We start from the raw sequence: 57,671 nt of genomic DNA, 5'->3' as shown, positions 1-57,671 counted from the left end.
TTATTCGTGATTACTTCTACATTGAAGATGCAGTGAAGGCTTATTTGCTGCTAGCTGAGAAGATGGAGGAAAAAGGGCTGGCGGGAGAAGCCTTTAACTTTAGTAACGAAATTCAGCTGACAGTGCTTGAACTTGTAGATAAGATTTTAAAGGCAATGGGAAGTGAGCTGAAGCCTCGTATTCTCAACCAAGGAACACATGAGATTAAGCATCAATATTTGTCGGCAGAGAAAGCGAGAAAGCTGCTTGATTGGAAGCCTGACTACTCCATTGATGAAGGTTTAGAGAAGACGATTGAATGGTACCGCGAATTCTTTCAAAAATAGAGGTGTAAAAAGATGAACAGCATATATTGTACGGTTCTTTCAAGTGGAAGACTTTATCAAGCCATTGCGTTTTTCTTATCGTTGAAGCAAGTAGAAGATGATGCTGTCATCAAGACGTTATGTATGGATGATGCTGCATTTGATTTGCTTCATCAAATGAATTTCCCGCATGTGGATCTTGTTCATGTACGGGAGCTCGAAACACCAGAGCTGCTGGAGAAAAAAGAGGAACGGGATGCATCGGAATATTGCTGGACCTTAAAGCCGATTTGGATTGAGTGGTTATTTGAACAGGAGCAGGCAGAGAGCGTGACCTATCTTGATGCCGATTTGTTCTTTTATGAGAGCCCTCAGGTTATTTTTCAACATCAGCCGAATGCTTCTGTTTTAATTTCGAGAGGGGATATTGTCATTCCAAGCTTTGATGCAGAGGAAGTGAAGATGCTTCAGAAGCTTTTAGGACGCTATAACTCAGGCTTTCTACATTTTAAAGGAGATGAAGCCGGACGAAAATGCCTTAGCTGGTGGAAAGAAGAATGTCTAAAAGAATGTAAAAATGCACCGGGAGAAGGCAAGTTTGGCGATCAAGGATATCTAGATCATATGCCGAGGCTGTTTGACAAAGTAGAAGATATTGAGACAAAAGGCGTGAATATTGGTCATTGGAACTATGGGCAGCATTCTTATCGGGAGGAGAATGGACGTATTCTTCTGGAGGATGGGCAGCCGCTCATTTGCTATCATTTCAGCGGCTTTCGGATTGTGAGCAAGGATGAGATGCAGCAAATTCATGAAAAAGGACGAAATGACCTGCCGTTTTTCCAAGAAGCCTATCGGCAAGTGCTTCGCCATGTGATTGAATCTGTGGAGCAGGTCGATCCGCTGTTTAACGGCTATGCCAAACGGGAGGAGGATGACGCATGAACGAAAAGCCAAAGGTAAGCGTCATTATTCCAAGCTATAATGCCAAAGAGCGTTTAGAGGGGAGCCTTTTTTCTTTAACGCTTCAGGAAACAGATATTCCATTTGAGGTCATTGTTGCTGATAATGGCTCAACGGATGGCACGATGGAAATGCTTGAGAATATTGAGGTGAACTTCCCGTTTAAAAAGGTGCGTATTCCTGTCAATCAAGGAATTGCAAAGGGGCGTAATCATGCCATTCGCGAGGCGGAGGGAGATCTGCTCATTTTTCATGACAGTGATATGCTGGCAGAACCGAGGTTTATTCAAAAGCATGCAGAGGCCCATGCTGGCAGGGAGGATATTGTCATTTGCGGTGTGTGCTGGAAGCGAATTTATCGCTATTTTTACACAGCTTTTGATAAGGATCATATGAAGCGGTTGAAAAAGCAAGGACTGTATAAACGGAAAATGGAGGACAAAACGCCTCTTTTATCATTGGAAGAAGTCGAAAATGGTGCATTTCTAGAGAAAAGCTTCGATTTGCAGTCTGAGTTTATTGATATCCTAAAAGACATCTTGGAAACGTACCACTATGATTTAGGTTCTTATGAGCTGCCATGGCGATTTTTTATTACAAATAACTCCTCTGTTAAACGTAATCATGTCATGGCAATAGGGATGTTTGATGAAAATATTGTTCGTTACGGATTTGAGGATTATGATTTAGGGATTCGACTGAATCAGCTTGGTCTCTCCTTTGAATTGCGAGAGGATATCATGAGTGTGCATCAAGAGCATCCAAGTAATTTAACGTCGTTTGATGACATCAAATACAACATTTTGTATATGTGTGAGAAGTACAACAATATTGATGCCATTGATGTCCATTTAGCTTTCTCTGGTCCGTTTTCTCACACTGTGACAAATGATATTGTGAAAGAAGTTCGCCAGCTGCGTGAGAATCCAGCATTTGATGACCTGTTATCCTATTTTTTAGAGCTGCTTCATTTGATCACAGAGCGGAATGTAGGCATCAAACGGGATAAAAAAGATATGCTGACAGCCAAGCAAGTTCCTTTGAAAAAGCTGGCAGAAGCCGCGCAGCTTGCACGGCAGGAGTGTGGCTGCACGGTACTTGTAGAAGCCATTCAAGGGCTGACGAAAGAGTTGTTGCGCGTTGATTTGTTCCAAGTGGATGTGTTGTAAATGGCGTCTTATCACTTTACAACCATTGTGTCGAATACCCATGTTTTTAAGCTTTTGGCGCTGATTCATTCGCTTGAACAAAAGGCTCATGCATTCAAGTTGTCCGTTTTATGTGCAGACCCTTTGGCTTATAAGGTGTTAAAGGAGTTCCCTCATCCGCATGTTCAATATGAACAGCTTGAGGACATTGAAGATGATACGCTGCGAAAGGCAAAAGAAGATCGTACGTTTCATGAGTATTGCTGGACGTTAAAACCTGCTTATCTGCTTAATATTCTTGAGTCCTCAGATGCGGATTATCTTGCCCATCTGGATACAGATTTGTATTTTTATCATGATCCAGAGGCGATTTTTGCAGAGAATCCAAGCGCTCATTTATTTTTGACGGATCATATGAATTCCAAGCGGTTCTATCGTTATTACGAGTTGTCTGGCCGTTTTAATACTGGGTTTGTAGGCTGCCGTAACACAGATGTTGCCAAACAGGCAGTCACGCAATGGAAAGAAAACTGTCTTGCCCATTGTACTGTAGAAATGGATACAGAAAAAAAGACGTACGGAGATCAGCGGTATGTGGAAAGATGGGTTGATGATTTTGAAGGGGTTCATATCGTTGCATCTAAAGGAGCCAATGCGGCGATTTGGAACATTGAAAACTACAAGCTTTCAGTTGTAAAAGGAGATATGTATCTCGATGAATGTCCACTCTTGTTCTATCATTTTTCTGCCTTTACGATCATTGACGAGAATACCTTTAACCTTAATTGGTATTACTATATGAAAGAACAGAAGCTTGTGGATCATTTGTATATTCCGTATGCCGACTTGGTTCATCAAAAGATTAAACAGGTGCAAAAGGTATTTCCAGAATTTAAGCAAGGATTTATTGCGAAGAAGCATGTTCCTGACACGCATTTTTATGAGAGATGAAAAACCGCTCATTTATTGAGCGGTTTCAGCGTGTAGACAAATCCTCGCATTCGGTGTCAGTCCTGTGCGCTGGTGCTCACGAATAACATATTCGCTCCGCGCCAGTGCTCGTACTTCCTAGACTGCAAAGGTTTTCTATCACGCTGAAAAGAAGACAAAGTGCTAAAATACACATCATTTTATCCCTTTGTCAATAATTGAAAAAACCGCTCATTCATTGAGCGGTTTTCTTTTTATGATTCATTCCATTTGGAGATGGTTTGGTCGCTAGGAAGCAAGAAGGCTAGGATGCCTAATATCGGTAAAAAGGCAACACTGATCATGGTAGGCGTTAAGCCAAAGGCATCAATGAATGATCCGAGGGCAACCGATCCGATTGCACCCATACCAAACGCAAGCCCAACAGTTAAACCAGACATTGTGCCAATTTTCCCGGGAAATAGTTCTTGGGCATAAACCACGGTGACAGAGAAGCTGGATGTCAAAATGAGCCCAATCAGTCCGAGTAAAACATAAGCAAAAACGGGTCCGGCAAATGGCAGCAGCAGGGCAAGCGGGAAGGATGCCAATAAGGAAACTAAAATGACGTTTTTCTTGCCAAAGCGGTCTGCAAGCGGCCCGCCTAAAAATGTCCCAATTGCACCTAGAATGAGAAATAAGAAAATATAAGTCTGTGATTCTTTAATCGTCAAACCGTATTGTTCAATCGCATAAAACGCATAGAAATTCGAAATGGCATTTCCATACCAAGAGCGGGCAAAGATGAGAAAGACGATAATACCAAGTGCAATGAGTGCTGATTTACGATGAATATCAGATCTGACAGCTTTTGCAGGAGCTTTTTTCGCTTCGGCCCGAATGGTTTGAAGCCTTCCTGCGTACCATCTTGAAATATAAAGAAGGAAACCGACCGCCATCATTCCAACAATCGTAAACCAAGCCACGCCTGTCTGACCGAGCGGGACGAGCATTAATGCAGCGATAAGCGGAGCAAAGGCTTGACCTGTATTCCCGCCTACTTGATAGATGGACTGTGCAAGTCCTCGTCTTGGACCAGCTGCCATGTTGGCAACACGGGAGCCCTCTGGATGGAAGATCGCAGAGCCAAGTCCGATAAAGACAACGCAAAGCAGAATGGTGGCAAACGACGGAGCAAACGCGAGTCCGAATATACCGACAGCACTTGAAAATAAAGCAATCGGAAGTGCATAAGGCATCGGCCGTTTATCTGTGTACCATCCAATAGCAGGCTGCATCACGGAGGAGACCATATTTAATGTAAAGGCAATCAGCCCTAATTGTGTAAAGGTCAGCCCCATTGATCGTTCTAAAATAGGGAACATCGCAGGAATAACGGCTTGCAATGTGTCGTTCAGCATATGACAAATACCAATAATCAGTAAGATGGGATAAACCGTTGAGCCGGTAACAGAATGTTGAGGTTTATCCTTTGTACGAGCAGCAATGGCCAATGAGACTTCCTCCCTTCATTTATCTGTTTTCTGTTTTTTGCATTCTTCTCATTTTATTCATAAGGTGAACTATAAAACAATAGCAAATTGTCATGATTTAGAAAAAAAGAGACACAAGCGCTTGATGAAGCGTGTGTCTCTAAAGGGTTATTTATAAAAAGATGCGATCACAGGCTTCATTTTTTGAACGACGAGTCCACTGCCGCCTCGGTTTTTCACACCTTCGATCATGCCGACGAGGACGTAATCTTCTTTTTTAGGATTAAACGCAAGTAAAAATCCATTTTCAGTACCATCTGTTGCACCTTGTTTGCTCTTTAATTCTGCCGTTCCCGTTTTAGCGGCAATATCCGCTCCTTCGATTTGTAAGGAGTGGGCTGTTCCGTTTGGACTGGTCACGACCTTAGTCAATGCGTCTTTCACTGTGTTTGCCGAGCCTTCTTTGATGATTTGTTTTGGTGATGCTGTTTTTTCATCTTGAATCACTCGAGGGTAGACAAGCTTGCCTCCTGTAGCAAATGGAGAATAGGCATGTACTTGTTCAATCGGAGACATGAGTAATTCGCCTTGGCCATAAGCTGAGTCAGCCAGTAAGATATCCGATTGAATACCATCGTTTGATACTTGTGCAGGCTTCATTGTAAATGGCATGTGTAAGTCTTCGCCAAATCCAAATACTTTCACTTTTTTCTCGTAGGTGTCTTTGCCGATTTCGAGTGCTTCCTGTCCAAAATAAATATTGTCTGAGTACACAAGGGCATCGACCATATTTACTTTTTCTTTATCGTGAACCCGTGTGATGCGATAATTTCCCCAAGATTGATCCTTTTGCCATTTCAGTCCGTGAATGGTGCGCACTTTGTCAGGCTTTGTGACACCTGTTTCCAGCCCAATCGCTGCTGTAATGGTTTTGAATGTGGACCCTGGTGCATACCGGCTCGCATATCGGGCTTGGAATGGAAGGTCTGGGTTTTCACTGTATGCCTGATATTGCTTAGGTGTAATCCCGTTTGTCATGAGATTGACATCGTAGGAAGGGGTGCTGACAAGTGCTAATAGATCACCTGATGATGGATTCATGATCGTGACGGCCCCTTTTTCACCTTTTAGCTGATCATAGGCTTTTTTCTGTAAAGAAGCATCAATCGTCAGCTTCACTGTTTTTCCATCTTTTCGATCTGATTTTTGCAATGTTTCTTCAATGCCTGTTTCATCATGGACGATGAGAATGCTTCCGCCATCCTGACCGCGTAAGTTCTTGTCAAATGTGAATTCAAGGCCGGTTTTGCCGATGATTTGATCCGCCTTTAATGCTGGATTTCTTTTGATATCATCCGCATTTGCTTTTCCGACATATCCAGTGAGATGAGCGGCGGCTTCGTTATATGGATAGTAGCGCATTTCCTTTGATTGATAGGTGACGCCATTGACGTCCTTTGGAATTGGCTCCTGTTTTAACATCGATTTGAGCGGGACAAACGTGTCGTCTGTGACCCATGCTTGTTTCAGCTGATTGTTGATGAGTTCTTCCTCTATATCAAAAGCTTTGCTGATTTTTTTGATATTGCGTTCTTTTTCTTCACCTGTTCCGAGCTTTCCTGGGATGACGCCAAGTGCGTTTCCACCAGTTGTTTCTGCCAGTGTACGTCCTTTTCGGTCGACAATGTTACCGCGGACAGCAGGGTCTGATTTGACCTTGATGGTATCTCCTTTCTCCATTTGCGGGAAGATGAGATTTGGTTTCCAGTCCACTTTCCACTTGTCATCTTCTTCGGAGAGAATGCCCTTGTAAGACAGCTTATGCAGCTTGCCAAGAGACGTTTTCATCGTTACATCATAGGAAAATTGATATCCATTTCCTTTGTCCTGTTTTTCAACGTTGAGCTTTGATATGTTCAGATCATAAGCACCAATGCCGTTGAAAATATTGTCGTATTTTTCGGCTAGTTGTTTTTTTGAAAAGTCATTGGCTTTCAAAGATGCACTTGTCACCTCATCTGCCAGCTTCGTAAAGTCTTTCTTCTCCATATGTTTCGTAAAGTTTTGTGCGGCTTTTAAAGCCTCTTTTTCTTTTGAGAAAAGAGTATCTTTTAAGAAAAAGAAAGCAGCAGCCACTACGATGATGCTAAGAAGAGGGATGATGACTTTTTTCTGTTTCCAAAATGATTTTTTTTGATCCGTATACAATGAAAACACCTCAATTTTTGATTAGATCCTCTATATTTTACAGTGATTGGTCATGATTTGTATAGTTTCTCCTATGAAAATAGACCAAGAGATCATGTCGTGGTTTGGGTAATGGGAGTAAAATAACAGCTATTCATCATGAAAGATATCTTCATTTTTTCTTATGATTTAAAGGATTTCTAAAAAGATCATCGAATGTGGAAAATTAGAAAAAATATGACAAGCGCTTTCAATAGGGGGGAATTGTTATCGTTTATAAAAAGGTGAATTTGATTGGACTTGTTCTTGGACCGACACTCTTTTTGCTCGTTCTTTTTCTCATACCTGAAGATGAATTGACCTATGCTGCGAGGGTAGTCTTGGGCATTACAGCTTGGACGGCCACATGGTGGGTGACTGAAGCACTGCCCATTCCTGCTACATCTTTATTGCCCATCATCCTGCTGCCGACACTTGGCGGGCTTTCTATGGAACAGGCATCAAGGTCTTATGGAGATCCGATCGTTTTTATGTACATGGGAGGATTTATGATCGCAATTGCCATTGAAAAATGGAAATTACATAGAAGAATGGCCTTACACATTTTAAGGGTGATTGGCACAAGAAGTGACCGCATTGTATTAGGTGTCATGATCGCGACTGCTTTTTTATCTATGTGGATTTCGAATGCAGCGACAGCCCTAATGATGCTGCCAGTGGCACTTGCAGTGATTAAAGAGGTTAAGACAAATGAAATCTTATCTGGTCCATCACTTGATCGATTCAGTAAAAGCATCTTATTGTCAGTAGCGTATTCAGCGTCAATTGGAGGTTTGGCGACACTTGTCGGTTCTGTGCCAAATGCGGTGTTTGCTGCGATGTCAAAAAAACTGCTAGATCGAGAGATTATGTTTTTCGAATGGTTTTTGTTTGGTTTTCCTGTTGCGATGATTCTGCTCGTCCTTTTATTTTGGTATTTGACAAGGGTACAGTTCAAGGTAGAACACAAAGGTGAAATGAGTGTAGCGTTCATTCAAAAAGGATTAGAGGATTTAGGAAAAATGAAAAGAGAGGAAAAATGGGTATTTGTTGTTTTTCTCATGACGGCGTTCTTATGGATTTTTAAGCTCTTTTTGTTTGGAGGGATGACCGTATCTGATACGTCTATCGCCATTTTCGGTGCCATGCTGTTATTTCTCATTCCAGCAACAAATGGAGAGAGAATATTAGAATGGCAGGATATGAAAGAACTGCCGTGGGGACTTTTGCTTTTGTTTGGAGGAGGGCTTTCGCTCGCTACGGGCTTTGCAGAAACCAATTTAACAGGATGGATCGGAGAAAATTTACAGCATTTAAACGGGCTTTCGTATATCATGCTGTTGATTATTTTAACGGGAGCGATTCTGTTTATGACTGAAATTATGTCAAATACGGCTGTTGCCAATATGATTATTCCGATAACGGTAGGGCTTGGGCTTGCGATTGGAATCGAGCCATATGGGTTAATGGCTGCGGCTGCTTTGGCTTCCTCCTGTGCGTTTATGCTGCCGATTTCCACACCGCCAAACGCCGCTGTCTTTAGTGCGGACGTGCTGAAAATATCTGATATGGTCAGGGCGGGTTTTTGGTTAAATATCATCAGTATTGTGGTGATTGTTCTTGCGGTCTATTTCTGGCTGCCGGTAGTGCTGAAAAACTGAGCGTCTTAAGAAGAGGAAGGCTTTGACCGAATTGAGACGACTGGTGTTTTTGTTTCTTTTGGCTTCGGTGTTTGTGTGGATTTTTTGATGCATGTGTCCTTTGGTGTGTAATAGGTTGCCCCAATATTGAGCCTGCCTTGAAGCTGGTCAATAGAAAGCTCCCCAAATTCTATATGGTAATCAATTTTGTCCACGCGCAGGGATTCAATATGGATGTGTGTATCCTCTGAGACAGGAGCAGCTGGTGCAGACAATTTTTGCTCAAGAGCGGCGAGTCTTTTTTCTAGCTCAATGACAGATGGGGATGGATTGGATTCAGTTTTTTTAAAGAGTGATTGAATGAAATGTTTCAAGTAGACCACAACCTTTTCTTCCGCCTTACTCTAGTCTATGGAAAAGCTGCCCGGTATATACTTATAGAGATGACAAGAAAGGGGAGAAGCATATGCTGCCTACTCAGATTCACATTGCCCATATGAAAACGAATTCGATTGGCACAGGATCATCTATGACGTTTGGCTCGACGTTTGTTCGCAATCATTGCAGTACGATCAAACGAAATAATGGTTTTGGGGAACAGAATGCTGATGGCGTGATCACGATCCTGCCAATTGAAACAATTGATGATCGTGATCAAATAGACGCAGTGAGTATCAATATTCGTCATCTATGATGATAGCTGTCGCTTTTCCTTCATCCTTTTGCAGGCGGATGTAAAGTACACCGTCTTTAAAGGCAGCATTCATTTGACCGAGAATCATCTCTGGAAGGCGGATTTTCTTTTCAAACGGACCATACTTCCCTTGCTTTTGGCGAAAGTCCTGCTCGTTAAAAAAGGAAAAACGCTGTCCTTTCACAATCAAATATTCACCATATGATAACACCTGAACGTCTTCCTTTCGGTAGCCAGGCAAATAAATTAAGTATTGAATTTCTGTAGGGGTTTCCACCATGTCGATTGGAGGAAACGACGCATCTGATCCCCGCTGATCCTGCTGTGTGAATGTAAATGGAGATGGACCGTTTGCCATAAAGGGGGATCTTTGCTCATCATCGAAGATCATTTTCCAAAAATCATCTCCATGCATTTGCTGGGCAATATCCATCCACTGCTTCATTTTTTCGAAGTCCATGTGAAGACCTCCCGTTAACATACTTGATGGGTGCTTGCATATACCTATAAAAAGGAGGTTTATCTGTGGTTCAACCAACTCCGTATATCAATATTAATATTTTCATGTTAAAAATTAATTCCTTTGAAAATGCGTCGGCGGTGAATGTCGGACAAAATTTGTTAGCAGAGTGGCAAAACTCAGATAAAAAAAATCAGGGTTACGGACAGAATTTTGGAGATGCCAGCGGTTTTGTCGGTACAAAAAGCCATGTAGATGATCGAGATCAAGTGGACTCACCTGCCTCTTTTTCGCCAGCAGCTAAACCCATTCAAAGGAAGTGACGTGTGATGTTATTCTCACCCTCAGTCGTCAACGTCGGTGCTTTTAAAATCAATGCAATGGATCGGGGGTCATCACTGACGCTAGGACCTTATCAGCAGATTGATTATTTTCTCTCAATGAAATTGAATCAAGGTTTTGGTGAGGACAATGGAGATTGTTCACCGCTTGTCATTCCGATTTCAAGCGTGTTAGATCCAGATATGGTGGACTCAAATTCAGCCAAAAACAGCGTGATTTAAGCAAAAAAAAGAGACCGGGAACCCCCGAGTCTCTTTTCTAATGTGTTTCGTTGAGATGGCTTTTTCGTCTTGCATAGGTGAAATAGACAACAACACCGATGACGATCCAGATGAGGAAGGCTCTCCATGTTTCCCATTTCAGTGTGAAAGCCAAGATCATACAAATGACCGCACTAATTATAGGAAGGACAGGGACAAAGGGTACTTTAAAAGCTGTATTCATATTCGGATGTTTTTTCCGGAGTACGATCACAGCGATAGAGATCACCGTAAAGGCCGCAAGTGTACCGATGCTGACTAAATTAGCAAGTGTTGATAAGTTGACGAATCCAACGATACATGACGCAACAGCGCCTGTCAGCCAAGTGTTGGCAACCGGTGTCTTAGATTTTGGATGAACGTTTGAAAAGATTTTCGGCATGAGTCCATCTCGGCTCATGGCAAAGGTTAAACGAACCTGAGCGTAGACAAGTGCAATTAACACTGTCGTAATCCCGATAATAGCACCTGCGGATATAATACCAGCGACACTATTCAGGCCAACCACTTGAAGAGCAAAAGCGACAGGATCACTGACATTCAGCTTCGTATAGTGAACCATGCCTGTTAAGACGAATGAAACCCCGATGTATAAAATCGTACAAACACCGAGCGCACCGATGATTCCAATTGGCATCGCCTTTTGCGGGTTTTTGACTTCTTCAGAAGCATTGGCGATTGCATCAAATCCAAGGTAAGCAAAAAAGACAGTTGCGGCTCCAGCAATCACGCCATGGAAGCCCATTGGCATAAACGGTGTCCAGTTTTCAGGTTTAACGTAAGCAAAGCCTGAAATGATAAAGAGAAGGACGATGGCAATTTTGATCAGCACAATAATGTTATTCAGCTTTGTGCTTTCTTTGACGCCTCGTGAGACGATAAAGGTGATGAGCAAAATAATGAGTGCGCCTGGAAGGTTAAAGACGGAACCATCAGCGGCTCCAGGTGCAGCTGATAAAGCCTTCGGTATGTGCAGACCGAATCCGCTGAGCAGTGATTGAAAATAGGACGACCATCCACTTGCTACAGCAGAGAGCGCAATGACATATTCAAGCATGAGATCCCAGCCCATTAAAAAGGCGAGAAATTCCCCAAGTGTTGCGTAGGAATACGTATAGACGCTTCCTGACACAGGAATGGATGAGGAGAATTCAGCGTAGCAAAAAGCAGCAAGGGCGCATGCGATCGCAGCCAAAATAAAAGATATAATAATCGCAGGTCCCGCATCATTTGCCGCAGCAACCCCCGTAATAACAAAGATTCCAGTCCCGACCACACAGCCAATGCCAAGCAAGATTAAATCAAACGTATTCAACGAACGGCTGAGCCGCTTTGTTTGACTTTCAAGCAGGAGCTGGTCGAGAGATTTTTTTCGAAATAAAGAACTCATGTTGACCTCCTAATGGATAAATCTTTTCGTAAGACGAATGTTAGTATATGCGCAAATGACAATTTAGTCAATTGGTTGAAAAACGCTTTAAATCACTAAAGTATTAAACGTCACAACCGAATAAGTGTATAAAAAGAGACATCCGCCGAGAGATCGAAGGCGGATGTGGTAAAAGACGATCTATGTCTGTTCAGCAAATATTTTTTCATTGTACAGCACACTTGGATGGGTCGGATAGTGGGCGGAGGAGGCAAGGTGATGTGTTTTGGCTTGCTCCAGATCGCCGAGTTGATAATAACAGTAGCAAAGCTGAAGGTGAGGATACCATGTTTTATATTGTGTAAGTGTGAAGGCTGTTTCGTTTTCAGGGGCCTTCAGCGCCTGCTCATACCAAAAGATGGCTGCCTGATGTTTATTTTGTATTTTTAGATGATCCCCGATCCGGCAGCAAAATTCTGGCCGGGGCTGATCATATAAAAAGGAACGTAATAATGAGGATAAGGCCGCTTCCTCAAAGCCTGCCGCATAATAGCAGTCCGCTAAATATTGGCATGTGCGAATTTCGTCCTCAATCCAGCACTGTTTTGTGTTTAAAAATTCATGATAAAAACGAATCGCCCTGACATGCTGCCCGTTGTCTCTTAGTTCATTGGCAAAGTAAAAGAGATCACGGGGCGTCATATCCTCTCCTTTTGCCAGCATGTCTTCATAAATCCGCAAGTTGCGCCCAGGCTCACCAGCAGTTGTTTTCTTGCGTTTTTGGTGTGTGACGGCGATATCTGCTGAAAGGATGTTTCCATACACTTGAAGAAACTCATGAACGGCCCCATACCACTGAAAGTTCAACGAACGCTTCACAAGGCGATTTCTTCTATATTTGAAATTTACCTGACCGTCTTCATCGAATCCCACATGATAAAACATTGAGACAGCATCCACCGAAGGATCAAGTGTTTTCTTAAGCTGAAGCAGTTTTTGACGGTCTTCTTCAAGCAGAACATCGTCAGCATCGAGCCATAAAACATACTCTTTCGCTGCATGTGAGAAAGCAAAGTTGCGTGCTTTTGCAAAATGCTGAACCCATTCAAAATCCAGCACCTTTGCTGAAAAGGAATGAGCGATCTCCTTCGTTTGATCTGTTGATCCCGTATCAACGATGATCATTTCATCGACAATGTCTTGAACAGAAGAAAGACAGTCTGCCAGCACTTCCTCTTCATTTTTCACAATCATACATAAGCTAATGGTTATCATCTTTAGATCACCTCTTCATAGTGTATCGAGCATCAAAAGGAAACATTCTTTTCAACAGCGGGTTTTTTAAAACTAGTTTTCTGCTACTGGCTGATTTAAAATAAAGGAAGAATCTATGTAAGGGCTGATAAAATGAGTTTATTGAATGTTGAAGGATTATATAAAACCTATGGCGAGAAAACGCTGTTTGATCATATTTCTTTTCATATAGAACCGAAGGAACGCATTGGTTTGATTGGACCAAATGGTACAGGGAAGTCAACGCTTCTAAAGGTGATCGCAGGACTTGAATCGTTTGAGGAAGGTGACATCACGAAAGCAGGGACACTTGATATCGAATTTCTTGAGCAAGACCCTGAAATGAGCGGAAATGAAACGATTCTTGACTACATTTTTTCTGGAGCGGCACCAATGATTCAAACGATGAAGGCGTATGAACAGGCACTCGCTGATTTAGAGCATGACCCGCAAAATGAAGCAAAACAAGAGGCGCTGATGCGCATGCAAAATCGAATGGATCAGGAAGACGCTTGGGATGCGAACCTTTCAGCAAAAACGATTTTGACAAAGCTTGGCGTGAAAGATGTGAGCCGCTCTGTACATGCATTATCAGGCGGACAGAAGAAACGTGTCGCCATTGCTAAAAATTTAATTCAGCCTGCAGGTTTGCTGATTTTAGATGAGCCAACCAACCACCTTGATAATGCCACCATTGAATGGCTTGAAGGATACTTAAGCCAATATAGCGGTGCTGTCATTCTCGTGACGCACGATCGTTATTTCTTAAACAGGGTGGCCAATCGGATTTATGAGTTAAATCAAGGACAGCTTTATACGTATAAAGGAAATTATGAAGTCTTTTTAGAAAAAAGAGCGGAGCGGGAAGCAGAAGCTCAGGTGAAAGAAACGAAGCGTCAAAACTTGCTTAGACGAGAGCTTGCATGGCTGAGACGAGGGGCAAAAGCAAGAACGACAAAGCAGAAAGCACGTATCGGCAGAGTCGAAGAGCTGAAGGATCAAAAAGGGCCTGATGCGAAGGGAGAGCTTGATTTTGCCATCGGCTCGCACCGACTGGGAAAACAAGTGATAGAGGCAGAAGACTTATCGATTTCATTTGCTGGCCAGACTCTTGTGGAGAGGTTTACAGATTTGGTTGTGCCGGGCGATCGTATCGGATTTATCGGACCGAATGGAGTCGGCAAAACCACTCTGCTGAACTGTCTAGCGGGTAAAATCGAACCGACTTCAGGACATTTGACCATTGGACAAACCGTTCGTATTGGCTATTACACGCAGGATCACAAGGAAATGAATGATGAGCTGACCATCATTGAGTATATCAAGGAAACAGCTGAGATCGTCAAGACGTCTGATGGCGCCATTGTAACAGCAGAACAGATGCTGGAGCGCTTCCTTTTCCCAAGATCGATGCAGCGGACGTTTATCCGTAAGCTGTCAGGGGGAGAACGCCGCAGATTGTATTTATTGAAGGTCTTAATGGAAGAACCGAATGTTCTCTTTTTAGATGAGCCGACGAACGACCTTGATACAGAAACCCTCAGTATTTTAGAGGATTATTTAGAACAGTTCCCTGGCGTCGTCATCACCGTGTCCCACGATCGTTATTTCTTAGACCGAGTGGTTCACCGCCTGCTTGTCTTTGAAGGAAATGGTCGCATTTCACACTTCCAAGGTGCTTACAGCGATTATATGGAACAGGAAAAAGAGCAGAAGCGGACAGAGGCAAAGCCGGCTGAGAAACAAGTAGAAGCTGCGCCGAAAAAGAGAAAAAAACTTTCTTATAAAGACCAGCTTGAATGGGACGGGATTGAAGACCGGATACAAGCATTAGAAGAAAAACATCAGCAGCTCGAAGCCAGCATTGCAGAGGCAGGCAGTGATTTTGGGAAAATTCAAGAGCTGATGGACGAACAAAAAGCCGTTGCGGAAGAATTAGAACAAGCAATGGACCGCTGGACAGAACTGTCGCTCATGATTGAAGAATTAGAAGGTCAATAATAAATAGATGATAGAAAACCTGTAGAGCGATCTACAGGTTTTTTTGATAGGAGCATTTGGCATACGCATCATGCTGGTGGATGGATTCCTCATTACGGCACTCGATTTGAAAGTCTTTAACCCATGGCTGTTCATATAATTCAATGGCAATTAATCTTGTGATATCTTCAACAAAGCGCGGATTTTCATAAGCTTCTTCTGTCACTTTCTTTTCATCAGGTCTTTTGAGCACGGGATAAAGCGGTGCGCTTGCATTGGACTCAATGATATGTAAAAGAGCGGCCTTGATGTCGTCAGGAAGCGATGCTTGTTCAAACAACCCTACGTGAATGGAAACAGAGCCGCGCTGATTATGTGCACCATATTCACTGATTTCCTTGGAACAAGGACATAATGTCGTGACCTGTGCATCACAGCCAACTTGACAGGTCCATCCGTCCTTTTCATGATAATGGACGTCATATTTGATAGTCGCATGCATCAATCCTGACTGACCGGTGACTGGGCTCTGTTTTTCCATGTACCATGGAAAGGAAACTTGAATGGAAGCAGAGGATTGATTCATTTTCTGAGCGAGCGCTGCCGTTAATTCTTTTAGCGCATTCAGATCAAGCGGCTTGCTGCTCTCATAAAACGAGTGCAGCTGTTCAGTGAGACGGCTCATATGAATGCCTTTTTGATGGGCCGGCAGGGATGTACTCAGTGTAAATTCAGCAGTAGTTGTCTGGCGCTGTGGTGCCATTTTAGACACGATATGTACTGGATAGGACATGCGGCAGATCCCGACTTGTTCAAGATGAAAATAAAAGTCCTGCTCTGTATTTTGAATGTCCGTCATGTCCTCTTTTTGCAAAGGTTTTGTGCCAAGACTTGGCGGTACAGATCCAAATAGCTGGTGCCGTTCTTCTTTAGGTGGAAATGAGCGCATATAGTACCTCCTTTAAATCGTAATTATTCCTATTTATTTTGCAATAAAACACGAAGGGAATCAAGTGTTAAAACTTTGACGTTTACGTTAAGGTTATAAAGGTGTATAATAAAACATGAATTGATGAGCAGGAGGCACTGGTGATGGAATGGATGAAAATTGATCAAGTGGCGAAAAGAAGCGGACTAACAAAACGGACGATTCGTTTCTATGAAGAGATTGGTTTATTATCAGCACCAAAGCGGACAGAGGGCGGAGTCAGACTTTACTCAGAGGACGACATGGAAGAGCTAGAGAAAGTGATGCAGGCAAAAGAGGTACTCGGCTTTTCTTTACAGGAGCTTCAATCGTTTATGGAAATCGGAAAGCAGCTAGAGCTGAATAAAGAAGGCTACTTGCTGTCGCTTGATCCAAAGGAACGATTAGAGAAGCTGTTAGATATCGATGCGCAGCTGAATGTGCAGCATCAATTGATTACAAAAAAGCTTGAAACGATTCAATCCTTTAAAAAGGATCTTGAAGCGATGAAAGAAAGAGCGGCTCATGCAATTGAGCAATTACAAAAATAAACACCTCTGCGTGTTTATTTTATTTTGTCAACATTTGAAGGAAAGGTTCTGATGGAATGAAGGAAAAAGAAGTGTTGAAACAGCGTACAAGTCTGCTTAGGCAGCCAAAAGCCGTTTGGGCTGTTGCCTTTGCGTGTGTGATTTCGTTTATGGGAATAGGACTCGTGGACCCGATCCTGCCAGCCATTGCATCGCAATTACACGCATCTCCAAGCCAGGTCTCTCTTTTATTTACAAGCTACTTACTTGTGACCGGCTTTGTGATGTTTTTTACCGGCTTTATTTCTAGCCGGATTGGTGCGAAATGGACGTTATTAGTAGGACTCATTTTTATTATTGTTTTTTCTGCTTTAGGAGGGACTTCTTCAACGATTAATGAATTAATTGGCTTTAGAGGCGGATGGGGCATTGGGAATGCTTTATTTATTTCAACTGCACTCTCTGTCATTGTCGGTGTATCTGTTGGAGGAAGTGCGAAGGCCATTATTTTATACGAGGCTGCATTAGGTCTTGGGATATCGGTTGGACCGCTGCTTGGCGGAGAGCTCGGAACAATTTCTTGGCGCGGGCCATTCTTTGGCGTTGCCGTGTTAATGCTTATTGCTCTTTTAGCGATTACTTTTATGCTTCCACCTATGCAAAAGCCTCAGAAAAAAGTGAAATTATTTGAGGCTGTCGGAGCATTAAAATATAAAGGACTTTTAACGATGGCATCTGCCGCTTTCTTATACAATTTTGGTTTCTTTGTGCTTTTAGCGTATTCGCCATTTGTGCTCCATCTTGATGAGCATGGACTCGGTTATGTCTTTTTTGGATGGGGGCTATTGTTGGCTGTGACCTCCGTCTTCTCCGCGCCGGTCATTCATCGCAAACTTGGGACATTGACTTCGCTGGTGGTTCTGTTTGCTTCGTTTGCTGTAATTTTATTCGGCATTGGGGTATGGACGTCTCATGTTGTGGTCGTGATCTGCGGAATTGTCATTGCTGGGGGAATTCTCGGTATGATCAATACGGTGCTCACGACAGCTGTGATGGGGTCAGCGCCGGTTGAACGTTCAATTGCTTCATCCTCTTACAGTGCTGTACGGTTTATTGGGGGCGCGATTGCTCCTTGGATTGCCGGAGTTCTCGCTGAATCCTATACAGCAAGTACACCTTATTATGTCGGGGCTGCTGTTGTTCTCTTAGGCATGATCATCCTGCTCCTTGGACGTAAGCATTTGGTGAATATCCAAGCAGGTCATTGATTAGAAAAAAGCTCAGCGTGTAGACAAACCCTCGCATTCGGTGTCAGTCCTGTGCGCCGATGCTCACGAATGTCAAATTCGCTCCGCAAAGGTAGCCGTCATTCCTAGGGCTGCAAAGGTTTTCTATCACGCTGAAAGAAGACAAAGAGCTAAAATAAAGATCATTTTAGCCCTTTGTCACAATCATCTAAGCCTTATATCTTCTAAAGATATAAGGCTTTTTTGTCATTATAATACTTTTGTCGTCCAAGATTCGCAATTCCAAGTTTCGGTTGCCACATCTTGATAAAATTCAGGCTCGTGAGAAATCAATAAGACGCTGCCTTTATATTCTTTTAACGCGCGTTTTAGTTCTTCTTTTGCATCGACATCTAAGTGGTTTGTCGGCTCATCGAGAACTAGTAAGTTGGTTTCTTCGTTGATCAGCTTGCAAAGACGGACCTTTGCTTTTTCTCCTCCGCTTAAAACAGACACGCGGCTTTCAATATGTTTTGTCGTTAATCCGCATTTTGCAAGAGCGGCTCTGACTTCATATTGCGTGTAAGAAGGGAAGGTGCTCCATACTTCTTCAATACAAGTATTGCTGTTTTGCTCTTTTACTTCTTGCTCAAAGTAGCCAATATGCAAGAATTCTCCACGTTCCACCTCACCAGAAATAGGTGTGATTTCCCCAAGAAGACTTCGGAGCAGCGTCGTTTTTCCGATACCGTTAGCACCGTACAACGCAATTTTTTGCCCGCGTTCCATTTTCAAATTCAATGGGCGGGAGAGCGGTTCATCATAACCGATGACCAAATCTTTCGTTTCAAAAATCAGTTTCCCAGACGTACGTGCCGGTTTAAAGTGGAATTCTGGTTTTGGCTTTTCTGCCGCCAGTTCAATCATATCCATCTTATCCAGTTTCTTTTGACGGGACATCGCCATATTTCTTGTGCTGACACGTGCTTTGTTTCTTGCAACAAAATCCTTTAGTTCAGCCACTTCCTGCTGCTGTCTTTTATAGGCCGCTTCAAGCTGCTGCTTTTTGACTTCGTACACTTGTTTAAATTGGTCGTAATCACCAACATAGCGCGTGAGCTCTTGATTTTCAACATGATAAATCAAGTTAATAACACTGTTTAAAAACGGAATATCATGCGAAATGAGGATAAACGCATTTTCATATTCCTGTAAATAGCGCTTCAGCCACTCAATATGCTGCTCATCCAAATAGTTGGTCGGCTCATCGAGAAGGAGAATTTCTGGCTTCTCCAGCAGCAATTTCGCTAGCAGCACCTTCGTACGCTGACCGCCGCTGAGCTCCGTCACATCACGGTCCAGCCCAAGATCCGTTAACCCAAGACCTCTTGCAATTTCCTCGACCTTAGAATCAATGATATAGAAATCATTGTTTGTCAGTGCATCCTGAATGACGCCAACTTCCTCTAACAGCTTTTCAAGCTCATCAGGATCAGCTTCACCCATTTTGCCATAAATGTCATTCATCGCGGCTTCCATTGAAAATAAATAATGGAATGCATCCTGAAGGACTTCACGGATCGTTCTTCCCTTTTCTAGCACGGTATGCTGATCAAGGTAGCCGACACGGACATTTTTCGCCCATTCGACTTTTCCTGCATCTGGCTCCAGCTTGCCAGTAATAATATTCATAAACGTTGACTTTCCTTCACCGTTGGCGCCGATTAAGCCGACATGCTCGCCTTTTAATAAACGGAAGGACACTTCGTGGAAAATGGCTCTGTCGCCAAAGCCATGACTTAAATCTTTAACAGATAATATCATTTTTTACACCTCAAATAGATTCAAAACGGCTAGTGCCTCTCATGATTATATCGAACTGTCCGGCTCGATAAAAGCATCAAAAGAAAAATTGCGTTTCAAAGCTGATTTTGAGATACTAAAGGATAGATTGAATGAGGATAAAGGAGATCGACATGACGGAAAATTGGGTATTTTTGAAAGAAGCAAAGCCATTTATTCAGGAAAACTTTCAAGCGGCTGGCTTCGAAAAACCAACAGCTATACAAGAAAAAACAGCAGAGTGGATTACGGAGAAGCGTGATGTGATCGCAGAATCGCCAACTGGGACGGGGAAGACACTTGCGTATGTACTGCCGCTTTTAAATAAAATTGATGTCAATATCAAGCATCCCCAAGTCTTAATCTTGGCACCTTCAAGAGAGCTTGTGATGCAAATCTTTGATGTCGTGCAAGAGTTCAAGCAAGGATCAGACATCAAAGCGGTCTCCTTGATTGGTGGAGCGAACATCAAGAAGCAGCAAGAAAAACTAAAGAAACACCCGAACATCGTTGTGGCGACACCGGGCCGAGTACAAGAATTAATCAAAATCAAGAAACTGAAAATGCATGAAGTCAAAACGATTGTATTAGACGAAGCAGATCAGCTTCTTGTGCCAGAGCATATGAAAACGATCCAAGGGATCATTAAGTCCACATTAAAAGAAAGACAAATCCTTTGTTTTTCTGCAACATTGAAAGAAGAAACCGTTCAGCTGATCAAAGAAATGACATCTGAACCAGAAGTATTGAAAATTGCTAGAAGCGAGGAAGAAGCGCAGAAAGTGGGTCACTATTATCTGTTATGTGATCAGCGTGACAAAGTGAAACTGCTGCAAAAGCTATCACGGCTTGAGGACATGCAGGCGCTCGTTTTTGTGCGTGACATTACGAACTTAAGCATTTATGCAGAGAAATTAGCGTACCATCATGTCGACCTTGGTGTCCTTCATAGTGAAGCAAAAAAAGCTGAGCGTGCTGTGATCTTAAAATCATTTGAACAGCGTGAATTCCCGCTCCTCCTTGCAACAGATATTGCAGCAAGAGGAATCGATATTGATGATCTGCCATATGTGATTCATGCAGATATGCCAAATGAAGAGGGCTACATCCACCGTTCAGGCAGAACCGGACGCGCAGGAAAAGAAGGCGCAGTCATCAGTCTTGTCACACCTCAAGAGCAATCAATGCTGAAAAAAATGGCGAAAAAGCTGAATCTTTCGCTTGAAGAAATTGTGTATAAACAAGGCCAGCTGCACCTTGCGCCCAAGCAGGCATAAGAAAAGGACCCTCCATTATTGGCAGGGTCCTTTTTTGTTATGAAATTTTGACAAGCTGTTTTCCGACATTTTCCCCTTTGAATAGTCCAAGGAATGCATCAGGAATGTTGTCAAAGCCTTCAATGATTGTTTCTTTATATGTGAGTTTGTCTTCTTTTACCCATTGTGCGAGATCCTTCGCTGCCTCTCCAAAACGATCTGAATAGTTGCCAACGATGAAGCCTTGCATCAATGCGCTTGTTTTGATGAGTTTTGTTTGCACACGCGGTCCGATGTCCTCGCTTGCGCTAATGTTATAAGAAGAAATTGCGCCGCATACTGGAATGCGTGCAAAACGGTTCAAATGATTCATCACCGCATCTGAAATCTCGCCGCCTACATTGTCAAAGTACACATCAACGCCGTTAGGACAGGCTTTTGCAATGGCATCATCTAAATCATTTGTTGTTTTATAATTAATTGTTTCATCAAAGCCCAATTCTTTTAAATAAGCGAGTTTATCGTCAGATCCGGCAATTCCAACGACGTGTGTGCCTTTGATCTTAGCGATTTGTCCCACAACGGAACCAACTGCGCCTGCGGCTCCAGAAATGACAACCGTCTCGCCTTCTTTTGGCTGGCCAATCGTAAGCAGGCCGAAGTAAGCGGTTTGCCCTGGCATGCCCAAAATCCCTAAATAATAGGACAATGGCGCAATGGACGGATCAATTTTAGTCAGAGATTCAGCTTTGGCAGTGGAATATTCTTGCCATCCAAGGAATCCAAGGACAAAATCACCTTTTTCAAATTGAGGCGATTTCGACTCAACGACTTCTCCGACAACACCGCCCTGAATCACTTCATTTAGCTTGAACGGAGGTGTATAGGATTTTGTATCCTGCATTCGCCCTCTCATATAAGGATCTACAGAAACATATTTCGTTTGAATCAAGACCTCTCCATCTTGAGGCACAGGTATATCTACTGTTTCAAAATGAAAAACATCTTTTGTAGGTAATCCTTTTGGACGTTTGGCTAATTGAATTTGCTTTTGTTGACTCATGTCAAATCCTCCCTTTCACTTACAGCCTAGATTTACATTAACATGATGCTTCTTTTCGTTCAAAACATACAGTCTTTTCAAAACACATACAAAAAAGCAGCCGCCATCTTATCGAAGGGGACTACTTTTTCTGAAAAGATACAGAGAGGAGCGGCGGGAGACAGCCAAACAGCTGATACACATCCGCATCACGTTCTTTTAACAAATATTCGTTTGCATTTTGCATGGAGGCTTTCATCATATCGCGCGTCACAAAAGGGAAAAGGATATTCAAGTATGAGGACAACAGGTCTTGTGGATCTTGTTCAATTGACTCGATATCTCCAATGTTAATAATGATGGAAAAGAGATAATCAATGGAGATGCGAAAGTGCTGTTCGGCAAACGATGTAAGCGGCTTTGAATTTGCTTCTTCAGGATTCCACTTTTGAAAAAGCTGTTTCACCAAATCACTGACAACCCAAGCATTAAACTGCTGCTCCGCTGAAAAGTAATACATCAGCTCTCCCTCATTTCTAGCCTCCAGTATAAGAATTGTACAACAAATCCACAGGAATGAACACAATATTTCAGAAAATTTAGTCATTTTTACGGGCTTTTTGTCAAAAATAAGCCAATAGGCTCGAACAGTACATCATGTAAATTGGATGTGCTCGTAGAAGGTTTAATGGCAAAAATGCCGGGTAAAAGATTCGTAAGACGTTAAAGGAGGAATATAAAATGAAACCTGTTGTAAGAGAGTATTCAAATGATGAAACACTTCAAAGAGATGTAGAGCAATTAAAATCACTCGGTGTTGCAAGAGAGGACATTTATGTTCTGTCCCATGACGATGACCGAACAGAGCGTATTGCAAGTAATGCAGATGCCAATACGATTGGCTCAAGAGAAGTTGGACTCAAACATGCGGTTGGGAACATCTTTAGTAAAAAGGGTGATGAGCTCCGCAATAAAATTCATGAAATTGGTTTCTCAAAAGAAGAAGCTGAGACATTTGAAGAACATTTAGACGAAGGGAAAGTCCTTCTCTTTGTCACAGATCATGAAAAAGTGAAAAACTGGGCATAAACGCCAGCCGAAAAAGCCTCTTACTTTTGTAAGGGGCTTTTTTTCATGCTTCCATGTCTGAAAGAGAGACATGTATCTTTTTTACGATAATAAGTAAATACAGAAGTATGGAATAAATAGTAAATTCTCTAATTGAAAAAGCCGTTATACCAAAGAAAAACAGGATAAATCAGAAAAAAATAGTCGAAATATCACAAAAATCCATTCGGGAAATAATCATTGTATCTTTCTATTTTGATTTAAAATTAAATAAAAAACTTGTGTAATTTAGTAGATAAATTTCTTAGTTCTATTGGTTTAAATTGTATTTTTGTGTAGAAATAAGTGTTTTAAGGTCAGAAAACCACGAAAAATACCTGTATTTTCAATTAGAAAATTCATTTTAATGTTTAGGAAATAATTTGTTGACAAAATAAACTAAAAACAATATATTTGGCTTAATCCAGTCATTATGGAATTAGTTGTTAAATTTCTGACGGGTTTATTCGGAGCATAATCTAGTAAAGGGGGTGGCGGGAACCAAGGCGTAAGCGCCTCTAAAAGAAAAGCTTGTTAGAAAAATGTCTACTAAAACAGAGCAAATCGTCGTTTACTTGAAGAAAAAATGACAGCCATTTTAAACAGTAGATTGATCTTTCTACTATGAGCACTTTACAAGAGATATTCAAAAGACGTTAAGTCCTTATACAAAAGAGAAAGCGTTTTCAATGAAAATTGTGAGTTGATCGAACGGTGAAGGAGGTGAACTCATATGAAAAAAAGAGAGAACAAGCTGAGGCGATGCGGCCTTCGAACGGCTGCATATGAGGATGAATGCTGAAAAAGAAGAGTGAACATGTGGGATGCTTCTCTCCTTTTTCAGAAAAACAGATTTTCCTAAAAAATCCATCTTTCATTTTAACATAAGGTTTTTGGCTTGAAAACCACCTTTGCCCGAAAAGAAGATTGTGAATTGAAGGAGGTTTCATGATGAAAAAGGCTTTGTACCATGAAGACAGCGGACTTTATTTAGAAAAGATGCGCATGGCATTCCAAGAGCATTATGAGCAAAGAACAGATATGTGGTCCACTGATCCATCCTTAACAGACGCAGCAGTGATGTCATTAAAGGCATGGCGTTCAAGGGAAAAGAATGCACTTGCTTCTGTGCTGGATATCGGGTGCGGCAACGGCCGTGCACTTGAACATTTAAGCGGGCTTTCCGCATATGTCGGTATCGACCTGTATGAGCATGAGGAGTGGGAGGGGTTACAGAAAAGAGAAACGGTTTCTGTCCACTTTGTTCATCAAGATTTTATGTCATGGTCCATGGATCAGGGACGCGGGATGCAGTTTGATTTAATTTTAGATCATGGCTGCTTTCATCATCAACATCCTGATGATCATGAACGTTATTTAAAACAGGTCTCTTCTTTACTTCATGAAGGCGGTGTCTTTTCACTTGTTGTCTGGGGAGAACAGTGGAAAACAGGGTTAATCGGAGAAGATGGCCGTTTCCATTTTTCATTTTCAGATTCTCAGCTTGGAGAAAAAATTTGTACATCAGGTCTTGAGCTTGTATCCATATCACCACTACAAGCGAAGGCCGGAATAAGCCAGCATCATGTCATTGCCGTCAAAATCTAGTACAAAGGCGAGTGATTCAAGCAGAGGTGTTCATTGTAAGAAAGAGCGGCTGCCAATCAAGGACGCTTGCTGCTCTGACAGAAAATAAAGCATATGAACCAAGATTTCTGCTCCTTTGTACTGGAAAAGGACAAGGTCTAAAGCGATGAGAGACACTGCACATCCATTTCCTTCTGCGGGAGCACACAGGCAGAGGGAGTGCGTACACATATTCATCACTCTATCACTGCGCTATGGGAGTCGATTGGGTGCAGTGATGAATAGGGGGGAGACAAATGAACAAGTTTGTAGATGAACTACAATCAATGATTCATCATTTTACCTTTCAAGAAAAACACTATTTGCTCGTGGGGCCTGTAAATTTGCCAATTTCCATTCAACATGAAGAAGTGCCATTTAAGTGGTATGCCTTCGCACCTGTTGAACGGGATACAAAACCAACGATCGAATCGATTGTCCAAATGAGTACCGCGCAGCAAACCTTTTCCTCTTGTCTCTTATTTGGCGACTTTGAAAATGAACGGCCGCCGCTTGTGCGAATCCATAGTGTCTGCCAAACAGGCGATGTGTTTGGGTCACTGAAATGTGACTGTGGTCCACAGCTTGCATTATCGCTGAAGAAAATCACCGATTACGGAAAAGGCATGCTGGTGTATATGGCCAATCAAGAAGGGCGGTCTATTGGGCTGATGGCAAAAGCATTGACGTATAAATTACAGGAAATGCAACTGGATACTTTTGAAGCCAACCGCCTGATCGGCTGCGGGGATGATGATCGGCATTATGAGGAAGCAGCAGCTGTTTTGCACTATTTAAACAAAGGGAAACCATTGCACTTACTAACGAATAATCCAGATAAAGTCGATTCTATTGCAGCTTACGGTCTTCCTGTTTTGCGGTTTGATCATACGGTCGAAGCCTCTCTCTACAATGAAGCCTATTTAAAAGCAAAAGCAGCCTCAGGGCATATGGTCGATGAGAAGAAATTAATTAATCAATAGACGAGTATATTGAAAGAAGGCGGGAGAAAAGCGTGAAACCTGATATCAATTGGATTCAAATCCCAAGCGGCTATGCAACGATTGGAAGTAATGAAGAAGATATGAAAAAGGCATCAGAATTCTGGAAGGACAAGCTGCTCAATCCAACCTACGGCCGTGAGAAAAAATTTCAAAAATGGCTGTACAAAGAATTTCCATCCTATCAGCCGTATATCAACGAATTTTTTATCTCAGATACGGTCGTCAGCAATGAATTGTATCAAAGCTATTGTGATGAAACAGGACAGACATACCCAGAGAGTTTAACGAACGAAGAGCTTGGCGGGGGAAAAGATCATCCAGCTTGGGGCATGGATATTGAGGAAGCTTTCTCGTTCTGTCAGTGGCTGAGCGGGAAACTTGGGATTGATGTTTCGATTCCTACTGAAGAAGAATGGGAGTATGCTGCCCGGGGAAACACGAGAAATCAATACCCGTGGGGAGATGAGTTTGATCCTTCTTACTGCAATACGCACGAATCAAATATTGAAAAAACGACGCCGGTCCGTCATTACGAAAAGGGCCGATCCTTATTTGGTCTTTATGATATGGGGGGCAATGTCGAGGAATGGGTCAACACCAAATATCACGTATATGAAGGCGGCATCGAGGTCGTCGATGATTTAACGGAAACACTCGGAAGTGATTACTACATTTTAAAAGGCGGCTCCTTCGCAAGAGGCGGAGATTTATGCAGAGTCGCAAGAAGACACGGGAAGCACCCAGATCCCGTTTTTCGATTTACTGGTTTTCGTTTAGTGACTCGTCAAAAACAACATATAAAGGTGGGAGTGTAAAACCATGCATAGAGGACCAATTACATCTGTTTTATCAACTCAGCACGATCAAATTGTTTACACTGGCGGCTATGACCGCTGTATTTATCAGTGGAACCGGGCGACGGGAGAAGGAACGTTTATTGGCAGTCACGAGCATATCATTAATTCTTTATCTCTTTCTGAAAACGGAAAGTATTTAGCGAGTGCATCGTCAGATTATACGATTCAATTGTATGATACAGGCACACATACCCGAATCCGCACGTTGTTTGGTCATGCAGATGATGTAGAAGCCGTTGCTTTTGCAAAGCAGGATACTTTGCTTGTATCCGTGTCCAGAGATAGAAGATGCTTAGTGTGGGATATCGAAACGGGTGCTATTTTAAGAGAATTCCATGGCCATAGCAAAGATGTATTAGCTGTATGGATACATGGTGATAAAGCTTATACAACAGGTGATGATGGATATGTCCTTGTATGGCTGTATGAGACAGGAGAAATTGTAGGGGAAATCGGCCCGTTTGATTATGAGCTGGATACGATCAGCGGCAGCAATCAAAAAGAAGTATTCGCACTTGGCAGAGATGATGGCACCGTTATTATTTACGATGCAGCTACTTTACAGGAGAAGAAAATTATCAAAGCCCATTTACAGGGCGTCAAGCGTGTGAATTTTTCTCCAAGCGGCAATTACTTGCTGACTGCAGGCTACGACCATTTAATTAAGCTGTGGAATTATGAAACAGGTGATTTAGTCGATACACTGCTGCCTCATAAATATCAGTGGGAGCGCTCGCTTGTCTGGACAGAAGATGAGAAGTCAATACTAGGAGCCAGCTTTGGAAAAACATATTGTGAATGGTCGATCGAAAAGGGCAAAGTCATATCAGATGAGATCGAAATGGCGACACCATCTATCAATGATATTGCGCTGACTGATGCGGGGGATATTATTACCGCATCTGATGATGGAAAATTCAGAAAAAATGGGATTGAAATCGCCAAATCGACGGGCGTTTTAACAAATGGAGTAGCTGTTGCACGGGATGGAAGCTATTATGCGTGGGGAGACCATGCAAGTCAGGTGCATATTGTTCATGAATCATTACAGCAAATGGTTTCGTTTGACCTCAACACAGGCCCGGTCAACAGCGTGTATTTCCATGAGGAGGATCGTCAATTTTATATTGGCACTTATGGCGGATATGTCCATGTCATTTCGACAGAACACTTAAAGGAAATCGGCCGTTCCAAAGCACACGATTGTGCGGTCAAAGCGTTAAAGGTAGAAGGAGATCATATCATCACAGCAGCAGTTGAAGGAACCATCTGTCTTTTAGATAAAAAGAGTTTGTCTTTAAAAGCGGAATACATCGGTGCGACAGAGCTGTTAAATGATGTCTTTATTGATAGTAAACGAGACCGTATCGCCATTGTCAGCCGTGACAAGAATGTGAGATTGTTTGATTTGCATACAGGAAGAATATTAGACCAGCATAACGAGCACCAGTATTCGATCAAATCGGTCACAGTCACAGACTCTGGCTATATTGTAAGCGGTGATTATTGGGGCTATATCGTTGTGTGGAATCCAGAGCTGAATGTCAACACCGGCCCAATTAGAATTGCCCAAAATGGGATTAGTGCCATCAGACAATTAGGCAATGATGTATATGCAAGTTCATATGACGGCGGAATTTATCACGTTCGAGAAGATGGGACGCATACCGAAGTATTACGCTTATTTGAACAATTTCCGAAAGAAGTAATCTCTCATTAAGAAAAAGAATGTAAGCGGGGGATTCTCATGATAAGTGTTTGCAAGGAACATATGAAAAAAGGTCTGTCTGTACTCAATTGTCCGCATGTGCTCCTCATTAATAAATATGAATGTCGCAAATGCTGTTTTTGTAAACAACGAGCATCTTATAAACTTTTTTATTCCTTGCCTTACTATGATCGATCTGAAAAGAAACGGATGGAAAAAATATAGAACATGAGAATAGAACTCCTTCATTTCCTGAAGGAGTTCTTTCCCTTGAAAGAGAGGAAAGGAGACTTACATGAAAGACGATGTTTTTTATATGAAGCTAGCGATTGCCAACGCAAAAGCGATGAAAGGGCAAACTTCGCCAAATCCGCTTGTCGGAGCAGTGATAGTCAAAAAAGGTGAGATCGTTGGAATTGGTGCTCACATGAAGGCGGGCGAACCTCATGCTGAAATTCATGCGCTGCAAATGGCAGGAGAAAAGGCGAAGGGAGCTCATCTATATGTGACGCTCGAACCTTGTTCGCATCATGGAAAAACAGGTCCTTGCTCAGAAGCCATTATAAAGAGCGGGGTGAAACGTGTGGTCATTGCCACTCATGACCCAAATCCACTTGTAGCAGGTAAAGGGGTCACGATGTTGAAACAAGCAGGGATAGAAGTAGAAGAAGGGATATGTAAGCGGGAAGCGGACAGCTTAAATCTTCCTTTTTTTCATTCCATACAATCAGACCTTCCTTATGTCATATTAAAAACAGCCATTTCATTAGACGGGAAAATTGCAACAGCTCATCAAGAAAGCAAATGGATTACAGGAACAGAAGCGAGGAATGAAGTGCAGCAATTACGTCAAGAAGCAGATGCTGTCATAACAGGCGTCGAAACCATTATTCAAGATGATGCAGGTCTTATTGTAAAAGATTCAATCGTGACACAGCCCATTCGTGTCATTTTAGATTCCACCTTAAGGATTCCTCTTCATGCGAAATGTTTAAATGATCATATGGTAGAAACCATTATTTGCACCTCAAATAAGTACGATCAAAAAAAATATCAACAACTGATGCAAAAAGGACATCAAGTATTTGTCACAAGCGGAGAAAATCGGACAGATCTTCAAGCGGTATTACGTATGCTGAAAAAGCGTTCTGTGATGTCGGTGCTTGTAGAGGCGGGAGGGAGTGTGAGCGCATCCTTTTTAGAAGCATCACTTGTGAACGAAGTCATTATTTATATGGCACCGTTACTAATTGGAGGGAAAGATGCACCTACTTTCTTTGAAGGAGAAGGTATGAAAACATTAAAAGAAGCCATCCGGCCGGTAGATATGGATTATAGTATGGTAGGAAAAGATTTAAAAATGACGATGAGACTTTAATGAAAGAAGGACCTTGTGCAAGAAAGTGCAAGGTCTTTTTGATTATTTTAAAAAATAAAAGTGTACATACACCTTTCCAAGTCATGATGAATACGATGGATGGGGGTGATTCCATGAAAAGATGTAGACAATGCGGAAAAACATATCCAACTCATTCGACAGACCACTACCAAAAAGGAAGCTGGTATGATGCGTATAAGGATGATGGCTGGGAATGTGATAGTTGTAAGAAAGGGAAATCAGAAAAACCAAGGAAACCAGTGAAAAATCCTTGCTGCGGAAAAGATCCTTGTGTTTGTGTGATTCAAGGTCCGCCAGGCGGGAGAGGAAGAAGAGGCCCAGCGGGTCCGGCGGGTGCAGTGGGTCCAGCGGGTCCGGCAGGTCCAGCAGGTCCAATTGGTCCAACAGGCGTAGGTTTAACAGGCATCTTGGCATTTGATCCAGCAGTAGCTCCAACCTACCCAGTAGGGCAAGTGGTGACATACGATGGCAGTACGTATGTGGTCAATTCAGCACCGCCATTAGGTACACCGGATACGTCGGCAGATTATACATTATTAGCAGCAGCGGGGGAAACAGGTACAGGACCAACAGGTGTCACAGGAGATCCAGGTCCAACTGGAGCCACAGGAGCCACCGGCGTGGGTTTAACTGGAGTCGTACCGTATGATGCTGCAGCGGCGACAGGATATCCATTGGGGCAAGTGGTGACATATGATGGTGGAACGTATCTTGTGAATACAGCATCACCAACAGGTACACCAGATACATCACCAGATTATACGTTATTAGCCGCCGCAGGCGCGACAGGCGTAACAGGTGCTACCGGCACGGGTGCAACTGGAGAAACGGGAGCCACCGGCGCAACAGGAGTCACGGGAGCGACGGGGGGAATTGGTCCAACCGGAGCCACCGGCGTCACAGGAGCAACAGGAGAAATTGGCCCAACCGGAGCCACCGGTGTCACGGGAGCGACGGGGGAAATTGGCCCAACCGGAGCTACTGGCACAGGAGAAACGGGAGCCACCGGGGCAACAGGAGTTACCGGGGCAACGGGAGCTACCGGTGTCACAGGGGTAACTGGTGATACAGGTGCAACAGGGATCACAGGAGCGACAGGAGTCGGCTTAGCCGGAGTCACAGCATTTGATCCAGCGGCAGCCCCGACGTATCCAGTAGGTCAAGTGGTCACGTATGAAGGTGGAACCTATATCGTGAACACAGCACCGCCAACAGGTACACCAGATACGTCACCAGATTATACGTTATTAGCAGCCGCAGGCGCGACAGGCGTTACAGGTGCAACCGGTACAGGAGCGACGGGAGCAACAGGCGTTACAGGACTAACGGGGGAAATTGGTCCAACCGGAGCCACCGGCGTCACAGGAGCAACAGGAGAAATTGGTCCAACCGGAGCCACCGGCGTCACGGGAGCGACAGGAGTCGGCTTAGCCGGAGTCACAGCATTTGACCCAGCGGCAGCCCCAACGTATCCAGTAGGTCAAGTGGTCACGTATGAAGGTGGAACCTATATTGTGAACACGGCACCGCCAACAGGTACACCAGATACGTCACCAGATTATACGTTATTAGCAGCCGCAGGCGCGACAGGTGTCACGGGAGCAACTGGGGTAACTGGGGCAACCGGAGGTACAGGAGCTACCGGTGTGACCGGCGCCACTGGGGTCGGTTTAGGTGGAGCAGTAGCATTTGATCCAGCGGCAGCCCCGACGTATCCAGTAGGTCAAGTGGTCACGTATGAAGGTGGAACCTATATCGTGAATACAGCACCACCAACAGGCACACCAGATACGTCACCAGATTATACGTTATTAGCAGCCGCAGGCGCGACTGGCGTTACGGGTGCAACCGGTACAGGAGCAACGGGGGAAACAGGCGTTACCGGAGCAACAGGAGTCACAGGAGCGACCGGTGCAACTGGATTAACCGGAGCAACAGGAGAAACAGGCGTGACCGGAGCAACAGGAGTCACAGGAGTGACCGGAGCAACTGGATTAACCGGAGCCACGGGAGAAACAGGTGTTACCGGAGCAACTGGATTAACCGGAGCAACAGGAGTCACAGGAGCGACCGGTGCAACTGGATTAACCGGAGCCACGGGAGAAACAGGTGTTACCGGAGCAACAGGAGTCACAGGAGCGACCGGTGCAACTGGATTAACCGGAGCCACAGGAGAAACAGGAGTGACCGGAGCAACTGGATTAACCGGAGCCACGGGAGAAACAGGAGTGACCGGAGCAACAGGAGTGACAGGAGCGACCGGTGCAACTGGATTAACCGGAGCCACGGGAGAAACAGGAGTGACCGGAGCCACGGGAGAAACAGGAGTGACCGGAGCAACAGGAGTCACAGGAGCGACCGGTGCAACTGGATTAACCGGAGCCACGGGAGAAACAGGAGTGACCGGAGCAACTGGTGTAACGGGAGTTACGGGTACCGGAGCAACTGGTGCAACAGGAGATACGGGGGCTACCGGCGTCACCGGAGCAACTGGTGCAACAGGAGTAACCGGAGCCACCGGAGTCACAGGTACAGGAGCCACAGGCGCTACAGGTCCAACAGGATCGAGTGCGATCATTCCGTTTGCTTCAGGTTCACCTGCTGTCCTGACAACAATTGCAGGTGGTCTCGTTGGAACATCCAGCTTGATCGGATTTGGTAACTCAGCGACAGGTGTCAGTATTTTAGGCGGAATCATTGATTTAACAGGTGCTGCAGGAACTTTACTCAACATGGCGTTCTCAGTTCCAAGAGCTGGAACAATCACGTCATTTGCAGGTTATTTCAGCACAACAGCAGCTCTTTCTTTAATCGGCACGAGTATTACCGTAACGGCTAGTCTATTCGCTTCACCAACACCAAATAATAGTTTCACTCAAGTAGCGAGTGTCACATTAGCCCCAGCTTTAACCGGTGTTTTAACGCTGGGTGCGATTGCAAACGGTATTGCAACTGGTCTAAATGTACCAGTTACACCGGAAACACGATTGCTTGTTGTATTCTCCGCATCAGCTACAGGTCTATCCTTAGTGAATACCGTAGCAGGCTATGCGAGTGCTGGTTTATCGATCACGTAATAGGCATACAGGGACGACTCGATTTTGAGTCGTCTTTTTCTTTGAAAGAATTTTCTCTTAACTTAGTAAGAAAAAATGATATCATTTTCTTAGAGTCTATTCGGATGAATCTACTGAATTAGGGGTTGTAGCGGTGAGAATGGGCAAAAGGAAAGTCACTTTACAAACGAAAATTTTGGGGTTAATTATCGGGCTTTTGCTTGTTGTCATTGCATTATTAACTATTTGTTTTGGTTTTTTGCAGACATCAGAAAGGCAGGGGCAAGCTGAACAGCTGGCGGTGCAGACCGCTAGAACGATATCATATATGCCGCCCATTAAAGCATCGGTGGCTCTATCAGCGTCCCAAAATGAAGAACAGGCAGTGCTTGAGCAAATGAAGGAGCAAGTAAGAGCACATGCCATCTTCATTTCCAATCGAAAAGGAAAGGTCCTTGTTCATACGAACCATGAGGACGTAGGAAAAACCATCAGTGTATCGGAAGGAAGAAGTACCCTCTTATTTGGAGGAACTTCCATATCAACTGATGATTCTAATGGTGAAACCGTTGTCAGAGGCAGTGCGCCCATTATGAAAGAAACAGAAGGGCATGAAGAAATTATCGGGACAGTCACCGTCGAATTTTTAAAAAAGGAAATTGATCAAGCGACAGCTCATCAGCTATTGAAGCTTAGCTATATTGCCCTTCTTGTGCTCTTGCCGGGCATATTCGGTGCAATTTTTTTAACGAAGAGTATTCGCAAAGATACATTAGGGCTGGAGCCGCATGAAATAGCTTCATTGTATCGAGAAAGAGAAGCGATGCTGCTCGCTATAAAAGAAGGGATCATTGCGTTTGACCAGAAAGGCGCGATTACGATGATGAATACATCAGCTGAGCACATGCTGCGCGTCTCATCAGAGCTGCCCCTCCATATTGATCAAGTCTTGCCAAATGCCAAACTTCTTCTCTATTTAAAGTCAGAGACGATTGAACCTAACATCGAAACCGTCGTCAATGATAAAACCTATGTCTTAAATGTGAAAAAAGTAATGCAGGACAATCGAGCATTTGGAGGGATTGTGAGCTTCAGGGAGAAAACAGAGCTGACGAAGCTGCTGGATACATTAACAGAGGTCAGCCAATATTCAGAAGACCTGAGGGCACAAACACATGAATTCTCAAATAAGCTGTACGCCATCTTAGGCCTGCTTGAGCTGAAGCAAGTCGATGAAGCCATCGACTTAATTAAAGAAGAATATCACCTGCAAAACCGTCAGCACGATTTACTCATGAAGCAGATTCGGTCTCCTAAAATACAAGCCATCTTACTTGGCAAGTTAGGGAAAGCATCTGAGAAGAAAGTCCAATTTCACATTGATGAAAATAGCTCACTTGAGCCGCTCCCAGCTCATTTAATTCTATCTCACTTTATCACCATCATTGGCAATCTCGTCGATAATGCTTTTGAAGCTGTATTAAATAAGGAGAAGCGCGAGGTTGACCTGTTCATCACAGATATTGGGTTTGATATTATCATAGAAGTGTCAGATTCAGGTGATGGAGTGAATGAAGAGGAATTGTCACAGATTTTCACAAGAGGTCATTCGTCAAAGGGAGAAGGACGAGGTTATGGGCTTGCGAATGTGAAAGAAGTATTGGACGAGCTTGGGGGCTGGATTGAAGTTGCGAACCAAAAAGAAGGCGGTGCCATCTTCACTGTATACATACCGAAAGGCACAAAGGGGGAATAGATGGTGATTAAGGTACTCATTGCGGAGGATGATTTTCGAATCGCTGCCATTCATGAATCTTATATACAAAAGATAGAAGGATTTAAGGTCGCTGGAAAGGCAAAGAGTGCAAAGGATATGTGGGAGGCGCTCCAAAGGGAACAAGTCGATCTCATTTTGCTTGATGTGTATATGCCTGATGAACTCGGCACAAACTTGCTGCCGCTTTTAAGAGAACGCTGTCCGGAAGTAGATGTGATCATAATCACGGCTGCAACAGAAACAACGCTTTTAAGAGATGCGCTTCATTACGGAGTGGTTCATTATTTAATCAAACCGGTGACCGCACAAAAGTTTGCACAAGTCTTAACCGAATATAAAGAGAAGAAAGACATCATCAATTCAAAGGATGAAGTCAATCAAACGATGATCGATCTGTTTTTTGGACAGATGCAGGAAGAGCCAAAACAAAGGGATGACAGAGATCTCCCCACAGGCATCAATTCACTGACCTTGGATAAAGTGAAAACATTGATGGCATCAGAGAATAGCGGGATTACAGCAGAAGAACTCGGGGAAAAAATGGGGGCATCACGTACAACTGCAAGACGGTACGTAGAGTATCTCGTCACAACAGGGGAATGCCGGGCAGAGCTTGCATACGGAATCATTGGCAGACCTGAACGGAAATATTATCCTGCTAAACAAGCGGAGTCATAAAAGATGAAAAAAGGAATATTTTTTGTGATCGTGCTCTGCCTTTGTATGACGCTCACCTTTAATGAAAAAAAGGCCGGTAATTCTTTCCTGCAGCAAAACTCCTTATATATTGTGGTGTCGGGTGTACCTGAGGGAGGATTTGACCAAACGGCTCAGGTGATGAAATCAGTGCTTGAACAAGAGAAGCTGGTGAAACGGCCTGTGAACATTCTTTATCAAAGAGGCGGAACGGTGGATAAAGGGTGGACATACATGATGGAGCGGGAAGCCAACTATATCAGTTTAAATTCAAGCTTATTGTTAAGCCGTAATTTGCTTGGCAGCAGTAACGTGACGATGAATGATGTGACACCGCTGGCAATCCTTGCAGAAGAGTGGCAGGTCGTCGCAGTCCCAGTGGATTCTCCTTTTTCAAATGGGAAAGAGCTGTTACACGCACTCAAGAAAAAACCAGATTCCTTAAAAATTGGGTTTGCCCCTGACTTTGGAAATGATGATCAAATCTCCTTCGCCCGTGCAGCAGAAATGGCAGGGATTGATCCATATCGCATTCAATTTTTGAAATTTGACAGTGCAGATGATTTATTTCAGGCGCTCATTAACCATGAGGTGGATGCAGCAACGACTACCATTACAGAGGTTCGTCATGATTATGAAAAAAAGAGGCTGAGGCTCGTAGCGACGACAACCAGCCAGCGCTTAGATGGATTTGAAGATGTGCCGACATGGAAAGAGCAGGGCATTCCGCTCATCTTTTCCCATTGGCGCGGTGTGATGGGCCCAAAACAAATGAGTCAGCATGACATTCGTGAATGGGATCAGCTTCTTCAAAAAATGACGAAAACGAAGTCTTGGAAAAAGCGATTAAAGCAAAAGGGCTGGACAAGTCGTTATATGAACAGCAAAGAGGCAAAGATCTTTATGGAAGATCAATTAAGGCAATATGAGCAATTGATACAAGGAGAACAAGCGGTCGAATAAGACCGCTTTTTTTCATGTAATCAAAAAGCCTAGTGGTTGAACAAAATGAACAAAAAGCATTTATCGACCGAAAAAGAATTAAAATTCATAATATTTACTTCAATTCTCACCTCAGATATGATGACAAAAAGGGTTGGAAATGGGATACCAACACATTAATGAAAGCGTATACAACATAAGGGGTGAACAATATGTTAGCGATCTTAGGATTTCTTATGATGATTGTATTTATGGTTTTGATTATGACGAAACGTATGTCTGTTTTAACGGCATTGGTGTTAACACCGATTGCATTTGCTCTTATTGCAGGTTTTCATTTTACTGAAATTTCAGACATGATTGTCAAAGGCGTGCAGCAAGTCGCACCAACAGCGGTCATGATCATGTTTGCGATTTTGTACTTTGGCATTATGATTGATGCGGGTTTATTTGATCCAATGGTGGCGAAAATTTTAAAAATCGTTAAAGGCGATCCATTAAAAATCGTGGTCGGAACAGCTGTCCTGACGATGCTTGTTGCTCTTGATGGTGACGGAACAACAACGTATATGATTACAACAACAGCGATGCTTCCACTATTTACGCTGCTTGGCATCCGTCCAATTATTTTAGCGGGTATTGCCGGGGTTGGCATGGGAATTATGAATACAATCCCATGGGGAGGAGCTACACCTAGAGCGGCGAGTGCACTTGGCGTCGATCCTTCACTTTTATTTGGCCCGATGATTCCGGTCATTGGTGCAGGGGTTCTCAGTATGATTATTGTTGCTTATTTTCTTGGAAAAGCTGAAAGAAAACGTCTCGGTGTGATTGAACTTGACCAGCCGATTCATGCAAATGAAATGGCAGCGGCACTGCAAGATGACATCAAACGGCCGAAGCTTTGGTGGTTTAACCTAGCGCTGACTTTGTTATTGGTGCTGCTGCTTGTATCAGGTAAAGTCAGCTTAACTGTTCTATTTGTTCTTGCTTTCTGTGTGGCGATTATCGTCAACTATCCGAACTTGGACCAGCAGCGTGAGCGAATTGCGGCTCACTCAACAAACGTTTTAGCCATTGCTTCGATGATTTTTGCGGCAGGTGTTTTTACAGGTATTCTAACTGGAACGAAAATGGTCGATGAAATGGCGATTTCGATTGTATCTGCAATTCCAGAGCAGCTTGGCGGCTTTATTCCAGTCATTGTCGCATTAACAAGCGGGATCTTTACTTTCTTTATGCCGAATGATGCATACTTTTATGGCGTACTGCCAATCCTATCAGAAACAGCGGCAGCATACGGTGTCGATAAAATTGAGATTGCCAGAGCCTCTATTATTGGACAGCCGATTCATATGTTAAGTCCACTTGTTCCATCGACTCATTTACTTGTTGGACTTGTTGGCGTATCACTGGATCAGCATCAGAAATTTGGGATGAAATGGGCTGTGCTGGCAGTCGTCGCTATGACTGTCGTGGCGGTACTCATTGGGGCCATTTCCATCTGGTAAATAAAAAAGTGTCTGCTGTGAGCAGGCACTTTTTTTAGGTCATATTGCCGGGCAAGCTCCATTCATTTGCCCTAGACAAAGATATGCCTGTTCCTCCAAAAGATTTATTTTTGAAAAATACTGACACTTTTGCTGTTTTTTTCTTTATAATGCAAATCAACGAAGGGAGAGGATAGCATGTCCAAACGAAAAGGCACGATTCTTTTTGCTGCTGTATGTCTCATAGCAGGAATTTTGTCGATGGTGAGCCCAGCTTCAGCTCATGCAGAAACCCCTTATTATGGAAAGAGTTATGAACAGCCGGCTTCAGTGAAAAAGCTATACCCTGAGCCTGGCGAGACATTTGATACCCCTGCCTTTCAGAAAAAAGGAGAAGCATTTACGACACAAGAAGAGCTTCAAGCTTTCTTAAAAGACATTGTCCGCAAAAGCCCATATGCCACGCAGAAACAGATTGGAACATCCATTGAAGGCAGGTCCATTCCGGCCCTGTACTTTACAAAGGATCGCTCTATCACTCCACTTTCAAAAAAGCCAACAATCTGGCTCCAAGCACAAATACACGGAAATGAACCAGCCTCCGGTGAATCTGCTCTCGTCATTGCAAAACGATTAGCAGGTGAAGAAGGAGAGCATATACTCAATCATGTCAATATCATCATTGTCCCAAGAATTAATCCTGATGGTTCTTATGCGTTTGACCGCCGACTTGCAAACGGATTAGACGGAAACCGTGATCATATGACATTAGAATCTCCAGAACTGACAGCCCTGCATCAAGAATTTAATCGGTATGTGCCAGAGGTAGTTATTGATGCCCATGAATACGATGTGGGTCAAAAGCAGTTTGAAAATATCGGTTCATCAGGCGCTCTCAAATATCATGATTTGCTTATTCTTTCAGGGAAGAATTTAAACATTCCTGAAAGCATCCGGCTGACATCAAATGAGTTATACGTTAACGGAGTTCGTGAAACGCTGACGAATAAAGGGTTTTCTAACGATTTGTATTATACAAATACAAGAGGAAAGGATGGAAAGATTGACATCTATGAAGGTGGAACGGATGCGCGAATTGGCCGTAATGCCCTTGCGCTTTCGCCAGCCCTGTCATTTCTTGTAGAAAGCAGAGGGATTGGGATTGGAAGAGAGGATTTTGCCCGCCGTGTTGCTGCACAAGTAGCCACCCATGAAAAAATCATTGAAACTACAGTGAAACATGCCAAGCAGGTGAAGCAGCAAATGGTGACGGAGCGGCTGAAGCTGGTCAAAAAAGGACTGCAGCCAAATGATGATGATCAAGTGGTCATTCAAGATGATTTCCAAGCACCTGTCAAAGACTCGCTGGAAATGGTTGATATTGAGAAAGGACAAACGACTCAAGTTCCTGTACGCTTTCACAGTGCGAGCGATGCTGTTCCTGTCTTAACAAGAGAACGGCCGACAGCTTATCTCATTCTTCCTGGGCATGAAGGAGTAGAAAAGAAACTCAGAACATTAGGATTAAAAAGTGTCACATTGCCGGCTGGCATGAAAGTGCCGGTACAAGCCTATCAGGTGACAAAGCGAGAGGAAAAGAGCAAAACAGATATTCAGCTTGAAACAAAACTCGTTGACAAGAAACGCCAGCTGCCAAAAGGAACAAAGGTATATGTCACGGCACAGCCGCAAACCAATTTGCTGTCACTTGCCCTTGAACCAGAATCAAAGGACAGCTATATGTCATCAGGGTTTATTGCTTCAAAAGCAGGTGATGAACTGCCAGTCTATCGTTTCGTGCTTCCTCAAAAGACGCTCGGCATTCAATAAAAAAGGACTAAAATTGTTTTAATCCTTTGTCTTCTTTTCAGCGTGATAGAAAACCTTTGCAGCCCTAGGAAGGACGAGTACCTGAGCGGAGCGAATTGTACATTCGTGAGCACCGGCACGCAGACCTGACAACGAATGCGAGGGTTTGTCTACACGCTGAAAGCGGCACTTGGCGTGCCGCTTTTTTTATTTTCGTCCAGCTCTTATTTCATCTGTCATGCCTTCATATGGTGCTTCTGCGATAATGGTTTCGTCATTCACACCTGCATGATGGATATACGTAATGTCCGCAAATTCTGGGACAACATATTTCGGATAGGTTTCGTATTTTTCACGAGATTCTTTCATGAGATCGATGTAGTCATTTTGATAGCAAACGGTGATATCTGGACGTTCATGCACCCATTTCGGGAAGAAGATGACGCCATGCATGCGTTTTTCTTCAGGCATAAAGTTCAGAGAGACGTCTGTCCCAGTTGGTTCTGTCCAAGAGACTTTGTATACGCCTTTTGTCAGCTTCACAATATTTACTTCTTGATCACGGACCCATCGGCCTCCGACCATTCCGCTATGAATGCGGTAATCAATGGTGTGATCGTTTTTAATGTAAATCTCATATTCCCAGCCATTTTCATACGTATAAATCATATGAAGTCCAACGAATTGATCCATGTTTATTCCTTCTTTCATTAGAATGATGTTTTTTCAAACATGTTGTGATTTACATGTTTATTTTAAAGTCTATGGTATACTATTGTCAAAGAATAAGCGTTGGAGGCCCATCATGAGAGTACTAAAATATGCCATTCTTGGCTTGCTTGATCAGCGTGAGCTGACGGGATACGATATCACGAAACATTTTAAGGATTCCCTTGGACAGTTTTGGAGTGCGAAGCACAGTCAGATTTACCCTGAACTGAAGCGTCTTACAGAGGAAGGGTTTATTGAATTTGATATTCACATACAAGGAAAAAAGCTGGAGAAGAAGGTCTATCAAATCACAGCGGCAGGAAAAGAAGAATTGCGTCAGTGGTTAAGAACAAAAGATCCGATTCCAGAAACAACAAAGGATGAATTCATGCTCAAAACCTTTTTCATCTCCTCCATGGACAAAAAAGAAGCGGCTGACCTATTTGCATATCAACTGCTAGAGCGCACTAAGAAAGTAGACATACTGGAACAGAAGCTGCACGCTTTGACAGAGGAAGACCCTTCTGCTGAATCACTGCATTCAGCTCAATTTGGGCATTACTTAGTGCTGACAAGAGCAATTGAAAGAGAAAAAGGCTATGTCAGCTGGCTCCAAAAGACCCTTAAACGTATTGATTCATCTATGGCCTAAGGACAATGGTCGGATGATATGATAAAAAATGGTTTGAAACGAGTGAATTTATTAATAGAAACCGCTACAATGGATATATTCGTATTAAAGTGAGGCGAGTATGTTTGAGTAATCAAGAAGCGTTGTGGAATGAAGCAGAAGCTTTTATTTCTGTATGCTATGAAGAATTAAATAAGTCAAATGAAGAGAAAGCAGCACGTCTGCATGAAATAAAAAGAGAAATTGAGTCTGAAGGTATTTATACGCATACACTAGAGGAATTAGCTCACGGGGCGAAAATGGCTTGGCGCAACAGTAACCGCTGCATTGGCCGTTTGTTTTGGTCGACCTTGCACGTGCATGACTGCCGGCATGTAAAGACAGAAGATGAGGTGAAAGAGGCGCTCTTTCATCATATTGAGTATGCGACAAATGGCGGGAAAATCAAACCGTCCATTACGATCTTTCCCCCAGAGAATAACAGGCAGAAGGAAGTCGTCATTTATAATCATCAGCTCATTCGTTATGCAGGCTATGAGACGGAATATGGCATCATCGGCGACGAGGCATCTCTTGAATTAACAAAGTTATGTGAAGCCCATGGCTGGAAAGGGGAGGGCACACATTTTGATATTCTGCCTCTCATGTTTCAGCTAAAGGATCAGCCGCCTGTTCTGTATGAGCTTCCGAAAGAAATCGTCCAAGAGGTAGAGATCACCCATCCTGAATATGATGGATTCCGAGATTTAGGACTGAAATGGTATGCAGTTCCGATTATTGCTGATATGAAATTAGAGATTGGCGGTATTCATTACAACGCTGCACCGTTCAATGGCTGGTATATGGGCACAGAAATTGGTGCCCGCAACCTAGCGGATGAAAACCGCTACAATATGCTGAAAAAAGTCGCTTCTCTTTTAGGACTGGATACAACCAAGAATTCGTCCCTTTGGAAGGATAAAGCCATTGTCGAATTGAATGTGGCGGTTCTCCATTCTTATCGCGAAGCAGGGGTAACCATTGTCGATCACCATACAGCAGCACATCAATTCAAGCAGTTTGAAAAGCAGGAAGAGAAGGCTGACCGCAAGCTGACTGGGGACTGGACATGGCTGATTCCGCCAGTATCACCAGCTGCTACCCACATATTCCACAAGCATTACGACAATACCATTGTGAAACCAAACTATTTTTATCAAGACAAGCCCTATCACAGGACAGAAAAAGCCTAACGAGAGCTATATGTAATGCCATAAAAAGATGTCTTTTATCATATTACACGTGTCCTCTAATATGGTATTGAACATTTAAATTGATTAAAACAAAAGGGATAGATATCTATCCCTTTTTATTTATGATGACCACAAAAGATCTCTTCCTTACTACAACAATGGGCGAAAGTTTGCGCTCTCGCATTCCACTTCTTGATGACTTTCTCACCCTGGGGTTGTTTATCCTTTTGCATTCCCTGCCAAGTTTGACCCCATGAGGACCATTCCTTGATATTAACAGTTGTTATAACATTCAACTCCAATTTTTATTTTTTTGTTTTAATTGCTTGTACTCGGTTCATCCAATTGCTCAGAATTTCTGAGTCGCAGACTTATAAATACTAAGATCAATGCAATGACCGTTAGGAAAACCCCCAGCAACCGGAATCCTGTAAAGGTGAACGCACCTCCCATAATGATACCTGTCAACAGTGAAGATAAAATTGTTCCCAAGTATCTCGATGTATTAAATAGGCCAGATGCTACACCAGCAATTTCTTTTGGAGAGCTTTTAAACAAAGCTGCCTGCATACCAACAGCATTTAGCCCGTTGCTAAAACCGAATGCGGCTAACGCCAGGCACACACTGATGACTGGTGAACTTTGCGTCCATGTCACGATCCACACTGCCCCTACTACCATCAGTAATGAGGATACAATCAATGCAGGTCTGGGTCCTGATTTACCGACCCATTTCCCTGCTATTGGCGAAGCTGCAATCGAACTCAAGCCCAAAGTTAACATAAGAATCCCTGTCTGGAATTCACTGACATGACGTACCATTTGCAGGTATGATGGAATCCCAAAAAAGAGTGAATAATAAAGTAAGTTAACTAGCAAGTATTGTATATTGACCCAAGTCATCCCTGGATATTTGGCGAAGGTGCGTAAAGGAATAAATGGCGACACTGTTTTTAGCTCATGTCGTACGAATATTCCCACCGCAAAGAGCCCGATTAGCACAACAACGATATTCCACATAGAGAAATGCCCAGATGATTTAGCTGCCAGCAAGCCAACTAGAAGGGCAATAAGACCCACCGCAAAGAGCAGAATTCCTGGCACATCAATCACACCCAGTAATTTTCGAAACGACATGTCATGTGAAACCGTTGCTGCTGGACCATCATTAGGAATCATTTTCCAAGCTAATATAAAGCTCGCCACTACAAACGGGGTATTGACGATGAAGATCGCTGGCCAGTCCCACCATTGAATAAGTACTCCTCCGGCAAAAGGTCCTATAGCTGCCGCACCGGATAGGAAAATTGATAAACCTGCTAAAGCATCTGATTGCTTTTCTGTAATATGAATGCGTACTATAGCTGTTCCAACTGCAATCAGCATACTAGTTCCGATTGATTGTACGATTCTGAACACAATAAGCCATCCGAAATTTGGAGAAAACGGAGCCAAAATAGAAGAAACTAAGGATACAACAAGACCAGCCAGAAATATCTTCCTCCGGCCGAATAAATCACTAGCCTTCCCCATGACAGGTTGGGCGATAGCACTAGCGATATAAAATGAAAACACAATCCAGGAAACAGCAGTAAAATCAATGCTATACACATGTTGCAACCTAGCAATAGCAACAGAAATCATTGATGAATTTAAAGGGTTTAATAATATTCCTAGTCCAACGGATATCATTAACCATCTGCTACGAGAATTCATTTTTTCTCCCCCTTTAAATTTGTTACATTGATATCTTACTTGGAATTTTACATTTATTCCAACGCATTTAAAGTTATGATATCATTGACCAAAAGGAATGATTGGAGAGAAAATGAAATGGAACTCCTTCAACTACAATATTTTCTAGAGGTAGCTCGATTAGAGCATGTAACTGAAGCTGCACGAAGCCTCCACGTTACGCAATCGTCGCTAAGCAAAACGATTCAGCGTCTGGAAGAAGATTTAGGGGTACCTTTATTTGATCGCACAGGCAGGAAACTGCGATTAAATGAATTTGGCAACAAATTCATTCGTCGCGCGGAAAGGGCTTTGTTTGAGTTGGAACAGGGAAAACAGGAGATTAGCGATTTGTCTAGAGGAGAATCTGGCACACTAAAGCTTGCGGTAACCACAGCAAGCACTTTGCCTCAGATTATGCGAGAGTTTCGTAAAAAACGTCCTAATATACAATTTCATGTGCAAATGCTGACCACACTGGAAATGGTCACGCTTTTACATCGAGGCGAAGTCGATTTTTGCTTGTCGTCCTCTCCTTTTCAAGGTGAAGACATCGAATGTCAAGTAGTCTTTGTTGATCCCATTCTTGTAGCAGTTCCTAATGGGCATCGACTGGCAGACCGAACTAGCGTATGTTTAACAGAACTTAAGGATGAATGCTTTGTCGGTGTGAAAAGAGGATACGGCACTCGTGATTTAGTAGACTCTGTATGCAAATCGGCTGGAATTGACCTTAAATATGTGTATGAGGGCGATGAACCTACACGTTTAATCAGTCTTGTAGAAGCTGAAATTGGACTTGCCTTCATACCAAGCACAGCAAAAATATCATGGGAAAAGATTAAATATTTGCAAGTTGAGAATCATGAACTTGTACGTGATATCGCTTTATTATGGCATACAAGTCGATACATGACGCAAGCTTCATTGGAATTTCGCAAGGTAGTTCTAGACTATTTTGAGGCAATATCGAACCAGTCCAATTAATCTTATGCATGACTCGTACCGATTCGATGTTATACGAGGTCTAAGTCCCAACCAGCCTCAAACATATTTCTACAAGTAGGTGGTGAACAGTTACTTGACGGAATCAATGTCCCACGCCCCCGTACGTTCTAGCCTGGCTGCTGATAGATTAAATCTAAATAAAAAAGTTCAACCAGAAAGTTCTGGCTGAACTATATAATACGAACGCTCCGTTTAACTATCATGAATAGGAATAATGTTTACAAATAGCTAGGTTTTTTTATGATCTTATTCGAAAATCTTGATAATGAGCCAGCTCAGTGAGCGGCTCCATTTGCATGTCGGTGACTTTTGAAAAAGGACTTCCTTTACGGACAGTCTCTAAGAAATCAATCACTTTCTGCTGCTCACCCTCTACCTTTAACTCGACATGACCTTCATCTGTGTTGCGTACCCAGCCTTTCATTCCACGATTGACGGCTTCTCCCTGAACAAAATAACGAAAGCCGACTCCTTGTACACGTCCTTTTACAATGGCGTGATAATGAATCATGGTCATCACTCCTTTTTTCACATCGTACCATAGCCTGCATCTGATCTTCACGCATCGACTATGATTTGATTGTCAAACGATGTAAAATAAAAACCAGTAGACAACCAAAGGAGATGGCCATCGTGGGACAGAAGAGATATGCCATAGAAGGAATCCAAGTGGGACAACCTATCATTACCTATGCGAACGGAAAAGAAATCAAAACAGCCATCAACAAAAAGCGCATTCATGAGCCTGTGTATTTAAGTCAGGTCAATTTTGAAGGAGATGGACAAGGGGATTTGGTTCATCATGGGGGCTATGATAAAGCCGTCTGCGTCTTTCCGTATGATCATTATGCTCACTTTGAACAATTTTTAGGGGTCCCATTACAAGAAGCCGCCTTTGGCGAGAATGTAACAGTACGCCAGCTAGTTGAGACGAATGTGCGTATTGGCGATGTGTTTCAGCTTGGAGAAGCACTTGTTGAGGTGAGCCAGCCAAGACAGCCTTGTGTGAAATTATCTCTTAAGCATGGCAACATGAAGCTTGTAAAGGAAGTACAGAAAACAGGATATACAGGCTTTTATTTACGTGTACTGAAAGAAGGTATGGTGCCGCCTGATGCAGCGCTTGTATTAGTAGAAAAAGCATCCCATCAGATTACGGTCCATGAGGTCAATGAAGTCAAATATCGTCAAACAAGTCCAGAGAGACTAAAAGCTGTTCTTGAAGTAGATGCTTTAGCAGATGTGGTGAGGAAGTCTTTAGAAAAACGAATTCAGCACATTTAAAAAAAGCCGTACATCATCTTAAGATGTACGGCTTTTCAGCGCTTATGAGCTGCGTTTCTTTTGCTCAAGAAGATTTGCAAGGAAATATGTTTTTAAGCTTTGAAGCTTTCTTCCTTCATGCTTGGTCACACCAAGCTTCTTTAATTCTTCGACATACCAGCCTTTGCTACCATAATGCATGATAGAAAACTCCTTTCAATTGAAGCTGCCTGCATTGTAACATCTCAAAAAAGGACGTGAAAAGTGTGCAGGTATCAAGAAATGAAAACTGATTCTATCTGCCTATGATCCATGTATATGCTGGAAATATTGATTTATGAATTTGGCGGGTTGAGGGTAACGAGGATCATGCCGACCGTCATAATCATGATGATAACACCAAGATAGGTCATCATGGATTGTTTTTTCTTAATCCCTACAACCGTTAAGATAATACTTTCGATGAAAAAGATAACACCTATGATGATGAACCACATATCAAATAAGACCCCTTTCGCATATCTTTGCCTATTTTACCACAGGCATTTTTGTTTAGTCGTGACAGATTCGTGAAACGGGCATGAAAAAATCCCCTCCAGTGAAGAAGGGGACCTGCTTGCTTACAGCTTTGTTAAAATAATCGGTTCGTCTTTTGTGATCACAATCGTATGTTCGATCTGTGCGACTAGACTTTTATCTGGTGTTTTAAATGTCCAGCCATCATCAGCTTGATAAATTGATTCAGCATTTGTTGAAATGAAAGGTTCAAAGGCAATGACTGTGCCATTTTTAAACAAAGCGTTATCGAATGGATCATAGTAGTTCAAAATATGGTTAGGTTCTTCATGCAGATTTTTCCCAATACCGTGTCCTGTTAGGTTTTTAATAACGGTAAATCCTTGTTCTTTCGCCGTATTGTAGACCGCACGGCCAATTTGGTTTTGTCTTTTACCGGCTTTTGCATGCTTTAATCCTTCAAGGAACGCATCTTCTGCACACTTACATAATGCTTCAAGACGAGCATCACCTGTTCCTAAAACAAATGAAATGCCTGTATCGGAATAATATCCGTCAAGCTCTGCTGAGATATCAATGTTCACGAGGTCGCCCTCTTGTAAAATGGTTTTTTCACTAGGGATACCGTGAGCAACTTCATCGTTTACACTGATACAAGTGGTACCAGGGAAGTCATATTCCTTTTCAGGTGCTGAATTGGCACCGTGCTCTTCTAATATTTTTTTCCCAATCAAATCTAATTCTTTTGTAGACATGCCTGGTTTCGCTTGGCTTTTCATTTCTTCTCTTGCCAAAGCGACAATTCGGCCGACTTTTTTTAAGGCTTCTAACTCATGATCATGTTTGACAATCACTGTTCATTCCCGCTTTCTATATCTTCATTCTATTCAATAGCTTACCACATTTTACGCAAAAAGAGTAAAGAGCGGAATTCAAATCGATGTGGACAAATTGGTATAGATAACTAGACGTGCATATGATATATTTTTTATGAACATCATGAACGATTTAGTCATGATGATGACAAAGGGGGAGAAGTCAGATGGTGTTTCAGTTTTTTCAAAAGCTAGGAAAATCATTTATGCTTCCAATCGCTGTACTTCCAGCAGCAGGGATTATTTTGGCCATTGGGCGTGAGGATGTATTCAATATCCCGTTTATTTATGAGGCAGGGAATGCAATCTTTGCGAACTTGGCTTTAATTTTTGCAATGGGTGTAGCGATTGGTATTTCAAAGGATGGGAACGGGGCAGCGGCATTATCAGGTGCGATTTCTTATTTTATTTTGTCAGCCGGTACAACGTCGATCAATTCGACCAACAATATGGGGGTATTGGGCGGTATTTTATGCGGGCTTTTGGCAGGTTATGTTTACAATAAATTTAAGGATACGAAACTGCCGGAATACTTAGGTTTCTTTAGCGGAAGGCGGCTTGTGCCTATTATGACGGCACTTTTCACCATTCTATTAGCAGCCGTTTTCGGATATGTATGGCCGCCGATTCAAAGTGTAATCAATGATTTAGGAGAATGGATTTTAAGCCTTGGTGCAACAGGTGCAGGGCTGTTTGGTTTCTTTAACCGATTGCTTATTCCATTGGGACTTCATCATGTATTAAATAATTTATTTTGGTTTCAATTTGGTGAATTCAACGGGGTAACAGGGGATTTAGCGCGATTCTTTAAAGGAGATCCAAGCGCGGGTGTCTTTATGACCGGATTCTTCCCAGTGATGATGTTTGGTCTGCCAGCGGCATGTCTAGCCATGGTGGTAACTGCAAAACCTGAGAAACGAAAAGCAACAGCTGGTCTGATGATTGGGATGGCGCTTACATCATTTATAACAGGGATCACTGAACCAATTGAATTTTCTTTTATGTTTTTATCTCCACTTTTATATGGTGTCCATGCTATTTTGACGGGACTTTCGCTTTTTATTGTGAATACCCTTGGGATTCATAGCGGTTTTGCCTTTTCAGCAGGTGCGATTGATTACGTCTTAAGCTTCGGCATTGCGCAAAAGCCGATCTTGCTTCTTGTAGTAGGAATCATTTATGGCGTCGTGTACTTTGTCGTTTTCTATTTCCTCATTAAGCTATTAAAGCTGAAAACACCAGGCAGGGAAGATGATGACATGGAAGATATCGCAGCAGATGATGCGGTGACGGCAGGAGGAGCGAGTATGCTCTTAGAGGGACTTGGCGGCAAAGACAACATCACCACGATCGATCATTGTGCCACACGTCTTCGCTTAACAGTAGAGGATACAAATTTATTAAATGAAGGTACATTGAAAAAAGCAGGTGCCAAAGGGGTGCTGACTTCTGGAAAAACATCCGTACAAATTATTATTGGAACGAATGTAGAATTTGTCGCAGATGATCTCCGTAAGGAAGTCGATCGAGATTAAAAAAAACGTTCAGCCAGGTCAAATGGGCTGAACGTTTTTTTGTTTACGCTGTTCGATCACTAGCACAATACTGATCACAACGAGTAAGAACCATGAGCTAATTTTCCCTAGATGAACAATGGACCAAGCATGCTGCTGATTTGGATATTGCCAGGCGCCTAAAAAGGTGGTGACATTTTCGGCCACCCAAATAAAAAAGCCAATCAGGAGAAATGAAACAACAAGCGGCATTCGAAAGGAAGATGGACCAACCCGAAACGAAACCGATGTTTTCCGAAACACAACAACAAGCAGACATGTCAGCCACCATCTGACATCATAGAGCCAGTGATGCGTAAAGAAATTGAGATAAATGCACAAACTGATGCCAATTGAAAGAAATGGATGAGGCCAGTCGGCCACTTTTACATGAAGTCGTGAAAATGCCTGATAAATATAACTAGCCACACTTGCATACATAAAGCCGCTATAAAGTGGAACCCCAAATATTTTTGTATAAGCTTCTTCTGGATAGGACCAAGAGCCCATATGTACTTTATACACTTCTAAACAGATTCCTATGAGATGAAATAGACAAATGACCTTTAGCTCCGCCCAAGTCTCCAGCCGCAGCGTCAGCATCAGGATCTGAGCCACAAGACAAAGCAGTAAAATGAAATCATACCGGTGAAGAAAAGGAATAGACACCGTCTTTGATAGGGCAAGCGCCGCAAAGATCATGACGGGGAATAGACATGAGATGGCCTGTAAATAAGCAAAATGAAATAGTGTTTTCATACAAAATTAAACCCCTTTTCACTGTCTGAAATGACTTAGACGGTTTCAGCAAGGGAAAAGTTTACCTCTATGAAGCAGAAAGAACAAGATAAGATGAATTCTGGTGGTGACCTGTTCAGTTTTGACTCAGCTCAAAGAACACCCTCTTAATAGAGGGCGTTTTTATAAAGTTTAATCAAAAATACCTCATAAACCCTTATTTTACGATAAATTAGAAGAATTCATTTTGAAAAAAGTTTGATCATTTTCTACCTTTGATCTTAAATAATAGCGCCCTTTAATGGAATAACTGGAATATGGGCTTAGTCCTAAAATTACTCATAGCTTGTTGAACTATCGGTACTCGTTTGTTTAATAATGAATTTAATTAATTTATAGTAATCAACCATGGCGACTTTAAAAGCATTATCAATCTCATTTTTCCTTAAAAAATCCTAAATAGATTGTGCTTCTTCTTCCTAATCTGGTCCAAACATGTATAAATCATTCCAAACTGTGATGCTTTTGCTTTCTGTTTTATTCGCGAACAGTCTTTCTTCTTACGAAACGTCTTTCTACCAAATATACGACGAACATAGACAACAAGCCGACAGCGATCGGTATGCCGAACGCTTCGTACGAAAATGGTGCTCCTTTAAGCTTAAGCTGGCTTGTGGCGCGGTACTCGAGCCGCTTGGCGGCGAATTTCGCCGTCAAGATATCTTCTTGCTTCGCCAAATCTTCAAACGCAGGTTCCATCGCGAACCGCTCTGGCGAATCACTGTGCAGGAAAAGCTGCTCAGCCTTTCCTCCGTTCACATTCCAGCTTCGGATATCATCTGCAGCGCGCGTCTTAACGTCCGGCCCCACAAAAATCATTTTGTCGAGTTTTGGAGCATCCTCTATTTGATATCGGGCGATCAGTTTCAGACCGTGTCGAGTAACAACCGGCTCGCGTTTGTTGGATATCGTCAATGTTGTTGTCGTTCCGGAAGCCCCGTACGTGTCAAAAGCCGAGGATAACATCAGCTCGTCGGCACCGTCATACAGCAGGACCCCGTTCTTTTTCTTGCTCCATTGAAATGCATTGTTCAAAATATAGACGATATCGCTCAATCCGGCCGTGAAAGGCTCCATTTGCGGATGCTGAACAAAATCGTAGGAAGGGTAATTCATTTCCTTCGCCACTTTCTCCGCTACAAAATCTCCCATTTGCTGGGATATAACATACAGCGTGGCATCAATCCCCGAAGTCAGGCCGGCCGAGGAGACTATGTTACCGTCATGCACGTAACGCTGATCCCTTTTCCAAGTAATCTCGGTATATTTCTTTTCCAATCTGCCGATATCTCCCCAATGTGTTGCTGCAGATTTCCTGTTCAGCAGGCCGGTATCCGCCAAATTTTCCGCCCCATTGCAGATGGACAACAATGTCGTTTCCTTGCCGGAGTGCTTCCTTATCCAATCGCGGACGGGCTTGTATTTCGCTTCATCCAAAATCGGCATGAAAGGGATCACGATTATATCCGGACTTTTGCCTGTCAATTTGTCCAACTCGTCGAAAGAGTAATGCGGTACGACATCAAGCCCGCCCGTCAACGATTTTATGTTTTTGTTGGGAGCTGCCGCAAACACATTATACGAACCTGTCATGGAGAACATTTCGTATGGTACGAGAAAATCAAACACCTCGGTTACTTCATTTGCCAAAATAACGACCACTGTTGGCTTTTTCGAATCATAATCAGGAGTTTGGATGCTTTGTAGAGAAGCAGGAACTGGCTTATCATAAACCGACATAGCCTCCTGCATCGTGCTCATGAAACCGATCGCTCCGGTTCCTCCAACAACCAGAACGAAAACGCATACATACACGATGAAACGCCATACTTTATTCAATCGTCTTCTCTCCCTTAATTTTCCCTAGTTAATTTTGAAGTGTTACTTACTTCGATAATAAAGAAAGAAGGAAATTGAATAAACCCGCCCGAGGCTTATATTTTCTCTGACTAAGGTCTTAGTAAAGGACCTTTTTCTCGAACAGCAGACGAAAGCTTCTTTTAAAATATTAACTGACCGCACTTTTCTGAATATGACTCGACCGTTCTATTCCCACAGCGCCGAAGAAGCAAGGTCTGTACATGGTAGAACGCTTTTGCCGCTGAATCTCCTCCCTAATAAGAAAGTTGTTTCTTTTGAGATTAGGAAAAATTAGATATTCATGAACAATTTGTGAATATGTATGTGAAAAAGATCACAAATTAGATATAACATAGTATAATAAGATCATAAAGAAAATGTGAAATATTTCACATAATTTAAAAGGAGGCAACATCATGTTTACAAAATTCTTACAAACGAATGTATGGGCAGCCGTTATCCTTTTGGCAGCAAGACTTTATATCGGATGGACTTGGCTGACATCTGGTATTGGAAAACTAACAGGTGGATTTGATGCATCAGGCTATTTGCAATTTGCGATATCTGAACCTGTCGTCAAAGATGGTCATCTTGTGTATCCGTTCTATGTATGGTTTTTAGAAAATGTCGCTTTGCCGAATGCCGGACTATTCAGTGCCATGGTCATGTGGGGAGAAATCTTAGTAGGCCTAGGATTAATTGTTGGATTGTTTACAACAACGGCAGCCTTTTTTGGAAGCGTGATGAATGTCTCTTTCTTACTAGCTGGAACTGTCTCTGTGAACCCGCTGCTTCTGCTCATAGCCATCGTTATCATGGCAGCGAAAGGGAATGCAGGCAAATTTGGACTTGATTATGTCGCAGGTCCAGTCCTCAAAAGAACTATGAAAAGAAAGCCGCAGTTAGAAGTGGCATCATAATAAAGAAAAGCATCCTGAGCACAAGCTCAGGATGCTTTCAGCGTGTAGGCAAACCCTCGCATTCGGTGTCAGGTCTGCGCTTCGGTGCTCACGAATGTCAAATTCGCTCCGCTCCGGTGCTCGTCCTTCCTAGACTGCAAAGGTTTTCTATCACGCTGAAAGGAAGACAAAGGGCTAAAATAAAGATCATTTTAGCCCTTTGTCAACAATCTAAAAGCATCCTGAGCACAAACTCAGGATGCTTTTTTATTTAAGAATCGGCTTTAATGAGATTGATATGCAGGACGGTGAGCTCATGCTGACTCATTTCTGGATCATGGCCCACGATAAATTCGAGTTCATAATCACCGGTTCGATACACATATTTTTTTTCTTTTGTCTGCGGAATGGTGCTCACTGAATCCGCTGATCCAAGCTGTTTCTTTAGTAACGAAGGGGTCATACCGCCGATATTCGTTTCTTTTTCTACATTTGTACCGAAATAACGGATTTCATCAATTTTGCCTTTTGCATCATAGTGAAAAGCAAATCCGGGATTCCCCATTTCAGCATGATACAAATCAAAGCTGCTTTGACCTGTTTCTGGATATGGATTTCCGAGCTGATGATGAACGTCTTTTTTTGTTTGAACACCTATTTTCAGCCCCTGAGCATAGTAGGGCATTTGTCCTTTATGTGCCAGCTTATAAATGCTGTTGAGCGCGGCTTTTGGACCTTGAGGAACGGATTGTTCTGCTGCTGGTTTGGCCATGGTGTGTGCTGAGACCGCAGGGCTGAAACCGAATAGGGCAGACGAAGCAAGTGAGGCAGTCACGACAAAAGCTGATGTTTTCTTCATGATAAATCCCTCCTTCTTCTCCTATACCCGGAGTAATCATGATCAAACGTAAAAAGAACCAGCTGATCAAGGATCGGCTGGTTCATAGCATGAGAAAGTTATTTTGAAGAAGAGCCGGATTCATCTTTGGCGGAAGAGGAATCCTTTTCATCCTGTACTTTCTTTGTATAGTCATAGTCGTTGCGTTCAATTGGTGTAAAGCCTTTAGGCTTGTAGAAACGGAGTAAATCTTCGGTGACAATCTTATCAGATGTCTCCAGCATCTTTTTCACCGTTTCATTTTCTTGTGATGCCTTGTCAGTTGGCTCGATTTTCTCGCCTGTTTTGTTGCTGTAATAGTTATTGCCTACTTTTGTGTAGTCTTTAGACACGAAGTCACCGTTTCTAAATGGCACAAGCTCTTTAAAGTTCTTCGATAAGATATCAGAACCAGACATTAAATAGTTCTTCGTATCATCGCCAAGCAGGTGCAGAAGGGTTGGTGCGACATCGACTTCACCAGAGTATTTATGAATCTGTCCGCCTTTTACGCCAGGAACATGGATAAAGAGCGGCACACGCATGAGCTGCGCATTTTCATAATCTCCAATTTTTTGTCCTGTCACTTTTTCCATCGCTTCATTATGGTTTTCAGAAATGCCGTAATGATCTCCATACATAATGACGACTGTATTGTCATAGAGACCTGACTTTTTCAAATCGTTGAAGAACTGTTCAATCGCTTCATCTAAATAATGAGCCGATTGGAAATAGTTATCGACGACAGAATCTCCGAAGTCGCCAGGTTCGAAATCAGTATCACCTTCATCCATTCCAAATGGGAAATGGTTCGATAATGTAATGAATTTCGAATAAAACGGCTGCTTCATGTTTTTAAGGATTGGCATGGATTCTTTGAAGAACGGTTTGTCTTTCAGTCCATAGTTCTTCGTATCCTGCTCGTTCATATCGTAGTACTCAGAATCGTAAAATCTGTCATATCCAAAGGACTTAAACATTTCATTACGGTTCCAGAAGGTTTTCGTATTGCCATGGAATTCTGCTGACGTATATTGATCCTTCTTCAAAATACCAGGCAGTGCTTGATATGTGTTTTGCGCTTTGTTAATAAAAACAGAGCCCTGTGATAATGGGAATAATCCAGTATCCATCATAAATTCAGCATCAGACGTTTTTCCCTGACCTGTTTGATGGAAGAAGTTATCAAAGTAAAACGTTTTGTTGTCGTGTGCCAATGAATTGAGGAATGGCGTTACTTCTTTTCCATTCACCTTATAATCAATGACAAAGTTTTGCAGTGATTCAAGAGAAATCGTAATGACGTTCATGCCTTTCGCTTTCCCGTAATAAGCCGGGTTAGGGTCAGCGCTGTTCGCTTTTAAATAGTTCTCTACATCTGTCACGTCATTTGAATTTGCAAGAGCACGCTGGCTGTTTGATTTCACATTTTGAATGGCATCAAACACAGTAAAGTTATAAGCACCTAAATATTTAACTAAATAATTGCGGTCGAACGATCTTGATAAAAGCTCTGGTCGATCGATTTCTGCAGCAACTAAGTTTAAAACAAAGATCACAACAGAGGACACAAGGACGAGTCTAAACGATTTTGACTTTTGAACAGGTACAGTGGCTGTACTTGTTTGCTGCTGCCTTTTCATGCGGACTGCAAGTACGATCAAAATGATTGTATCAATAAAGTAAAACACATCAGTCCAACGCATGAGTGAAAATGCACTATCACCTAATTGTCCGCCATTCGTTCCTGCCTGCATCACTGTGGGCAGCGTGATAAAGTCATTGAAGAATCGATAGTACACGATGTTTGCGTATAGTAAAAAAGACATGAAAAAGTGAATCACAATGATAGCGGCAGGCTGCCATTTTTTCTTGAACAATAAAGCAAAGCCAAGAAAGAACAAGCTGGAGCTAATAGGATTCACGAAAAGCAAAATATGCTGAAGCACATTTGATATACCAAGTTTAAATTCGATTAAATACGCTGAATACGTTTTGAGCCATAGTAAGATGGCTGCAACCAGAAAGAAGCCGAGACCTCTTTTTTGAATAAATGTTTTCATATAAACACTCCTTTTCTCCGTTAAACGGAAGAGGCGGAACGAAAGAAAACGAACCATTAGAATATACCACGAAATGCACAAATAGAAAAGTCATAACCGGTGAAGAGCCTTTGCAAGCCTGTCCGAGCAATAAAAGGAGAGAAAATGAAAATATTCGCCCATCGAAAAACTTTTTATGAAAATCGACCTATTATTGACAGAAAATTCAGTAATTTTCCAGTTGCTATATCAATAAAACAGGTAAAAAGACACAAGTCTAAAGAATTAATTTGATTTCTACAATGGTCATTTAGAGAGTATTTCCATTGTTTATTAATGTTTATGCAGGTTAAGCAAAAAAAATGATCCTTGGAATGGATCAAAACCATGGATAAAAATTCCTCTTGTATGATATATCAATATATTTTTGTGTTTCATGAACATAATGGTTTTGATGTGTTTTTTAAGGGTTTCATTTATTTTAATAAGTGAACAAATTATCTAAATATACTTAAGTGAACATATCGAGACTATAAACTTCTGAATTGGGGTCGATATAGACAATGACAGGAAATCTTCCATTGAAAGGATTGATAGTATATGACTGTACGAGCAGAGAACCTCGTTCAGAACTGGTTTCCGAGTGAGGACGGAAATGCAGGAGAGCGTAAAGAACTCATCAAATTGATGGAGCAGATCATTTCAGGGGTCGATGACCTGAAGGATCCCAACCGTGCACACCTTAAAGGTGAAAAGAATCGTGGGGAGGACTTTTACAAAAAGCTCACTGAAACAAGTCAAATTCCGATGAACGGCAAGCAAGCGGAACTTGTGAATGAAGAATTACTGAAGCTTTTACATAACCATCCATACCACACCAAGTATTTCTTCACGAACATTTTGCCAATGGCAAGTACACCAGGAATTTTAGGCATGCTGACGGCTATGCTGGTAAATGGAAACAACCTATGGGATGTTTATGGACCAGCAGGTGCGGAAGCTGAGGTCAGAGTGGTCTCAATGATGTCTAAGCTCATCGGATATGATCCAAATGTGAGCGGGGGATACACAACATGGGGAGGTCAAGGAGCGATTTTTTCAGGACTTCGTTTAGCGATTGCAAAAGCTGCGCCGGAGTCACTGCGAAAAGGAGTTCCGCAAAATCTTTATGCGTTTTGTTCTGATGCCGCACATTACAGCTTATTTAAGTCAATGGAAGCAACAGGACTTGGCACAGACAACTTGATCAGAATTAAGACGAATAAAGATCATTCAATGGATATGGAAGATTTGCGTTGTCAAATGGAACGTGTTGCACAGGGTGGCGGGATTCCCGTTTATATTGTGGCAACAACCGGAACAACAGATGCCATTGCAATTGATGATGTAAAAGGGGTACGTGAAACAGCAGAAGCGATTGCTGAAAAGTATGATCTGAAGGTGCCGCATATTCATGCAGATTCGGCGCTGGGTGGGTTCTTTGCTTTCTTTAATGAGTATGATGTATCGGAAAACCCGCTGCAATTCTCAGACGGTGTTCTTCGTATGCTAAAAGAAATCAAAGCGAAATTCCAGCATCTTTCTCTTGCAGACTCAATGTGCTTTGATTTTCAAAAGCTCGGCCAAACACCTTACACATCCAGTTTATTCTTAGTGAAAAACGCTGCTGACTTAAAGCGTTTGGACCTGGAAGAACAAGAGACACCATATGTTGGCCATAGAGGCTACGGTGAATACCATACGGGTTATACGCTTGAGTGCTCAAGAATGGGAAGCTCAATCAGTATGCTGAGTGTGCTCTTAACGTTTGGCATTGAAGGCTATCAGCGTTTGCTCGGTCAATTCTTAGAAGTGAACCTTGCCTTCAGAGAAGCACTTAGTAGGGAAATTCCGCAAGCAGAAGTCGTGAATGATGACAACGTTGGAATGGCTACATTATTTAGAATTTACCTAGACGGCTCACCGCGTTTTCAAGAAGAGATTTCTGGCGAAGCGACTTCAATGGAAATTGAGCGGAACAATGAATTGAACAAAATGCTGTTTGAAAAGCTTGGAGAAAAAAGAGACGAAATGTTCTTTGGTGATACAACGAAGTTTTTACTTGTAAATGCTAAAGAAGGTCAAGAATTCTATCTAAGTGTTAGTAAGTTTTTTGTCATCTCACCTTATACGTTACCAGAGCATATCCCTCATATCGTATCTTATTTAAAAGATGTGATTGCATCTGTTTGTGGACAATTTGAAAATGTACATGCT

The 57,671-nt window shown here is 42.6% G+C and carries 51 protein-coding genes (2 of these 51 running past the window's edge); 31 read left to right on the top strand and 20 right to left on the bottom strand.

Features of this window, described 5'->3' with window-relative positions; genetic code table 11:
* The 4 genes in view from JVX94_RS11045 to JVX94_RS11030 are tightly spaced (at most 12 nt apart) and all read left to right on the top strand, a layout consistent with a single transcriptional unit that may run on beyond the window.
* Positions 1-326, top strand: the end of a protein-coding gene (locus JVX94_RS11045) for a GDP-mannose 4,6-dehydratase (RefSeq protein ID WP_025092661.1). 646 nt of this gene lie to the left of the window's left edge; 326 of the gene's 972 nt are visible here — the last part of the coding sequence; its start codon lies off the left edge, out of view; the stop codon is at positions 324-326.
* Between the two features lie 12 nt (positions 327-338).
* Complete coding sequence (locus tag JVX94_RS11040; RefSeq protein ID WP_144472509.1) at positions 339-1,250, top strand: putative nucleotide-diphospho-sugar transferase; 912 nt, start codon at positions 339-341, stop codon at positions 1,248-1,250.
* Complete coding sequence (locus JVX94_RS11035) at positions 1,247-2,437, top strand: glycosyltransferase family 2 protein (protein ID WP_205183074.1); 1,191 nt, start codon at positions 1,247-1,249, stop codon at positions 2,435-2,437. Before JVX94_RS11040 ends, JVX94_RS11035 begins: the two co-directional genes overlap by 4 nt.
* A complete protein-coding gene (locus JVX94_RS11030) occupies positions 2,438-3,367 on the top strand; it encodes a putative nucleotide-diphospho-sugar transferase (RefSeq protein ID WP_111291766.1) in 930 nt (309 codons plus the stop codon).
* Between the two features lie 233 nt (positions 3,368-3,600).
* On the opposite strand, the gene JVX94_RS11025 is transcribed toward JVX94_RS11030, so the two are convergent.
* Together JVX94_RS11025 and pbp4 are read right to left on the bottom strand one after the other, a co-directional pair.
* On the bottom strand, positions 3,601-4,839 hold the full coding sequence (locus JVX94_RS11025; protein ID WP_205183072.1) for an MFS transporter: 1,239 nt from the start codon (positions 4,837-4,839) through the stop codon (positions 3,601-3,603).
* Between the two features lie 147 nt (positions 4,840-4,986).
* Positions 4,987-7,026 (bottom strand): penicillin-binding protein PBP4(5), encoded by a 2,040-nt coding sequence (pbp4, locus tag JVX94_RS11020; protein WP_095407928.1) that lies wholly within the window; start codon positions 7,024-7,026, stop codon positions 4,987-4,989.
* A gap of 263 nt (positions 7,027-7,289) precedes the next feature.
* Here pbp4 and JVX94_RS11015 point away from each other — a divergent pair, with 263 nt between their 5' ends.
* Entirely contained in the window at positions 7,290-8,705 is a 1,416-nt protein-coding gene (locus tag JVX94_RS11015; RefSeq protein ID WP_111291769.1) for an SLC13 family permease, read from the top strand.
* A 5-nt stretch (positions 8,706-8,710) separates the two neighbouring features.
* Here the strand turns inward: JVX94_RS11015 and JVX94_RS11010 are convergent, their stop codons facing one another.
* On the bottom strand, positions 8,711-9,067 hold the full coding sequence (locus tag JVX94_RS11010; protein WP_111291770.1) for a hypothetical protein: 357 nt from the start codon (positions 9,065-9,067) through the stop codon (positions 8,711-8,713).
* An 83-nt stretch (positions 9,068-9,150) separates the two neighbouring features.
* Between JVX94_RS11010 and JVX94_RS11005 the strand changes: the two genes are divergently transcribed.
* Positions 9,151-9,378 (top strand): hypothetical protein, encoded by a 228-nt coding sequence (locus JVX94_RS11005; protein ID WP_039177063.1) that lies wholly within the window; start codon positions 9,151-9,153, stop codon positions 9,376-9,378.
* Here JVX94_RS11005 and JVX94_RS11000 read toward each other — a convergent pair.
* Positions 9,359-9,838, bottom strand: a complete 480-nt coding sequence (locus tag JVX94_RS11000) for an Hsp20/alpha crystallin family protein (RefSeq protein WP_205183070.1) — start codon at positions 9,836-9,838, stop codon at positions 9,359-9,361. The two genes, JVX94_RS11005 and JVX94_RS11000, sit on opposite strands and share 20 nt — an antisense overlap.
* A gap of 65 nt (positions 9,839-9,903) precedes the next feature.
* Between JVX94_RS11000 and JVX94_RS10995 the strand changes: the two genes are divergently transcribed.
* Both JVX94_RS10995 and JVX94_RS10990 read left to right on the top strand, forming a co-directional pair.
* Positions 9,904-10,161, top strand: coding sequence for a hypothetical protein (locus tag JVX94_RS10995; protein WP_003213975.1), 258 nt, complete (start codon positions 9,904-9,906; stop codon positions 10,159-10,161).
* 6 nt (positions 10,162-10,167) lie between these two features.
* Positions 10,168-10,401, top strand: coding sequence for a hypothetical protein (locus JVX94_RS10990; protein ID WP_111291772.1), 234 nt, complete (start codon positions 10,168-10,170; stop codon positions 10,399-10,401).
* A gap of 37 nt (positions 10,402-10,438) precedes the next feature.
* Here the strand turns inward: JVX94_RS10990 and bcaP are convergent, their stop codons facing one another.
* Together bcaP and JVX94_RS10980 are read right to left on the bottom strand one after the other, a co-directional pair.
* Complete coding sequence (bcaP, locus tag JVX94_RS10985; protein ID WP_111291773.1) at positions 10,439-11,830, bottom strand: branched-chain amino acid transporter BcaP; 1,392 nt, start codon at positions 11,828-11,830, stop codon at positions 10,439-10,441.
* Positions 11,831-12,010: 180 nt separating this feature from the next.
* Entirely contained in the window at positions 12,011-13,084 is a 1,074-nt protein-coding gene (locus tag JVX94_RS10980) for a tetratricopeptide repeat-containing glycosyltransferase family 2 protein (protein WP_111291774.1), read from the bottom strand.
* A gap of 132 nt (positions 13,085-13,216) precedes the next feature.
* On the opposite strand from JVX94_RS10980, the gene JVX94_RS10975 reads away from it, so the two are divergent.
* Entirely contained in the window at positions 13,217-15,103 is a 1,887-nt protein-coding gene (locus tag JVX94_RS10975; protein WP_111291775.1) for an ABC-F family ATP-binding cassette domain-containing protein, read from the top strand.
* 31 nt (positions 15,104-15,134) lie between these two features.
* Here the strand turns inward: JVX94_RS10975 and folE2 are convergent, their stop codons facing one another.
* Positions 15,135-16,031, bottom strand: a complete 897-nt coding sequence (gene folE2 / locus JVX94_RS10970) for a GTP cyclohydrolase FolE2 (RefSeq protein ID WP_205183067.1) — start codon at positions 16,029-16,031, stop codon at positions 15,135-15,137.
* 143 nt (positions 16,032-16,174) lie between these two features.
* Here folE2 and JVX94_RS10965 point away from each other — a divergent pair, with 143 nt between their 5' ends.
* Both JVX94_RS10965 and JVX94_RS10960 read left to right on the top strand, forming a co-directional pair.
* Entirely contained in the window at positions 16,175-16,600 is a 426-nt protein-coding gene (locus JVX94_RS10965; RefSeq protein WP_095407936.1) for a MerR family transcriptional regulator, read from the top strand.
* A 56-nt stretch (positions 16,601-16,656) separates the two neighbouring features.
* On the top strand, positions 16,657-17,847 hold the full coding sequence (locus JVX94_RS10960) for an MFS transporter (protein WP_205183064.1): 1,191 nt from the start codon (positions 16,657-16,659) through the stop codon (positions 17,845-17,847).
* A 228-nt stretch (positions 17,848-18,075) separates the two neighbouring features.
* On the opposite strand, the gene JVX94_RS10955 is transcribed toward JVX94_RS10960, so the two are convergent.
* On the bottom strand, positions 18,076-19,629 hold the full coding sequence (locus tag JVX94_RS10955; RefSeq protein WP_024426645.1) for an ABC-F family ATP-binding cassette domain-containing protein: 1,554 nt from the start codon (positions 19,627-19,629) through the stop codon (positions 18,076-18,078).
* A gap of 152 nt (positions 19,630-19,781) precedes the next feature.
* Here JVX94_RS10955 and JVX94_RS10950 point away from each other — a divergent pair, with 152 nt between their 5' ends.
* Entirely contained in the window at positions 19,782-20,924 is a 1,143-nt protein-coding gene (locus tag JVX94_RS10950) for a DEAD/DEAH box helicase (RefSeq protein WP_205183062.1), read from the top strand.
* 37 nt (positions 20,925-20,961) lie between these two features.
* Here the strand turns inward: JVX94_RS10950 and JVX94_RS10945 are convergent, their stop codons facing one another.
* Together JVX94_RS10945 and JVX94_RS10940 are read right to left on the bottom strand one after the other, a co-directional pair.
* A complete protein-coding gene (locus JVX94_RS10945) occupies positions 20,962-21,966 on the bottom strand; it encodes an NADP-dependent oxidoreductase (protein WP_095407940.1) in 1,005 nt (334 codons plus the stop codon).
* 121 nt (positions 21,967-22,087) lie between these two features.
* A complete protein-coding gene (locus JVX94_RS10940) occupies positions 22,088-22,465 on the bottom strand; it encodes a YfmB family protein (RefSeq protein ID WP_095407941.1) in 378 nt (125 codons plus the stop codon).
* Between the two features lie 221 nt (positions 22,466-22,686).
* Here JVX94_RS10940 and JVX94_RS10935 point away from each other — a divergent pair, with 221 nt between their 5' ends.
* The 12 genes from JVX94_RS10935 (at position 22,687) to JVX94_RS10880 (ending at position 39,437) form a co-directional block, all read left to right on the top strand.
* A complete protein-coding gene (locus JVX94_RS10935; RefSeq protein ID WP_095407942.1) occupies positions 22,687-23,034 on the top strand; it encodes a YflT domain-containing protein in 348 nt (115 codons plus the stop codon).
* A 969-nt stretch (positions 23,035-24,003) separates the two neighbouring features.
* Positions 24,004-24,660 (top strand): class I SAM-dependent methyltransferase, encoded by a 657-nt coding sequence (locus JVX94_RS10930; protein WP_095407943.1) that lies wholly within the window; start codon positions 24,004-24,006, stop codon positions 24,658-24,660.
* Positions 24,661-24,935: 275 nt separating this feature from the next.
* Complete coding sequence (locus JVX94_RS10925) at positions 24,936-25,661, top strand: GTP cyclohydrolase II (protein ID WP_034282729.1); 726 nt, start codon at positions 24,936-24,938, stop codon at positions 25,659-25,661.
* Between the two features lie 32 nt (positions 25,662-25,693).
* The gene (locus JVX94_RS10920; protein WP_095407944.1) at positions 25,694-26,497 is read left to right on the top strand and encodes a formylglycine-generating enzyme family protein; all 804 of its coding nucleotides are present in this window, start codon (positions 25,694-25,696) and stop codon (positions 26,495-26,497) included.
* 4 nt (positions 26,498-26,501) lie between these two features.
* On the top strand, positions 26,502-28,259 hold the full coding sequence (locus JVX94_RS10915) for a WD40 repeat domain-containing protein (RefSeq protein ID WP_144472493.1): 1,758 nt from the start codon (positions 26,502-26,504) through the stop codon (positions 28,257-28,259).
* Between the two features lie 283 nt (positions 28,260-28,542).
* Positions 28,543-29,625, top strand: coding sequence for a bifunctional diaminohydroxyphosphoribosylaminopyrimidine deaminase/5-amino-6-(5-phosphoribosylamino)uracil reductase RibD (gene ribD, locus JVX94_RS10910; RefSeq protein ID WP_205183060.1), 1,083 nt, complete (start codon positions 28,543-28,545; stop codon positions 29,623-29,625).
* A 113-nt stretch (positions 29,626-29,738) separates the two neighbouring features.
* Positions 29,739-32,723: an exosporium glycoprotein BclB-related protein gene (locus JVX94_RS10905; protein WP_240193754.1), complete on the top strand. Its 2,985-nt coding sequence runs from the start codon at positions 29,739-29,741 to the stop codon at positions 32,721-32,723.
* A 139-nt stretch (positions 32,724-32,862) separates the two neighbouring features.
* Positions 32,863-34,458: a sensor histidine kinase gene (locus JVX94_RS10900; protein ID WP_197198148.1), complete on the top strand. Its 1,596-nt coding sequence runs from the start codon at positions 32,863-32,865 to the stop codon at positions 34,456-34,458.
* A 3-nt stretch (positions 34,459-34,461) separates the two neighbouring features.
* The gene (locus JVX94_RS10895; RefSeq protein WP_025092679.1) at positions 34,462-35,157 is read left to right on the top strand and encodes a response regulator; all 696 of its coding nucleotides are present in this window, start codon (positions 34,462-34,464) and stop codon (positions 35,155-35,157) included.
* 3 nt (positions 35,158-35,160) lie between these two features.
* Positions 35,161-36,138, top strand: coding sequence for a tripartite tricarboxylate transporter substrate-binding protein (locus JVX94_RS10890; RefSeq protein ID WP_205183057.1), 978 nt, complete (start codon positions 35,161-35,163; stop codon positions 36,136-36,138).
* Positions 36,139-36,329: 191 nt separating this feature from the next.
* Positions 36,330-37,628, top strand: coding sequence for an Mg(2+)/citrate complex secondary transporter CitM (gene citM, locus JVX94_RS10885; RefSeq protein ID WP_024426631.1), 1,299 nt, complete (start codon positions 36,330-36,332; stop codon positions 37,626-37,628).
* 177 nt (positions 37,629-37,805) lie between these two features.
* Complete coding sequence (locus JVX94_RS10880; protein ID WP_205183055.1) at positions 37,806-39,437, top strand: M14 family metallopeptidase; 1,632 nt, start codon at positions 37,806-37,808, stop codon at positions 39,435-39,437.
* Positions 39,438-39,623: 186 nt separating this feature from the next.
* Here JVX94_RS10880 and JVX94_RS10875 read toward each other — a convergent pair whose 3' ends face one another.
* Complete coding sequence (locus tag JVX94_RS10875; protein WP_008341777.1) at positions 39,624-40,109, bottom strand: phenolic acid decarboxylase; 486 nt, start codon at positions 40,107-40,109, stop codon at positions 39,624-39,626.
* Positions 40,110-40,221: 112 nt separating this feature from the next.
* Here JVX94_RS10875 and JVX94_RS10870 point away from each other — a divergent pair, with 112 nt between their 5' ends.
* The gene (locus JVX94_RS10870; RefSeq protein WP_205183053.1) at positions 40,222-40,779 is read left to right on the top strand and encodes a PadR family transcriptional regulator; all 558 of its coding nucleotides are present in this window, start codon (positions 40,222-40,224) and stop codon (positions 40,777-40,779) included.
* Positions 40,780-40,883: 104 nt separating this feature from the next.
* Entirely contained in the window at positions 40,884-41,990 is a 1,107-nt protein-coding gene (locus tag JVX94_RS10865) for a nitric oxide synthase oxygenase (RefSeq protein WP_205183051.1), read from the top strand.
* A gap of 318 nt (positions 41,991-42,308) precedes the next feature.
* Here the strand turns inward: JVX94_RS10865 and JVX94_RS10860 are convergent, their stop codons facing one another.
* Complete coding sequence (locus JVX94_RS10860; protein WP_205183049.1) at positions 42,309-43,706, bottom strand: MFS transporter; 1,398 nt, start codon at positions 43,704-43,706, stop codon at positions 42,309-42,311.
* A 117-nt stretch (positions 43,707-43,823) separates the two neighbouring features.
* On the opposite strand from JVX94_RS10860, the gene JVX94_RS10855 reads away from it, so the two are divergent.
* Positions 43,824-44,711, top strand: coding sequence for a LysR family transcriptional regulator (locus JVX94_RS10855; RefSeq protein ID WP_203129431.1), 888 nt, complete (start codon positions 43,824-43,826; stop codon positions 44,709-44,711).
* A 259-nt stretch (positions 44,712-44,970) separates the two neighbouring features.
* On the opposite strand, the gene JVX94_RS10850 is transcribed toward JVX94_RS10855, so the two are convergent.
* On the bottom strand, positions 44,971-45,243 hold the full coding sequence (locus JVX94_RS10850) for an acylphosphatase (RefSeq protein WP_024426625.1): 273 nt from the start codon (positions 45,241-45,243) through the stop codon (positions 44,971-44,973).
* A gap of 122 nt (positions 45,244-45,365) precedes the next feature.
* On the opposite strand from JVX94_RS10850, the gene JVX94_RS10845 reads away from it, so the two are divergent.
* Complete coding sequence (locus JVX94_RS10845; protein WP_205183047.1) at positions 45,366-46,016, top strand: MOSC domain-containing protein; 651 nt, start codon at positions 45,366-45,368, stop codon at positions 46,014-46,016.
* A 42-nt stretch (positions 46,017-46,058) separates the two neighbouring features.
* On the opposite strand, the gene JVX94_RS10840 is transcribed toward JVX94_RS10845, so the two are convergent.
* The 3 genes from JVX94_RS10840 to map all read right to left on the bottom strand — a co-directional run bounded on the left by JVX94_RS10840 (position 46,059) and on the right by map (position 47,365).
* Entirely contained in the window at positions 46,059-46,196 is a 138-nt protein-coding gene (locus tag JVX94_RS10840) for a YflJ family protein (protein ID WP_064497716.1), read from the bottom strand.
* 134 nt (positions 46,197-46,330) lie between these two features.
* Positions 46,331-46,492 (bottom strand): hypothetical protein, encoded by a 162-nt coding sequence (locus JVX94_RS10835; protein ID WP_087976421.1) that lies wholly within the window; start codon positions 46,490-46,492, stop codon positions 46,331-46,333.
* A 123-nt stretch (positions 46,493-46,615) separates the two neighbouring features.
* The gene (gene map / locus JVX94_RS10830) at positions 46,616-47,365 is read right to left on the bottom strand and encodes a type I methionyl aminopeptidase (protein ID WP_111291791.1); all 750 of its coding nucleotides are present in this window, start codon (positions 47,363-47,365) and stop codon (positions 46,616-46,618) included.
* A 188-nt stretch (positions 47,366-47,553) separates the two neighbouring features.
* Between map and nagE the strand changes: the two genes are divergently transcribed.
* On the top strand, positions 47,554-48,921 hold the full coding sequence (gene nagE, locus JVX94_RS10825; protein ID WP_481748182.1) for an N-acetylglucosamine-specific PTS transporter subunit IIBC: 1,368 nt from the start codon (positions 47,554-47,556) through the stop codon (positions 48,919-48,921).
* Between the two features lie 18 nt (positions 48,922-48,939).
* On the opposite strand, the gene JVX94_RS10820 is transcribed toward nagE, so the two are convergent.
* A complete protein-coding gene (locus JVX94_RS10820; protein ID WP_095407959.1) occupies positions 48,940-49,698 on the bottom strand; it encodes a DUF817 domain-containing protein in 759 nt (252 codons plus the stop codon).
* A gap of 516 nt (positions 49,699-50,214) precedes the next feature.
* Complete coding sequence (locus JVX94_RS10815) at positions 50,215-51,576, bottom strand: DJ-1/PfpI family protein (RefSeq protein WP_205183045.1); 1,362 nt, start codon at positions 51,574-51,576, stop codon at positions 50,215-50,217.
* Positions 51,577-52,013: 437 nt separating this feature from the next.
* Here JVX94_RS10815 and JVX94_RS10810 point away from each other — a divergent pair, with 437 nt between their 5' ends.
* A complete protein-coding gene (locus tag JVX94_RS10810; RefSeq protein ID WP_095407961.1) occupies positions 52,014-52,517 on the top strand; it encodes a DoxX family protein in 504 nt (167 codons plus the stop codon).
* 250 nt (positions 52,518-52,767) lie between these two features.
* Here the strand turns inward: JVX94_RS10810 and JVX94_RS10805 are convergent, their stop codons facing one another.
* Both JVX94_RS10805 and ltaS read right to left on the bottom strand, forming a co-directional pair.
* On the bottom strand, positions 52,768-53,355 hold the full coding sequence (locus JVX94_RS10805) for a YjgB family protein (protein ID WP_205183043.1): 588 nt from the start codon (positions 53,353-53,355) through the stop codon (positions 52,768-52,770).
* A 98-nt stretch (positions 53,356-53,453) separates the two neighbouring features.
* The gene (gene ltaS / locus JVX94_RS10800; RefSeq protein WP_144485749.1) at positions 53,454-55,436 is read right to left on the bottom strand and encodes a lipoteichoic acid synthase; all 1,983 of its coding nucleotides are present in this window, start codon (positions 55,434-55,436) and stop codon (positions 53,454-53,456) included.
* Between the two features lie 579 nt (positions 55,437-56,015).
* Here ltaS and JVX94_RS10795 point away from each other — a divergent pair.
* Positions 56,016-57,671, top strand: partial view of a pyridoxal phosphate-dependent decarboxylase family protein gene (locus JVX94_RS10795; protein WP_144485748.1) — the 5' portion only. Its footprint extends 3 nt past the window's final position; 1,656 of the gene's 1,659 nt are visible here — the first part of the coding sequence; its start codon is at positions 56,016-56,018; its stop codon lies off the right edge, out of view.

It is taken from the genome of Bacillus sp. PDNC022 (genome assembly GCF_016919285.1).
In the GTDB taxonomy this organism is placed as follows: domain Bacteria; phylum Bacillota; class Bacilli; order Bacillales; family Bacillaceae; genus Bacillus; species Bacillus safensis.
Note: the sequence above shows the minus strand (reverse complement) of the source record. Positions and strands in the feature narration are given on the sequence as shown.

Coding starts and splice junctions, on each gene's coding strand:
- JVX94_RS11040 (WP_144472509.1), top strand. CDS start 339: ATGAACAGCATATATTGTACGGTTCTTTCAAGTGGAAGACTTTATCAA.
- JVX94_RS11035 (WP_205183074.1), top strand. CDS start 1,247: ATGAACGAAAAGCCAAAGGTAAGCGTCATTATTCCAAGCTATAATGCC.
- JVX94_RS11030 (WP_111291766.1), top strand. CDS start 2,438: ATGGCGTCTTATCACTTTACAACCATTGTGTCGAATACCCATGTTTTT.
- JVX94_RS11005 (WP_039177063.1), top strand. CDS start 9,151: ATGCTGCCTACTCAGATTCACATTGCCCATATGAAAACGAATTCGATT.
- JVX94_RS11000 (WP_205183070.1), bottom strand. CDS start 9,838: ATGGACTTCGAAAAAATGAAGCAGTGGATGGATATTGCCCAGCAAATG.
- JVX94_RS10990 (WP_111291772.1), top strand. CDS start 10,168: ATGTTATTCTCACCCTCAGTCGTCAACGTCGGTGCTTTTAAAATCAAT.
- bcaP (WP_111291773.1), bottom strand. CDS start 11,830: ATGAGTTCTTTATTTCGAAAAAAATCTCTCGACCAGCTCCTGCTTGAA.
- JVX94_RS10980 (WP_111291774.1), bottom strand. CDS start 13,084: ATGATAACCATTAGCTTATGTATGATTGTGAAAAATGAAGAGGAAGTG.
- JVX94_RS10975 (WP_111291775.1), top strand. CDS start 13,217: ATGAGTTTATTGAATGTTGAAGGATTATATAAAACCTATGGCGAGAAA.
- folE2 (WP_205183067.1), bottom strand. CDS start 16,031: ATGCGCTCATTTCCACCTAAAGAAGAACGGCACCAGCTATTTGGATCT.
- JVX94_RS10965 (WP_095407936.1), top strand. CDS start 16,175: ATGGAATGGATGAAAATTGATCAAGTGGCGAAAAGAAGCGGACTAACA.
- JVX94_RS10960 (WP_205183064.1), top strand. CDS start 16,657: ATGAAGGAAAAAGAAGTGTTGAAACAGCGTACAAGTCTGCTTAGGCAG.
- JVX94_RS10955 (WP_024426645.1), bottom strand. CDS start 19,629: ATGATATTATCTGTTAAAGATTTAAGTCATGGCTTTGGCGACAGAGCC.
- JVX94_RS10950 (WP_205183062.1), top strand. CDS start 19,782: ATGACGGAAAATTGGGTATTTTTGAAAGAAGCAAAGCCATTTATTCAG.
- JVX94_RS10945 (WP_095407940.1), bottom strand. CDS start 21,966: ATGAGTCAACAAAAGCAAATTCAATTAGCCAAACGTCCAAAAGGATTA.
- JVX94_RS10940 (WP_095407941.1), bottom strand. CDS start 22,465: ATGTATTACTTTTCAGCGGAGCAGCAGTTTAATGCTTGGGTTGTCAGT.
- JVX94_RS10935 (WP_095407942.1), top strand. CDS start 22,687: ATGAAACCTGTTGTAAGAGAGTATTCAAATGATGAAACACTTCAAAGA.
- JVX94_RS10930 (WP_095407943.1), top strand. CDS start 24,004: ATGAAAAAGGCTTTGTACCATGAAGACAGCGGACTTTATTTAGAAAAG.
- JVX94_RS10925 (WP_034282729.1), top strand. CDS start 24,936: ATGAACAAGTTTGTAGATGAACTACAATCAATGATTCATCATTTTACC.
- JVX94_RS10915 (WP_144472493.1), top strand. CDS start 26,502: ATGCATAGAGGACCAATTACATCTGTTTTATCAACTCAGCACGATCAA.
- ribD (WP_205183060.1), top strand. CDS start 28,543: ATGAAAGACGATGTTTTTTATATGAAGCTAGCGATTGCCAACGCAAAA.
- JVX94_RS10905 (WP_240193754.1), top strand. CDS start 29,739: ATGAAAAGATGTAGACAATGCGGAAAAACATATCCAACTCATTCGACA.
- JVX94_RS10900 (WP_197198148.1), top strand. CDS start 32,863: ATGGGCAAAAGGAAAGTCACTTTACAAACGAAAATTTTGGGGTTAATT.
- JVX94_RS10890 (WP_205183057.1), top strand. CDS start 35,161: ATGAAAAAAGGAATATTTTTTGTGATCGTGCTCTGCCTTTGTATGACG.
- citM (WP_024426631.1), top strand. CDS start 36,330: ATGTTAGCGATCTTAGGATTTCTTATGATGATTGTATTTATGGTTTTG.
- JVX94_RS10880 (WP_205183055.1), top strand. CDS start 37,806: ATGTCCAAACGAAAAGGCACGATTCTTTTTGCTGCTGTATGTCTCATA.
- JVX94_RS10875 (WP_008341777.1), bottom strand. CDS start 40,109: ATGGATCAATTCGTTGGACTTCATATGATTTATACGTATGAAAATGGC.
- JVX94_RS10870 (WP_205183053.1), top strand. CDS start 40,222: ATGAGAGTACTAAAATATGCCATTCTTGGCTTGCTTGATCAGCGTGAG.
- JVX94_RS10860 (WP_205183049.1), bottom strand. CDS start 43,706: ATGAATTCTCGTAGCAGATGGTTAATGATATCCGTTGGACTAGGAATA.
- JVX94_RS10855 (WP_203129431.1), top strand. CDS start 43,824: ATGGAACTCCTTCAACTACAATATTTTCTAGAGGTAGCTCGATTAGAG.
- JVX94_RS10850 (WP_024426625.1), bottom strand. CDS start 45,243: ATGATTCATTATCACGCCATTGTAAAAGGACGTGTACAAGGAGTCGGC.
- JVX94_RS10840 (WP_064497716.1), bottom strand. CDS start 46,196: ATGCATTATGGTAGCAAAGGCTGGTATGTCGAAGAATTAAAGAAGCTT.
- JVX94_RS10835 (WP_087976421.1), bottom strand. CDS start 46,492: ATGTGGTTCATCATCATAGGTGTTATCTTTTTCATCGAAAGTATTATC.
- nagE (WP_481748182.1), top strand. CDS start 47,554: ATGGTGTTTCAGTTTTTTCAAAAGCTAGGAAAATCATTTATGCTTCCA.
- JVX94_RS10820 (WP_095407959.1), bottom strand. CDS start 49,698: ATGAAAACACTATTTCATTTTGCTTATTTACAGGCCATCTCATGTCTA.
- JVX94_RS10810 (WP_095407961.1), top strand. CDS start 52,014: ATGTTTACAAAATTCTTACAAACGAATGTATGGGCAGCCGTTATCCTT.
- JVX94_RS10805 (WP_205183043.1), bottom strand. CDS start 53,355: ATGAAGAAAACATCAGCTTTTGTCGTGACTGCCTCACTTGCTTCGTCT.
- ltaS (WP_144485749.1), bottom strand. CDS start 55,436: ATGAAAACATTTATTCAAAAAAGAGGTCTCGGCTTCTTTCTGGTTGCA.